This window comes from Telluria sp. ZT3P39 (assembly GCF_059685935.1).
The window spans coordinates 111,913-157,282 of record NZ_JCASIH010000010.1; the positions used below are offsets into that span (position 1 = coordinate 111,913).

The following is a 45,370-nucleotide window of genomic DNA, read 5'->3' on the forward strand; positions in this document are numbered from 1 at the left end:
GCTGCCGCCGACCCCGTACGAATCACCATGCACGCTCCCTGAACCAACGCTGACGCCGACGCTGCTGCCCGCGCCGCCGGTGCTGCCGGTGCCGCCGGCCGAACCCGCCCCCATGCTCGAGCCCATGCCGCTGCCCATCGCCGAGCCGGAGCCGACGCCGGTTGTGCCGGTCATGCCCCGCACCGACGAGCCGGGCCCCATGGAAGGGGCGCGCGGACGATCGATGTCGGTGCCGTAGAAGCTGTGGATGCTGGTGGCCCAGGCGACGTCGCTCATGTCGGGCCAGGCATCCTTGTGGAAGCCGGGGGCGTTTTTCAGCCTTTCCTTCTCGACATCGAGCACCATGCGCTTGTTCACGGTGTCGAGGTGCAGCGCCTGCCAGGGCACGGCGAACAGCTTTTCACCCAGGCCGAGGAAGCCGCCGAAGGCCAGCACGGCATACGCGACCTGGCCGGTCTGCATGTCGAGCATGATTTCCTTGATGTCGCCGAGATCATCCTCTGCGGCATTGACTACACTATCACCGATCAATGTGTCCGCACCCATCAGCGCCGGGCCGGGGCCGCTGCCGCGGGTGTCCTTGTAGATGCCATACCTGTCACGATCTGCGTAGCTCATCATCACCTCCATGGTCGTTGAGTAACCGGCAAAGCCAGCATGCCTGTCCATCGAGGCCAGGGTGCGACCTTGCCAATCGCATGATATGGCGCAATCGTGTGGCGCCGCGCGCGACAGAAAGTGCTGCTTGCTGCGTTAAGCGAGTTAGTGCACAGAAAATGATTTGCTCTGTAGTTAATGTGCTAAGTAATGTTTCGGAGATAAAACAAATGACTGTCAACTCGCGCTGCAACTACGCCGGCCCACTGGGCAAACTGATCCCGACCCGTCCGGTCATCTCGCTGTTCGATTCCCTTTTTTCCCGCCTGAGCTGGCTCAGCCGCCGCTGAACCAGGGGCCTTGCGCGCGCGGGCTGGCCCCAGCCCGCGCGCCAGCCTCAGCCCTGTCTCTGCCTGGCTCATTGTCCTGAAAAATTCCCTTGTTGTTTCGCACACCTGTGCTAAAGTAGGTGTATGAACACCGCCGCCGCCATCACCGCCAAAAGCGAAGCGACCTACGCTGCGATCCTCGAAGCCGCGGTCGACATGGCGGCCGCCGAGGGTATCGGCAAGGTGTCGCTGGGCGAACTGTCCAAGCGCACCGGCATCAGCAAGAGCGGCGTGTTCTCGCGGGTCGGTTCGCTGGAATCCCTGCAGGGCGCGGTGCTGGACGAATACGACCGCCGTTTTGCCGATGAAGTATTCCTGCCTTCGCTGCAGGTGCCCAAGGGCTTGCAGCGCCTGACGCTGCAGGTGAATTTGTGGCTGAAGAAGATCGGCAGCGAGACGGCGCGCGGCGGCTGCCTGTATGCGGCGGGAGCCTTCGAGTTCGACGACGTTCCGGGTCCACTGCGCGACCGGATCGAAGAAGGCGTGGTCAGGTGGCGCGCCTCCTTGCGCAAGACGGTGCTGCAGGCGATGGAGGCCGGACACCTGCGGCCGGACACCGAGCCCGAACAGCTGGTGTTCGAGATCTACAGCCTGGTGATCGGCGTGATGCACGACGCGCGCTTCCTGCACGACGACACGGTGCCGCGCCGGGCGCAGCGGGCTTTCAACCGGCTGATATCGACGTACAAGAGTTTCAGCGACCTGGAATAGGGTTGTGGGATCGGGCGCGACAAGACAGGTCCGTCCATTTTTTTGAAGTAATTTCGCACACCTGTGCGAAAGTTGAGCTTGCCAAGGAGTCGATCATGTCTGCATTCTTGTTGTGGGTCCTGTCGGTCGCCGGCGTTGCCGGTTCTGCCTGGTTCGTGTTCGGCAATGTGCTGCGCGCCGTGCCGGCGTCGAACGAGGACTTCGTGTTCTGCTGAAGTCGAGTTCAGCGCAGCAGCTTGAGGCCCGGCGGCAGCGCATCGCCCAGCATGCGGGTCTCGACGGCCTGGTCGAGTTCCACCACCTCGCGCACCATCGCCGTCCAGGCCGGTGGTGCGCCGGTGGCGGACAGGCGCCGCAGCACCTCGTCGCGCACCGCTTGACCGATGTCGCGCGAGCGGTCGCCGGTCATGCGCGCGATGTGGGCGGCGGCAAAGCCGGCCGGTTCGATCTTCTTCCAGTCGAGGCTCAAGAGCCGGGTCAGCCAGGCTTCGGCCGACGCGCTTGGGGCCACTTCGTGCGCGGCGCCGTGGAAGGACTGGCGCGCGCCGACCCGGCCCAGCGCCCACAGGTAACGGGCGTACCTGGCCGCGGCTCTGGCGTCGATCTTCGCGCCACCCGGCATCTCCATGATCTGGCCTATCAACCACTCGCCGATCTCGGCCTTGTAGGCGGACGGGATGCGTTCGAGCGAGGCGCCCACGCGCAGCATGTCGTCCTCGGTGCCGTCCACCAGCGTGACGGGACGGCGGCCGCGTTCGGAGGCGTCGGCCTGCAGGTTGAAGGCGAAATCGTCGAGCAGCCGCAGTTGCGCATCGAGCGACAGGCCGCCGGCCACGCGCCGCCACAGCGTCCACCATTCGGCGCGCACCTGGCTGTCCTTGTGGTATTGCACGCCCGTGTCGAACAGGGCCCACAGCTGCTCGATGCGCCATTCGTCGAGCGGGTGGCCGAAGCCGGGCCGCAGGCAGTACCCGGCGAGGTTCAGCCACGCGCGCTCGTGCTCGGCGGAGCGGCGCCGGCCCCTGGCGCGCGCCAGCAGGGCGTCGAACAGGCGGCGCAGCAAGGGCGTGGTCCAGCGCTCGCGCGCGCCTACCAGGTGTTCGAGCGAGGCGCGCAATTGGCGCACTTCGCGCGGGTCGACCTGCTGCGAACGGTTGCCGAAGATGCGGTCGATGAGGACGACCGCCTCGTCGAGCTGGGGCGGCAGCGTGGCATCTTCAGGCAGCTCATCGGCTTCGCCGCGCAGCTGGAATTCGAGGCGCCAGCGGCGGGCGTCGTCGTCCTCGGCCACGCAGAACACGTCCAGCGTGCCGACTTCCGATAAAGTCGCGGCCAGCTGCACCGGGATGTCCGCGGTACGCGCCGTGCCTCCGCCGCGCAGGACGGTGGAGATGGCCGGGAGGCGCACGATGTCCGTGGCCGGCAGGTCGAGCAGCTCGCCCGGCTGCGGCAGCCGTCCGCCCGGATCGGCCGTCGAGGAGACCAGGTGGAAGCGCACCGGCCGCCCCAGGCGCAGCGCGAAGCTGCGGCCTTCCAGGCGAACCTCGATGCCGGCCGGCGCGCCGCGCGGCAGCAGGCAGACGGCGCGCAAGCTGTCGCCCGAATGTTCGGCATCGAGGAGCAGGTAGTAGTTGCGCGCCGAGCCGCTTTCGATGTTCGGCGCCTGTCCCGCGCGCGCCAGCGAATAGGCGACGCCGCCGCGCGCGACGGCCACGTCGGGATCCTCGTTGTGCAGCACGTGCACGGGCGCGCCGCGCCAGCGAGACAAGACCTCGCCAAGGCGCTGAGCCAGCGCCGCGCCGCGGAACACGCCGCCATTGAGCAGCAGGGTATCGGGCACCGGCAGGCTGCCGTCGTCTGGAATACCGAGCGCCTCGCGCGCCGCCTGCGCATGCTGGCGCAGGAAGCCGGCCAGATGGCGGGTGATGGCCGGGTCGCTCGCATACGGCAGGCCGAATTCGACGATGCCGGCACGGGCCCGTTTGGGCGGCTCCTGCGCTTCGTTGGGCGGGAAGAAGCCGTCGAGGACGATGCGCTCGACGTCCTCGCGCGTGATGCTGGCGGACTGGCTGGCGCCGATCAGGCGCGAGCCCGCGCCAAGCAGGGTGACCGTGACCTGGTCCGGCGCATCCGGCGCCAGCAGCTGTTCCTTCGCCGCGCGGCAGCGTTCGGTGAGCTGGGCCAGCCGCCCGGCCGACAGGCGCGTTGGCTGGGCATCCTGCCCGCCGAGGCGCGATTCGGCCAGGCGCGCGAGCGCCAGGTCCATGTTGTCGCCGCCGAGGATCAGGTGGTTGCCCACGCCGATGCGGGTGAGCCCGGGTTCACCGTCCGCGCCTGGCTCCACCTTGACCAGGCTGAAGTCGGTGGTGCCGCCGCCGACGTCGGCCACCAGCACCAGGCGCGTACCCGCGAGGTCCCGGGCCAGCGTGGCGCGGTGCCGGTACAGCCAGTCGTAAAGGGCCGCCTGCGGTTCTTCCAGCAGGCGCACCTCGAGCAGGCCCGCCATGCGCGCCGCTTCCAGGGTCAGCGCACGCGCGCCTTCGTCGAAGGAAGCGGGAACGGTAAGGACGATCTGCTGGCGTTCCAGCGGCGCCTTGGGGAAGCGTGTGTTCCATGCGGCGCGCAGGTGCGCGAGATAGCTGGCGCTGGCCGCGACCGGCGACACCTTCGGGACCTCGGCGTCAAGCGCACCCCAGGGCAGGATGGGCGCCATGCGGTCGACGCCGGCGTGCGATAGCCAGCTCTTGGCGCTGGCTACCTGCCGTCCCGGCGTGTGCGCGCCGAGCACGCGCGCCAGGCGGCCGATCGCCACGCGTTCGACCCCGGCCGGGTCGTGCGCCGTCCAGGGCAACTGGAGTTCGCCGGGAGCGAGTTCGCCCTCGGCAGGGTGGTAGCGCATCGACGGCAGCAGCGGCGCCGCGGCCACTTCGCCGGGCGCCACCAGCTGGTCGATCGCCAGCAGTTCGACCTGCGTGACGCCAGGGGCGGCATAGGCCAGCACCGTATTGGTGGTGCCCAGGTCGATGCTGACGAGGTAGGACGTCACTGCCGCTTACTGTGCGCTGCGGACGTCGAACTCGATCTTCCAGCGCTGGCCATCGCGCGCGACGGCGGCCAGTTCAAGCGTGCCGGTATCGGTGGCGAGCGCATGCAATTTGACCTGCACCACGTCGCCCGCGACGCGGCCTTCCGCCGGCAGCGTCGCCTGGATTTCGTGCAGTTCCTGCAGTTCTTCCGGACCCCAGAATTCCAGCACCTCGCCGATGCGGTCCTGGCGGCGCGTGGTGGAACCGAAGAAGCGGAAGGTGACCGGCTCGCCCACCACCAGGCCGAATTCCTGGCCCGGCAGTTCGAGTTCGCTGCCTTCTTCCATGCCGAAGGGCGCCACGCACAGCGCTTCGATCGGGGGCTCCATGCCGGGAATGGCCGGCATCGACGATTCCACGCCGACGTAGTAGGAACGGGCCGTGCCGCCGCGGATGCGCACGCCGCCGCCACGGCGCGCATAGCTGTAATAGGCCGCGCCGCGCGCCACCGCCAGGTCGAGGTCCGCGCCCGCCAAGGAGCGTGCAGGCTCGGCCCCTTCCATGTACAGCCAGTCGTTGATGGTGTCCATCACGCGCTGGGACAGGATGGCGGACTTGAACACGCCGCCGTTGAACAGCACGGCGCTCGGATGCAGGAAGCTCGGTCCGCCGTCGCGGTGGTCCCCGTTTACCCGGCCACTAAAGCCTTCGAGTTCCGCGGTGGCGCCGGCCTGGCGTGCCAGGAAGGCCGCCAGGTGGCGGGTGATGGCGGCGTCCTGCGCATACGGCAGGCCGACCTGGGTCAGGCCGGCGCGGGTACGCACGGCAGGCCGGGCGCTCGCTTCCACGCGCGGGAAGAAGCCATCCAGAATGAAGGTGGTGACTTCCTCGCGCGTGAGTTCGGTGCGGATCGAGCCGCCGATCAGCTTCGAGCCGCGGCTCGGTACGACGATCGGCCAGGTGGTGGCCTCGGCGTCGGCCAGCAGGTGCTCCTTGGCGCTGCGGCAGCCGTAGGTGAGGGCGCGCATCTGCCAGGAGTCGAGCTGGGTGCCATTGGCCTGGAGTTTGCGCGCCACCAGGTGGGCCAGCGCCAGGTCCATGTTGTCGCCGCCGAGCAGGATATGGTCGCCCACGGCCACGCGGTGCGGTTCGAGCTTGCCCTCGCGTTCGAGGATGGCGATCAGCGAGAAGTCGCTGGTGCCGCCGCCGACGTCGACCACCAGCACGATGTCGCCAGCCTTGACCTGCTTGCGCCAGGCGCCGCCGCTGCCCTGGATCCAGCTGTACAGGGCCGCCTGCGGCTCTTCCAGCAGGGTCGGTGCGAAGCCGGCGGCGCGCGCTGCTTCCGCGGTGAGTTCGCGCGCGCCCGGGTCGAAGGAAGCGGGGATGGTGACGGTGACCTGCTGCTGTTCAAAAGGCGCGTCCGGGTGCGCCGCATTCCAGGCCTGGGCCAGGTGCGCCAGGTAGCGGGTGGACGCTTCGAGCGGCGAGACGCGCGTGACTTCTTCCGGCGCATCGTGCGGCAGGATGGCGGCGCGGCGGTCCACGCTCGGGTGGCTCAGCCAGCTCTTGGCCGAGGACACCAGCCGGATCGGGGTGGTGGCGCCGCGGCTGCGGGCCATCTCGCCGGCGATCGTGGTTTCGCCCTCGGCGCTCCAGGGCAGGGCCAGTTCGCCCGGCGCCAGTTCGTCCGGGTGCGGCAGGTACAGGAAAGAAGGCAGCAGCGGCAGGGTGTCGACCGTGCCGGGGGCGGTCAGCTGCGGGATGGCCAGCACGCCGTCGAGGGTCTTTTCGCCGTCGCTGGCCTGCAGGTCGACATACGACAGAGCGCTGTGGGTGGTGCCCAGGTCGATGCCGATGGCGTAGCGGGCATTCTGTGCGTCGCTCACAGTTCCACCTCCGCCGGGGCCAGCACGCGCGCGTCGTGCTTCTCGGCCAGCTGCGGCAACTGGACCTTCGCGGCGCGCCAGCCGCGGTGGGACAGCGTGCCCTTGAATGGGGCCGCGCCGACCACGTTGCCGGTCAGGCGCACGCTGGCGGCGTCGAAACCTTCTTCGAGGGTGATGCGTGCTCCTTCCGCTTCCGAACGCACCGGTTCGATCGTGAAATGCTCGCGCAGCACGCGCGCGCAGCCTTCGTGCACGACGCGGGCCGCCGCGCCGATGTCGGCGTCGGAATACGCGGCCAGGTTTTCGTGGGCGAAGTCGATCAGGCGTGCTTCGCGCTGGAACAAAGTCAATAGCTGCAGGGCCGATTCGGCGGTCGGGGCGCGCAGCGTCGGTGCGGCCGGCGCCGGCGCCGGCGCAGGTGCAGGCGCCGGGGCGGGAGCGGCCACGGGACCGACCCCGTCATCACGCACGCGCGCGGCGAATTCGGCGTCGCCCAGCGACTTGAAGAAACTGCCGAAAGCGATCGAGAGCCGGCTCCAGAAGGAGGGCAGGTTGGATGGTGTGCTCATTCTTGATCTTCTGTAGGGTGAGGGACGGGCGGGCTGTCAGACAGCCTCGGGGCCGACGTCCGGAAAACGCGCATGATACCAGTTCAGCCAATAGCAGCGCACGCACAGCATCGTGGAGATAGTTGATTTGTGAATGACGATCATCATGGATGTCAATTTGATTTCTATCTCAAAGGGCGCATACTGAAGCTATCCAAATTTTTTGCCCGTGAGGAAAGTCATGTCCCATTCCCTGCCAGCCGCGGCCAATGTCGCCAGTATCGCCCTCGACTTCATCCAGAGCCTGTTCAGCCGTCCATCGCCGGCCGCTTTGCGCAAAGCCGACGCCGGCGACATCTGGGCGCTCTACAGCATGAGCCGCGGACGCGATTCGGTCTCGCCCGCCGTCCTGCGCAAGCTGGCCGACAACGCAGCGTAAGCATCGTAGCGACGCAGTCCACGAGCCCTGCTTGATGCAGGGCTTTTTCTTGTCTGAAAGTTCTCAGTAGTGCGCTATGTGCCGCCGGATCGCAGTAGGCTATCCGCTCATATCTCCTGGGGAGGTGATCATGTTGTCCACTGCGGAAGCAATTGCAACGGTCGGGGTGCGCGATATCGCGAAGGCAAGGGAGTTCTACGGCACGGTGCTGGGATTGCAGGAAGGCGAAGCGGGTGATTGCACCCAGGGCGAGGTCCTGTCCTTCCAGAGCGGGAATTCCCGGATCTATGTGTACCGGTCCGAGTTCGCCGGCAGCAACCAGGCCACCGCCATCACCTGGGATGTCGGTGAGCAGATCGAGGAAATCGTCGTCGACCTGAAATCGAAAGGCGCGATCTTCGAGCGCTACAACATGGAAGGCATGCGGCTGGAAGGCGACGTCCACGTCGGCAGCGGGATGAAGGTTGCATGGCTGAAAGACCCGGACGGCAATATCCTGAGCATCGCGGGTAAATAAACGAGGCGCGGGCGCCTAGGGCGCCAGGCTGATCACTTCATCGCCCGGCCGGGGCTCGCAGCCGGCGCCGATCGGCTCCCAGCCGCGCCGCACGACGATGCGGCTGCTGTCATGGCACAGCTCCACGCGCCGCGCCTGCGGCGCCTGGCGGCGCACGAAATCCTCGATCGAGGCCGGCACGCTCACGTGCAGCGCCAGCGCGTGCGTATCTTCCAGCGGGTGGTCGTTCATGTGCACCAGCGGCACGAACTGCCCGGCAAACATCATCCAGTGCGAGGGAATCCTGATCGGCCCGGCGGTATAGCCCCGGGTGCGCAGCCAGCTTTGGGCAGCATCGCGCGCATGCGTCCGGCCGTCGAGGCGGCCCCAGGCGCTGGCGATCAGCTCGGCCACCCAGCCGTTGCAGTTCTGGTAGCGGGTGCCGTAGGCATAGGCATTGGCGCTGTATTGGCTCGAGAGCAGGGCCAGGCCCAGGCGCTTGTCCAGCGCGGCCGCTTCCAACAGCGCGCTGTCTTGTTCCGGCAAGAACAGCAGCGCGATATGGCCGCGCGCTGGCGCATCGGCCCCGAGCGCGAAGCCGGCCACGCCCTGGTCGAACAGGCGCGGGCGCGATTCGTCGCAGGCGTAGTAGAGCTGGCGCACGGCCCAGGGGCCGCCCGGATTGTCGCGCAGGGCGATGCCGGCATGCGAATACAGCTGGCCGAAACGGCTCAGGTCAAGGCCGGCGCGTGCGATCAGCGCCACGCCGGCGCCCGAGCGCTCGAGCTCCCCCTTGACTGCGCCGGCGAAGCGCAGCACGCGGTCCTGGTCGGCGGCGCTGATGTCGAGCGAGCGCTCGCAGAAGGTGGGCAGCCCGGCCGTTGCGCTTGCGCTCGCGGCCAGCAGGAGCGCCGCGGCGGCAGGGCGAAGCAACATCAAATGGTGACTTTGCGCGAGCCGAGGTCGCGGTACCAGTCGTCCTGCAGCGCCAGGAAGAAGGAGTGTCTGGTATCGGCGTGGGCGAATTCATAGCCGTAGACGCGCTCGCTTACCTGCACCAGTTCGCCTGCAGTCACGGGACGTTGCGCCAGGGCGCGGTTCGGCACGTCGAGGGTGAACTCGCGCGCCGGGCCGGCCACGGCGCGCAGGGTCATGCGGGTGGTGTCCGGCTTGGCCGGGGCCTGGGCGACATCGATCACACGGTATTCGCCGGCCGCCACTTTCTTGTCGTCGCCCGAGCTGTTGCTGGAGCTGCCGATCGAGTCGGAGATGCTGCCCGACGAGGCCGATCCTGCGCTGGACGCCGAGGAGGTGAAGCTGGTGGCGTGAACCGGGACGGCGCAGGCGGCTGCGAAGGCTGCCAGGCAGAGCGCGCGGGAAAACTGGCTGAATTTCATGGACATCTTTCGTGGGAAGAACCGGATGGCGCCTATGGTACAAGCCCGCCGCAGCCTTGAGAAGGCAGGCTGGGGTGGTTTGTGTAAGTAGCTGTAATAAGCGAGGCAGGGCGCGCAAAATCGTAGGCGTTTACGCACGCTAGCGCACAGACTGCCGTATCGAAAGGCCGCATACTCGGGCCATCGCAATTTTGTGATGAGCTCATCAACTGCCTCCGAGACAGCCATGCTACCTATTTTCGCGACCCTCGTTGCCCTGATCGTGCTGGCAACGCTGCTGCCGCTGCTGCGCAATCCAGTGTGGTGGATTCGTGACTGGGATTTCCCGCGCCTGCAACTGGCGATTCTGTCCGTCGTGGTACTGATCGGACAATGCGTGTTCCTGGATTGGCAAGAGCCGGCATTCCAGCTCCTGGTGGTTGCCAACGCCGCCTGCCTGGCCTACCAGGCGTGGTGGATCATTCCATACACAAAGTTCTTTCCCCAGGAAGTCAAGGTCTCGGTCGTGGCCGAGTCGAGCCGCCAGTTCCGTATCCTGACAGCGAACGTGCTGACCACCAACCGCAATACCGATGGTCTGATTGCCCTGATCCGGGAGCACCAGCCCGATATCTTCGTCACGCTGGAAACGGATGCGTGGTGGCAGGAAAGGCTGGATGTGCTCGACGCGGACTACCCGCATTCGGTCAAGTGCCCGCTCGATAATTTATATGGCATGCATGTGTATTCCCGGCTGCCGCTGGAGGACAGCAAGCTGCAATTCCTGGTCGAGGACGACATCCCGTCGATCCATACGCTGGTCCAGCTGGAGTCGGGCAAGAAAGTGCGCATGCATCTCCTGCATCCGACCCCGCCCAGCCCGACGGAACACGAGGAGTCCACCCAGCGCGATGCCGAACTGCTGGTGGTCGCCAAGAGCGTGGCCGAAGCCGGCCACGACACGCCGGTCATCGTGGCCGGCGACCTGAACGACGTGGCGTGGTCGACTACGACCCGGCTGTTCCGCAAGATCAGCGGCCTGCTCGACCCGCGTATCGGGCGCGGCATGTTCAATACCTTCCATGCCGATTACTGGTTCGCCCGCTGGCCGCTCGACCACCTGTTCCACAGCGAGCATTTCACGCTGTCCTTCATCAAGCGGCTCCCGCATTTCGGATCGGACCATTTCGCGATGCTGGTCGAGCTGACCTATGACGCCGCACGCGGCGCGGAGCAGGAAGGTCTGGCCGCGGACGAGGAAGACCACGCGCTGGCCGACGAAAAGATCGCCGCCGAGGATGTGGAAGTGGACGACGTGCACGAGCCGCAGGCGTGATGCGGCACATCCAGCCGGCGAAGGTCAGGGATCCTGCGCCAGCCCGGGCTGGCTGGCGCCGCTCACCAGCGCCGCCGCATACACCGTGAAATCGTCCAGCCCGCGCTTGATGATGGTGACCAGCGCCGGCAGCGGCGCTTCCTGGTAATCCCATTCGGCGCGGCAGAATTCGCCGGTGCGCTTGAGGTCTTCGGCCAGGGTGGCCTCGATCCAGCCGTGTTCGGCCAGCAGGGTGATGACTTCGCGCTCGTCGTGCGGCAGGCCGAGCCTAGCGTTGCCGATCACGTAGTCGCCCATCTCGATGGCGGCTTCCCAGGCGCGGATCACGTTGAGGGTGGCTGCATCCTGGCGCGTAAGGTCGCTGACGAAGGTGGTCGGGTCCTTCTCGTATTCGTCGCGCGCGCGCCGGCAGCAGCGTTCGATGGTGCCGGCCTTGCTGACCAGGATGTCGTCGTCCATTGCTTTCTCTCCCAAGCTAGATCAGGAACATGGCTGCCGCCACGCAGGTGGGGCCCAGCGCCCCCAGGAACAGTCCACCCATGCCGATCGACCCGTGCTCGAAGCCCGCGCGCAGCAGGGCGGCGCCGGCCGGGTTGGGGGCGTTGGCGATCACGGTCAACCCGCCGCCGCCGACCGCGCCGGCCACCAGCATGTACTTGGCTTCGGCCGACAATCCCTCGATCAGCGAGCCGAGATAGGTCAGGGCTGCATTATCGGTGATTGCCGTCAGTGCCAGCGCGCCGAAGAACAGGGCGGTCGGCTCCAGGCTGGAGACCAGCGGCTGCAGCCACCACTGCTGCATCCCGCCCAATACGACCAGCCCGGCCAGGAAGAAGCCCACCAGCAGGCCTTCCTTCAGGATCAGCGGCGACTGGTGTTTCGGGTAGGCCTGGGTATAGCCGAGGAAGAGCAGGAACAGGCCGATGAACAGCACCGGGTGGTGCGCGAACAGCACCACGGCGGCCAGCAGTGCCAGGTGGACGGCGGACACCAGCCAGGGCATGCGCACCTCCGCCACGGTATCGGCGGCCGTCAGGTGGCGCCGCAGCAGCACGGTGACGACGCTGGCGTTGAAGACCACCGCGACCGCCGCGCGCCAGCCGAATGTGCCGGCCATGAAGGCGCTGTCCCAGCCCCAGGCGCCGGCCACCATCAGTACCGGCGGGGCGGCGTAGGACGTGAGGGTGCCGCCGATCGAGACGTTCACGAACAGCACGCCCAGCGCGCCGTATTTAAGTGGCTCGGGAATGCCGGGGCGGAACACCTGGGGCGCGAGCATCAGGGCGGCCAGGGTCATGGCGGCCGGTTCCGTGATCAGGGAGCCGCTCAGCGGCACCAGCGCCAGGCCGAGCCAGCACAGGGCCACCTCGGTGCGCACCGGCGCCAGCCGCGCAAGAAAGACCAGCAGGTCGCGCACGGTGTCGAGCACCGGCCGCGAGGCCGCGATCACCATCACCACGAAGACGAAGAGCGGCTCGGTGTAGTGGCGCGACTCGGCGTAGCCGATGGCCGCGTCGCCACCTGCCAGCAGGGCCATGCTGAGGACCAGCACGAAGGCCCAGAAACCGAACACCACCTCGACTTCGCCCAGCAGGTGGAACAGGCCGGCATGGCGTGGATGGCGCCGGGCCAGCGAGTGGAACAGTTTGGTGGAAAACGTATGGACCAGGGCAATCGCGAACAGCACCGCGCCGACGAGCTGGAGCGAGGTCATGGGCTGGCTCCGTGGAGTGCGGGGAACAGGATGGTCATTGTCTGGATGTAAATGGACGAGCCGCCATTATTTCATGTTTCCCTGCCAAGGCCGGGTTTTCCGGAGGCTGCGCGGGTTTAAGTTTTGTCAATACCAATCACCTCACTGGTATGTCCGGAATGAATACATCTTGCCAAATCCAGAACGAGCGAGTACTGTACGTTTATACAGTATTTTTGCCAGATCATCATGAACTGCTCACCTCATTTGGCGGCGCCCGAGTCCTTGCATCCTTCGCTCTGGCGCGCATCGCAACTGGCGCATGCCGGCACACGCTGCGTCGACACCGGGCATGCGGCCTTGTCGTCCCAGCTGCCCGGCGGCGGCTGGCCGGTCGGCACGCTCGTCGAGCTCCTGCAGCAGCAGCCCGGCATCGGCGAAATGCGCCTGCTGCGCCCGGCCCTGCAGGCCTGTGCCGAGCGCCGTATCGTCCTGTTGCAGCCGCCCCATGCACCGCAAGCCCTGGCGCTGGCCGCGCTGGGCCTGCCGCCTTCACACCCCCCTGCAAGGAGTCGAACGGTAGAGCCAATGTGCTTTGCAAGCGGCTCCGTGTTGATCAATGCCTTAGCTCGCTCAATCATAGAATAGGTGGAGTGCCAATTATGGGAAACATCGTCCAGATCCGTTAAGGCCGCTTCGCGCCGCCCATACAGAGAATCAAGCTTTCTCGATGCTTTCTGGTGGCCTTCGCTATTCTCGGCCATCATGTTTTCTAACTCGATAATGCTGTTTTCCATCTTTCGGAGCCGAGTGCTAGCATCCATTATCTCGATACCGATCGAGTTAAAATGCGCGACGAGTCCGCCAAGAAATGCTGGGCCTGAGATAAAGAAGCGGCATCGGATGCAGTTCCTTGGCCCGCCTGGAGTAGCCTGATAATCGTGACGGTTGTTTTCGCCAGTCACTTTTGGGCCACCTGTCGCGCACATGCTCCCGCCAACAGGGCAAATGCCCAGATCCCCTACGAGCCAAGCGGTGGGACTGTTCTTTTGTAAAGCATGCAGGCCAATTTGGTTGTTACTCGCAACTACCGACTCTGCCTGCTTCAAATTACAGTCTTGAAGAAAGCGGAGATAATTTTCTTTTTCCCGGCTCAATATTCGTTCTTGTGCCTCAGCTAATTTTTGCGAAATATAGGAAGCTCCAGGCTTAAGATAGTATAGGGTCATCAGAATCGTAGCGTGTCCCGCTACGCATTTGCTGAGAATGGCAAGGGGCACGCCGCCCTCCACCGACAGAGCCGTAAGGATCGAAACTCGTAGCGAGTGCAGGTCAAACGCCGGAACCACGGGTCTTCCGTCTTTTCCACGCGAGTCGATAAACCGAATCGGTTGCCCGTTTGGGAGAACTTCGCTTCGTGCGGCAACCCGTCTTTCCAGTTCGTCGAGTAGTTTTCGCCAAAAATGAGCTAACCTGGAAGACGTTATAGGCTGGTCCTTACGCGACTTGTTCGGGTCGCGAAATAGAAAGCATGTCGAACCACGAGCTTTAAGTTGCGCTTCAGTAAAATTGCGGATGTAGACTGGGTTGGTAAGATCCGCCCAACGGGTGGGCTCAAAAATCGGGTTGTATGTCGCCTGCCACTTAATCGTGGTCTGCACCAACGATATAACCTCGTCATGTTGCCATGGAATTTCGTAGCCGCGGTCCTTACTGTCTTTAAAGCGATCAGCTGTCTTGTTGGTGTTAACATAAATCCGACAAAATCACTTCCCAGCGTTCGATCTCGAAACCTTCGCAAGACGCCGTTTCGGACATTGCCCGATGCGCCTGACTGCTTTTCCATGGAGTTGTCGGTATGCGCCAATCGTATAGGGAGCATCTTTGACATCCTCTTTTGCGCTGACAAATAAATAAGGATGCAGAGCATGTCGGCTGCGAGAATTCATAATGTAATTCTTGAATAAAATAAGAAACGCCTCGCCCCAGTATGTGGGAAACCAATGAATCAGCGCATATTTCTCTTTGCCGTCACTTAGCTTTAGATCTTTCCACCCCGCATGGAAGCGTCCTTGAACGGTATTCCTTGGTTGCAGACCCCATTTGACACGGAGGTACTCCTCTCTGTTTGCAGGGATTACTTTGCCGGTGAGCGGGTCGATATAGTCGTGTGGGGCTGATCCGTATTGTGGGTGGTACAAGCGGACCATTGCTGACTTAGGATTTTGTGGATCGATCAGGACGTCACTGACATATAGGTGAAACGGTTCCGATTCGCGCAGTCCGCCACCTTGCAAAAGCATTGTGATCATGATATCTCGGACGTGCATATTCTCATGCATATTTCTTAAGCGTTGGTTGCCTCGGATTAGAAACCCGTTGGTCAGAAGTTCGTTTAATTTTTCTTCCGGAAAATGCTTGGCTGTCGATGTTTCGTGAACAAGCGACCGCTGCCTTATCGCAACAGTGCGTGAAAACTTTGATCGGGCTTGGATTGCCTCACGATCGAACGTATGGGCGAGCAGTGCGTGCGCACGTCGCTCGTCAAACCGCCGCCAATATGCTATCTGCTCTGCGTATGACGCAGTACGCCAAGGATTGATTGGTTTTGTGTCGTAGCGCTGTACTAGCCAATCGGAAAAGCCAGTTAGAAGCGTTAGAAGAAGTTTTGCGCGTGCGTTTGTTTTTGACGTCCAGAACAGGCCTGATGAATCCGTCTCATCGAGCTCGATTGTTCCGCCAATTAGTACTTCGGCAAATTCAGCAAGGAGTTGGGGCCTGTCTAGTTGAGACTTGAAATGCTGTTGATTCGACTTATGAAATCTATAAACAAACCTACAGCTCTGCAAAGCTCACGCTGCCATGCCAAAGAACGGCTACTAGCGTTTTCAAGGATATATTTAACTAAAGGCATCGGATCGCTGCTGCCTTCGTCGTCGGTCAGAATATATAAGACATATATTCGCCGACTAGTCTGTGAGGATCGTTTTACTAGTGTGCTGGCAACGGTATGGTAGCGTGGGGTTTCTCGTCGGATCATCAGGGGCAAACATAAGGTTTATGACTTGGTTTTCATTAGGCGTACAACCCATGTAAAAACCATCGCGCATCATTGGCGCGCTCCAGATAGATCCAATAACAACTTCCATCGTTTCCCTGAGCAATAAAGTAGTCTCGGGAAGCAGATTGCTCACACCACCAACCAGCTTCTATTCGCTCTGGGCCGCGGATTATTTTAAGCGGACTACCATAAAATGGTCGCTCATTACGCACTAGTAGCGCAATAGGCTTTGGCAATAAGAAAAATGGCCGATTATTGGCAATGAATTTTGTATTATCTTTAACTGGTTTGGTTGTTGGGGGTGCCCAGGCATTGTAGACCTCCGGAAGATAATCTTCAACATTATTAGGGGTTAATACATTTTCGTTACCAAGTCGTGCCGTTAATAGCTCAAGAAGTCGATGGTAATCTTCTAGCGAACCGCCAGGTTCGGGGAAAAGAGATTCATTTGTTGGGCGGGCGGCTTCGGTCTCTACTGCTTCGAGGCAGAGGCTAATTACAGGTGCGGTAAGTTGAATCTTCGGAAGACGTTCTTTTAGAAGCCGGATCAGGTGTCCTTCGTCCCATGCGGGTTCTGCCAAGCTTATCTCAATCTTTGTCGGTGCTATTGCGGCGCGACCACGTTCGTGTTCAAGAAGGAAAACGCAAACTCGGACTGCTCGTTGCAGAGACTTGAGCCAGCCAACTAACTGGAGGATAAGACTAGTTCCGCTGTGGAGCAATGCTCCTGTGTGCTCGATGCGATCACCGAGTTCGACGCGTGATTTGAACTGTAGTGGTGGTTTGATCCAATCAAATATTTCCGGTTCTTCGCCGTATGCTCGATCAAGCGCATAGATTAATTCCTTGCAAGTTCGACGCAAAAGACCGGCCCTGGGCAGTCTGCGAAGCGCACCAACCTGGTCGGCCCCAATGTCATTAAGCCAGTTCCGATACGGAGCGGCCTTTGGAAGCAAATCGCAAGGCAGCATGCTCAGCCGGTGGTGCAAGGTTTTTATCGATAATGTACGGCGACGTAGAGTGAGACCGTCTTGGCGTCGGCTTCGTGCAAGTAACCATGCGCCTTCTGCTGTGGGGGCGGTGCCGATTTGCGAGGTAAAACCAAGTGAGCTAAGGATGCTGGAAACGCGTAGGCAGAGTGAATGGGGCCCCTTGAATAACGTAAGGCTTGCACTAACGTCCAATAGAACCGAGAACTCTTCTTGCAAAACAATTTCCGGAGTGAACTGCATTAGCGCGGTTGCAATAGCCTGGAGCGCCTGGTCCTCCTTTTCTGGCGATCGATCCAGAGCTATTGCCGTAGGGGCGAGAGCCGATACGCTATCGCGGCGCATGCGTAAGCGTATTCCACACTGAGCGGCCTCGAAGGTCATCGCCAGTACCGCTCCTTGGTCGATAACGACAAATTGCCCAGATTCAGACCAACGCGGGCGTAGTGCTTCTAGTGGCAATGATGGGAGATGGACGCTTAACAGGAGTTTCATAATCTTTGTTCAGTGGCCGGCGAACCACAGGCATATTCGTCAAGGAAATAAAAAGACGGCTCTCACAGTAAGGCCCTCTTCGTTTGACAATATTCACAGAAAGTCCACCAGGGATTGGACGAAGTGCTATGCGTAACGGTGATGGCGAAGCGTTCGCCGCAGCTGAGATAGGCCGCATGAGCCAAAACCATGTATCGGTGGTTTGTGCCGCGAGGTTCAGGCGCCGAAGCGTTTCAGGTCGGATATCGGTTTGCCAGAGTATGACGGCACCGCAATTGCCGCTTTTAAGAATTTGCTCTGTAGCCCATAAGGCATCTGATGAACTTTTTGGGCGGAGCCATAACAAATTTCGTTCATTCACTTGCCAAGCACGGCAGGCCATAAGATGGGGATGGTAAGGCGGCTGAATAAGCACAACCCGTTGCGACACTGAGAGGGGAGATAAAATTGGTTGTAGCAATTGCATCTCTCCAATACCGTTTTGCTGCACAAGTAGTTCAATCAGAGCTGACCTTGGCCAACCTCGATCCGGTAGTTCCTGGTCGAGCAGCTCATGCCCAGTGGTCTGGGCGGTTGATCGTGCAATCGCTAACTCGCTTGCACGCCATACGTCACGTAGGACTGACTGTGGCACTTTCCCAGTCTTCGGGGGAACAATGGTAGGTGAAGTATACATGGATGAGCCTAATACTGTATGTTTATACAGTATAAGTGGCGAATGGTTGAAAGTGCAAGATGGTTTGATGGCTTCATGGTCGACCCATTCATCGGCGCTGCTTCAGCCTTGCAGGACGAAGTCAGCGATTGTTTACGCTGAGCCGTGGGACACGGTTACCAAATTCCTTGCCTCTTGTCAGTAGAACATGCAACAATGCGAATAAGAATAATTCGCATTCAAAGCGTCAGTTTGTTAGCATGGCTGATGCTCAGTGAGCAAAAGATGACTACTTTAGAGAGAAAAGCATGGCATTGAAGAAGACCCAGTTGGCCCTGATTGCCGCGCTCGCCGTTCAGCAGATGATGATTGAAGCTTCTGCTCAATCGACGCAGAATCAGCCTGAGGCGGACGTGTCCGTCGTCAAGGTCAGTGGTACGCGTTCTGGGTCCAACGACTACAATCAACCGACTGCGACGAGTGCAACCAAACTCGATGCAGCCCTACGCGACATTCCCCAAACGGTCAATGTAGTGCCCCAGCAGTTGTTGCTGGACCAGGCTGCCCTTTCAATGGAAAGCGCTCTGAAATCGGTGCCTGGCGTCGGCCTGTCGCACGGGGATGGACAGCGCGACCAAGTCACGCTGCGCGGTTTTTCCGCCATCTCGGACCAGTTCATCGACGGCTTGCGCGACGATGCGTTGTACTTCCGTGACCTGTCCAACATTGAACGCATCGAAGTACTCAAGGGCCCGGCCTCGGTGCTTTATGGCCGTGGATCATCTGGTGGCCTCATCAACCGTATCAGCAAGAAGCCCGGCATTAACAAGAGCGAGATCACGGCGCAAGTGGGCAGCCGGGATCAGAAGCGAGCCTCCGTGGACTTGGCACGTAACTACATGGACGCCGGCGCCGCGTTCCGGGTCACCGGCGCCGTCGAGCGGGCGGACAGCTATCGCAGCCAGCAATTTCTTGAGCGTGAAGCGTTCGCCCCCTCGTTGCTGGTTAAACTTGGAGAGGCTACCAGCGTCCTGTTCCAGGCCGAACGCCTGTCTGACCGGCGTGTGACCGATTTCGGCGTTCCGTCGTATCAAGGGCGCCCGGTAGACGTTCCTGCATCAACTTACTATGGCGCAGCAAACGCGCGTGACGTCGACTATTCGCAGGCGGAGGTAACGGCGCTCGGGTTTTCGCTCCAGCATCGTTTCAACGATAACCTTTCTGTACGCAACGCTTTCCGCCATTATGACTACAGCCTGGATCGCAACAACACCCTCGTTGGCGCCGTGAACGAGCAGGCGCGCACTGCCTCTCTCAACCGCACCAATCTGAAGCGTGAGGAAGATGGCTATTTCAATCAGACCGAGCTGGTCCAAAAAGCATCGCTGGGCAACCTAGCGCACCAGATCTTGTACGGCGTCGAATTCGGAAAGCAGAACAAGGACCAAGTGAACCGTTCGCAAAGCAACGTTGCCACGGTTGCGCTGTTCAATCCGGTCCTGCCAGTGCTGCCCAAGCAGGTCACCGCCGCGCCCTCGACCGACAATCTCGGCATTATGAAAACGAGCAGCGTCTACGTCCAGGACCTAGTTTCCCTGTCGGCGCAATGGAAGGCGCTGGCTGGCTTGCGTTACGACCGATTCGAGCAGGAGACGGTGGAGCGCCGGGCGGGACAATCGAACCTGGCGCGGAAAGACATCGCCTGGAGCCCTCGTATTGGCCTAGTGTACCAACCGACCGAGGAACAGTCTTATTACGCGTCGTACAGCAAGTCATTCCAACCGTCGGCCGAAAACTTCCCGCTCGCCGCCAATAATGCCCAGATCGAGCCTGAAGAAACGACTAATAAGGAAATCGGTGCAAAATTTGATTTCCTCGGAGGTGCCGTTTCGACAACCGCGTCGCTGTTCCGACTTGAGCGCACCAACATCAAGTCGACCGACCCAGTCACCAACCGGCTCATTCCGATTGGCGTGCAACGTACGGACGGCCTGGAGCTCACGCTCGCCGGCGAGCTGCCGCAAGGCTGGCAGGTGTGGTCTGGCTACTCCTGGCTGGACGCGCGCATCACTTCATCACCAGCACTTGATAACAGCGATAACGTCGTCAAGCGCGTCCCAATCCAGGGCAAGCGCGCCACGCTCACGCCTCGGCACAGTGCCAATTTCTGGGTGACCAAGTCGCTCGGCCAGGGGCTACGCGCGGGCGCAGGAGTCAATTACGTCAGCGACCGGTTCGCCAATCCGGGCAATACCGTGACCCTCCCAGGTTTCACGACGGTTGACGCGATGGTGGCTTATCGCCTTGCCGGCGCCGACCTGCAATTGAATGTGACGAACCTGCTGGACCGGGAATACACCGTGTCTGGACATGGCAGCTCACCGAACCTGATCATGCCCGGCGCTCCTCGTGCCGTGCAGTTGACGGCGCGCTATGCATTCTGACATGCAGCGCAGCACCGAGTTGGGCACGTTGCCACATGCCGCCGGCCAGGTCACGCGCCGCCGCAGCCGGCGTGCGGTGGCCCTGACATGGCTGCGCAAGGTCCACCTGTATGTAGGCCTGTGGGGCGCGGTGTTGGGTCTGCTGTTCGGGGCTACCGGCATCATCTTGAATCACCGCGCCATCATGAAGATCCCGGTCGCGAAAACCGTCCAGCGCAGCGCGCAATTGCCGCTGCCCGACCGTACGTTCGCCTCGCCCGCAGTCCTGTCGGCGTGGTTGCAACAGGAATTGAAATTCCCGGCAGTTGCGCCACCCGTTATTAAGACTCAACCGGCCGGTAGCGTCATCTGGGCGGGCCGCGAGCTATCGCAACCCGAGCGGTGGACGATCAACCTGAATCGGCCGCAGGGCGCCGTAAACGCAGAGTACTACGTTGGCAATCGTTTCGTGAAACTGGACCTGGTCGATGCCACGCCGATCGGCACGTTGACCAGGTTGCATATGTCGGTCGGCGTCAACGCGTTCTGGGTGCTGCTCGCTGACACGATCGCTGGCAGCCTGATCCTGCTCTCGGTTACCGGTCTGCTGTTATGGACCCAGCTCCATACATTACGTACCGTAGCAGTGCTCACTTCCTTCTCGGCAGTGGTGGGGGCGCTACTTTTCTACTTGTCCGCTTAGCGCTGCGCCAAGGGCAGATAGCATGCGTCGCCAACGAGAGCCTAAGCGTTGGAATGACAATTCCTGCATTGGATTTGCCATAAAAGATTCGCCACGCACTGAAAATCAACAATAACGATTTCCCATTTCATTCTTACTACTACTCAAAACTTATGAAATCCCGTTCATTCATTTTCCAGCCGACTCGTATTGCCTTGGCGGTCGCAAGTTTTCTTGGTGCAACAATCGTGCATGCTGAAGACCTCAACCAAGCAGTTCCTAAAGTGCTGGTCACTGGGGCGATCGAAGCCGGCTATGTCGAAAAAGGCCCGGTTAGTGCACTGAAGACTGATGCGCCGTTGCGTGATATCCCGCAGGCCGTCACCGTCATCACACGCCAGTTGATGGACGACCAAGCCATGCAGAGCGTCGCTGACGCAATTCGCTATGTGCCTGGTATCGTTACCGCGCAAGGCGAAGGCAATCGCGACACTGCTGTCTTCCGCGGCAACAGCTCGACTAGCGACTTCTATATCGACGGTATCCGCGATGACGTCCAATACTACCGTGACTTCTACAATATCGAGCGCATCGAGGCAGTAAAAGGTGCTAATGCGATGATCTTCGGCCGCGGCGGTTCGGGTGGCGTAATCAACCGGGTCAGCAAGCAGGCCGGCTGGGACAAGGTCCGCGAGGCGGGGTTAACCTTCGGTTCGTATGACCACAAGCGCGTCGCCGTCGATGTCGGGGACGTAGTGAATGCCGACGTGGCTGTGCGCATCAGTGCCATGGCCGAGCAGTCGGACAGCTACCGCAATGGCGTTGAGCTCGAGCGTAAGGGCATCAACCCGACGATGACGATCCGGGCAGGCGCGAACACTAGCGTCAACCTGGGCTATGAACACTTCCGCGACGATCGCATTGCTGACCGCGGTATCCCGTCTATGAACGGCCGCCCCTACGAGACCGATGTGTCCACGTTCTTCGGCAGCGCAGAACTGAGCCCGACCGCGGTACGAGTCAACGCTTTTACTGCCTACGTTGAGCATGGCTTCGGTAACGGCCTGGTTTTGCGCAACCGCACTCGCATCGCCAACTACGACAAGTTTTATCAGAACGTTTATGCCAACAGCGCCGTCAACCCGGTGACCGGCCGCTTGGCTATCGGTGCCTATCATGACGCGACCGAACGTACGAACCGTTTCAACCAGACTGACCTGACTTACTCGCTCTTCACAGGCAATGTGCGGCACAAGCTCACAGCTGGCCTGGAGCTCGGCCGTCAAGAGACCGACAACGTGCGCCGCGCCAGCGTGTTCCCGGGCGGCAGCGTGACCGTTGCGGCCGCCAACCCCATCTATACAGGCGCAGTCGGCTTCCCAACCGCGACTATCAGCAACCATAGCGTTGCCAACGTAGCGTCAGCATACATTCAGGACCACATCGAGTTATCCCCTCAATGGCAACTAATAGCAGGGCTGCGTTACGACCGTTTCAGTGTGGATTTCCGCAATCGCCTAGCCGCAAGCAACGGCGCCTTCGAAGTTACTGATACTCCCGTCTCGCCGCGTGTTGGCTTGATCTACAAGCCGGTCGAAGCGATGTCGCTTTATGCGAGCTTTAGCCGTGCCTACGTGCCACGCGCCGGGGACCAGCTCACCTCGCTGACCGCCACGAATCGGGCGTTCGATCCTGAAAAATTCGATAATGCCGAACTGGGCTTTAAGTGGGATATCCATCGCGGGCTTTCTGCCAGCGCAGCGGTCTACCAGCTGGACCGCACCAATGTAGTTGTGCCCGGCCCAGTCACTGGTACCAGTATTCTGGTCGATGGTCAGACCACCAAGGGGATAGAACTGGAACTGTCGGGGCAGCTAACTTCCGCTTGGAGCGTGATGGGAGGCTATGCCTATCAGAACGCCGAGTTGACCGCAGACCAGTCCGCGACAGTGCGGTCAGGCGCCAAGCTGGCCATGGTGCCAGAGCATACGTTCTCGATGTGGAACCGTTATAACTTCAATGAGCAAATAGGGGTAGCGCTTGGGGTGGTATATCGTGACAGTCTGTACACATCGACCGCCAACACTACTGTGCTGCCATCGTTCACACGTTTCGACGGCGCCTTGTTCTACCGTTTTAACAAGCAGTACCGCTTGCAACTGAACGTGGAAAACCTGTTTGAAAAAAAGTACTATGCGTCGGCACATAATGACAATAACATTACGCCGGGGGCCCCCCGCACCGTGAAATTGTCACTTCACGCCGGCTTCTAAGTTGCCATTGGTACCTACGGAACCACATCGGTTCCGTAGGATTTATGGCACCGACAGCGGTTGATGGTTCTCCACGATCCGAGCCCGAAGCAGGTTACAGCGAACCACAGTCAAAACATCATCAAAGATGCAACATTGCGGCCAAACTGAACCCGACGAAAGTAGTGTAGTTCATGAACTTACCGATACGCTTACCTAAGTATCACTGACGTCGAAGGTTACTATTCGGTATTCGGCAGCAAGTTGTCCTTAATCCCTGTCATGCCAATCACGCCGTTCCTGCTCATAACGCCCGTGTTCGTTGCACCAATGTTCTTTGCGCCACTGTTCTTTACGCCACTGTTCTCTTAGCCACGCCTCCCGTTGCAGCCGCGCCGCGCGTCGCCATGCGCGCCGTTCACGCCATTCGCGACGCTCTTGCCAGCTTGGTTCTACGTATATTTCCTCACTCTCCAAATAGTACTGATTAGGAATAACATACTGTGGGCGCGCTTCTACAACTTGGGGATAGTAAGGTTGAGCCGTACTGGCGTATATGCCAACCCGCACCTGTGCTGCGGCGCTACCGACGAATGCTAATGACAGTACACCCGCAATGAATGCCTTCGTATGGTTTTTCATCATCTTCCTCTCGTTTAACAGCTTTACATGCAAGCCTACCGTTCACAGATCTTAGAACGCGGGTGGAATGTAATGTGACAGGAAGTGGCAACAGGTGTAACAGCGAGTAAGGGCGGTCACAGGTGAAGCTTGGCGAGGTAGCGGGACAACTGGAAGAGCGGTGGCGAAGTCACGCAACTATAAAATACCTTCGCAACGATTTCATGAACGCGTTGCGTCACTCAATTGAATGCGCAACCTACTGTGAATCGCGACAAGGGCCACCTCATCGAGAGTTAGGTTGCTTCTGGGCCGATAGGGACCTCCGGGAAGGCTCAGTGCACAGTGCATGTTGCCACTGAGATAAGTGGAGGTTTGGTTAGAAGCTCGTGAGGATCGCTGCTGCCATAGCACGTCAAATATTACATTTGCTCCACTAGCAAAAAGACCGCAGCGCGACGCGCCGCTGTTCCTGCCCCTCACTCCTTCTTTACTGCAACGACATGCGTTTGTGGATCGGCCTGTCCCTGCCCCAGTTACCGCTCGAAGTCTTCAGCCCCAACTGGTGCAGTGACCCGGGCAGCGTCGTGCTGGAACAAGAACGCGTACTGGCGCTGTCGCCGGCGGCGCGGGCGGCGGGCGTGCTGCCCGGCATGCGGCGCGGCGGCGTGCTCATGCTCCTGCCCGAAGCGCGCCTGTACGAGCGTAGCGCCGTGCGCGAGGCCGAGGCCCTGAACGCGGTCGCGCTGGCGATGCTGCAATACACGCCGCAGGTGGCGCAAGACGAAGAAGCGACGCTGTTGATGGACATCGGCGCCAGCCTGCGCCTGTTCGGCGGCATCCGCGCACTGTGCGCGCGGGTGCGCGCCAATTTGCGGGCGCTGGGCTTCACCGCCTCGGTCAGTTGCGCACCGACGGCGCGGGCGGCCTGGCTGCTGGCGGGCTGCGGCGGCAAGCGTGGGCGCACAGTAAAAATGGCCACGCTCGAACGCCGCCTCGACCGCCTGCCGGTGGCGCTGCTGCTGCCGGCTCGTCCCTACCTGGCCTGGTTCGACGGCATCGGCTGCGAACGCCTCGGCGAGCTGCGGCGCCTGCCGCGCCCCGGCCTGCAGCGCCGTTGCGGGCGCGCGCTGCTCGATACCCTGGATGCGGCCTACGGCATGTGTCCGGAGCTGTTCGAATGGATCGTGCCGCCCGAAAGCTTCCGCGCCCGGCTCGAATTATTCGACCGCATCGAGCAGGCCGACCTGCTGCTGGCGGGCGCCCACCACCTGGTGCTGCAGCTGGTCGGCTGGCTATGTGCGCGCCAGCTCGCGGTCGAGCGCATCACCCTGCTGATCGAACACGAGCGGGGCCGGGTGGCAATGCCCCCGACCCCGCTCGAGATCCTGCTGGCCGAACCCACCTGGCGCGACGAGCACCTGGTGCGCCTGCTCAAGGAGCGCCTGGCCAAGCTGGAATTGCCGGCCCCGGTCATCGGGCTGGTGCTGGAAGCGCAGCAGGTGAGAGCGATGGCGCCGCCGACCGAGTCGCTGTTCCCCGAGCCGGGCGGCACCGAGGAAGACCGGATGCGCATGCTCGAACTGCTGGTGGCGCGCCTGGGCGCAGACAACGTCCTGCAGGCGCTGCCGCAGGCCGACTACCGCCCCGAGGTCGCCAACGAATGGGTGCCGGTGCAGCAAAAGGTGCGCGCAGCCGAACGCGCCGCGCGCCTGCCGCCGAACGTGGCAAGCCTGCCGCGCCCGAGCTGGCTGCTGGCCAAGCCGATCGCGCTGCTGATGCGCGACCACCGGCCGTTCTACGGCTCCCCTTTGAAGGTCGCCTCGACGCCCGAGCGCATCGAGGCCGGCTGGTGGAGCGAAACGCAAACGCGCGACTATTTCATCGCCGAAGGGCAGGATCACGCGCTGTACTGGATCTACCGCGAGCGCATGGTCGGCGGCGGCGAGGAGGCCGAGCCGCGCTGGTATTTGCATGGCTTGTTCGGATAAGGGCGTTGCCTGGCCTGCGCACTGCCCACGACTGCTTGATGCCATCCGTAAACCGGGCGCCGCCATCGCCAGCATTGACCGATACTGGAGCCATCTGTTCGCACGCCGTGTGCGAACAACCATGACATCAGTGGAGGTCGCGTGTTCGGATCACTGAACAGTCGCAAGTTGAGCGCCACAGGGCGCCCGCCCAATTCAGCCTGGGGCGTGCAATCGTTTGAACAAAATGAAGCGAAGAAAGCCGGAACCATTCGCAAGGTATTGGTCGTCGACGACGAGGCCGACGTCGCGGACCTGGCGGAAGTATTGTTGTCGGCGCACGGGTTCGACGCGCTCGTTGCCTATTCCGCGGCCCAGGCGCTCGAGCTGCTCGCCATGCATCCCGACATCGACGCAGTCGTGTCGGACGTCATGATGCCCGGCATGAACGGCCTCGAACTGGCGGACCAGATCGGCAGGCGCTATCCACAAGTCAAGATCGTACTGGCTTCGGGATATATGGCGCCCAACATGGTCAAGGGTCAGCCTTTGACGCAGCTGTTCATCGCCAAGCCCTACCGGATGGACCAGCTCATCAAGCTGCTGCGGACCTGATGCCCGGAGCCGGCAACCCCGCTGGCCTACAGCGCGAGCCAGGTGTTTCAGCCGGCCCGCGCCACCCGTGCCAGGTGCAGCCGGCGCCGCACCGCGAAGCCCAGCGATTCGTACAATGCCACCGCGCTGCGGTTGCTCGGGTAAACGTGCAGGAAAGGGATGCTGCCGCGGTCGATGATGCGACGCATCTTGTCGACCATCAGGCCGCGCGCATGGGCCTTGCCGCGATGCGCCGGATGCACGCAGACAGCGCTCACTTCCAGCAAGCCGTCGAGGCGCATGCGCTCGCCGGTCATGGCGGCCAGCATGCCGCCCTCGCGCACGCCCAGGAATTCCCCCAGCTGGTGGGTGCGGGTCGAGAACGGCCCGGGATTGGTGAGCGTGGCCAGGGCCAGCATCTCCGCCGCATCCGCCTCGCCCAGCACCTCGAAGCGGGTCGCGGCCGGGCCGGGGTCGCGCGTGGCCACCATCTGCCAGACCGGGTCGAGCGGCGTGACGGTGAATCCGGGCGGCGCATCGACCCTGGCGGCGGTCACCAGCATCGCCGTCTCAATCGGCGCGAGCAGCTCGCCCAATGCCGCCCAGGCGGCCGGGCCGGCGTGTTCCAGCGCGGCGAAGGGTCCGTATTCGCGCGGATAGCGCCGCGCCGGCCCGGCGCCCAGTGCCAGCGAACGGTGTCCGCTGCCGAGCGCCGACCAGACCGGATTGTCGAGCGCGGCCAGCATCGAAGGAGAGAGGTCGAAGGTGTCCATGAGAGTGAAATATGGATGGGCTGGAGTGGGCATATTGTGGACCGCCGAGGCCATGCGCGCCAGTAGCTGCCCATGCTATTGTTGCACTTTCTGCATTGACCTGATGAGCCTGCAATGGACTATACCGAGCTGCTGTTTGCCTACCATGTGCGCGAGCTGGCCATGAAACGCCTGGTGCACGAGACCCCCGAAGGCCTCTCGCCCGAGGCGGCGACCCGCTACATGTTCGAGCGCTTCGAGCCGACCGTGATCGGCGTGGTGCGGGAACTGCAGAACGTTGCCGCGATGGTGGCGAAAGCCGGGCCGTCTATTCCGTGACCTTGCCGCGCAAGGCCTTCACCAGCCCGCTGCGCGTCTTGCCGTCGAGCCGGCGCCGCTGCGAGCCGCGCGTCGGCCGGGTAGGGCGGCGCACCACCTGTACCTCGGCGGCCTGGTCCACCAGCGCCTGCAGCCGCTGCAGGGCGTCTTCCTTGTTCTGCTCGAGGCTGCGCGAGGCCTGTGCCTTGAGCACCACCACGCCTTCGCGCGTGATGCGGCTGTCGCGCATCTCCAGCAGGCGCGCCTTGACGTAGTCGGGCAGCGACGAGGCCGCGACATCGAAGCGCGCGTGCACCGCGCACGACACCTTGTTGACGTTCTGGCCGCCCGGCCCCTGGGCCCGGATGGCGCTGAACTGCACTTCTCCCGGATCGATTACCGCCGCCATCATGCATCCTTGCTTGCCTGGGGCCGCAGCTTGCCGCCCATGCCGCCATTCTAATGCCGTAGTGTAAATCTACCCCACGCACGGCAGGGACGGCTCCCGTGCCCGTATTGACAGGCTGCGGTATGATGGTGCTGCCGTCCGACGGTTCCATGGCGGAAGCGCCGGCGCGGCGATACAGGCGGAACCGTGAACCTCTCACCCATGCCCTTGGCAGTATTCGTGGTCGATGCGGCAGGCAAGCTGGCGAGCTGGAACAAGGCCTGCGAGAAGCTCGCCGGCTACAGCGTCGCCGACATCAACGGCGGCACGCTCGACACCATCATCGAATTCGACGACCCACCCGGGCCGGCGCCCTCGATCGCCGAGCGGGCCGACGGCGAGACCGAAGGCACGCTCAAATGCGCCGATGGCCGCCGGCTGGCGGTGCGGGTGCTGGTGGCCGAGCAGTCCTTCGACCCCGGGCAGCCGGGCACCTACAGCGTCATCGTGATTCCCCGGGCCGGCCAGGCCAAGCCGCGCTACGCGCTGATCCAGGACCTCCCGGTCGCCGACCTGATCGAGGACCTGCCTTGCGTGTTCTACGTCATCGACCAGAGCGGCCACCTGCTGCTGTGGAACCACCAGCTCGAGGAAGCGCTCGAGATGGCCAGCGAAGACATGCCCACCTGCGATATCCAGCAGTTCTTCGACGAGCGCGACCGTCCCCTGATCGTCGAGAAGATCTTCGGCGCCTTCGAGGCCGGCGGCTCCTCCCACGAAGCCGAGCTGATCGGCCGGCAAGGCAAGCGCACCACCTTCCTGTTCCATTGCGCGCGCACCAGCCTGGGCAGCCTGCCCTGCATCGTCGGCACCGGACTCGACATCTCCGCGCGCAAGCAGGCCGAGCACGGCCTGCGGGTGCGCGAACGCGCCATCTATTCGAGCATCAACGCCATCGTCATCACCCATTGCGAAAACGGCGAGCACCGCATCGAATACGTCAACCCGGCCTTCGAGGCGCTCACCGGCTACGAGATGGCCGAGATCAAGGGCCGCGATCCGCGCTTCATGCGCATCGAGAACTGCGACGTGCACGAACACCAGCGTATCGCCGAGGCGCTCAAGCGCAAAGAAAGCGTGCGCTCGGTGCTGCGCAACCGGCGCAAGAACGGCCAGATCTTCTGGAACGACCTGCGCATCGACCCGGTGGCCAATGTCGACGGCGAGGTCACGCACTTCGTCGCGGTGATCAACGACATCACCGAGGCGCGCCATTACGAGCGGCGCCTGCACTACCTGGCCCACCACGATCCGCTCACCGGCCTGGCCAACCGCACGCTGCTGCAGGAGCGCCTCAAGGCCGCGGTGGAGTTCGCGGTCGCCAACGGCACGCTCGGCGCGCTGGCCTACCTCGACCTCGACAACTTCAAGCATATCAACGACAACTTCGGCCACGACGCGGGTGACCTGGTGCTGCGCGAAGTGGCCGGGCGCCTGCGCGAGAGCATGCGCGAGGACGACACGGTCGCGCGCGTCGGTGGCGACGAATTCGTGCTGGTCATCGCCAACCAGCCCAGCCACGACCGCATCGCCGACCTGGTCGAGCGCGTGCGCCGCAGCGTGAGCGCGCCGATCGCCTGGGACGGCCAGGAGATCATCCCCGGCGCCAGCATCGGCGTGAGCGTGTTCCCCGAAGACGGGGACACGGCCGACAAGGTCATGCGCGCCGCGGACGCCGCGATGTACCATGCGAAAACCCTCGGCAAGAACAACTTCCAGTTCTATTCCGCGCGCCTGAACCAGATCGTGCACGAACACCTGCTGCTCGAAGCCAGCCTCGGGCGGGCGATCCGCGAACACGAGCTGGTGCTGGGCTACCAGCCCAAGGTGGATATCAAGACGGGCAAGGTGGTGGGAGCCGAAGCGCTGGTGCGCTGGCAACACCCGACCGAGGGCGTCATCCTGCCCGACCGCTTCATTCCGGTGGCCGAGGAAACCGGCCTGATCGTGCCGCTGGGCGACTGGGTGATCAACGAAGCCTGCGGCGCGCTCAAGACCCTGGGCGCGCTCGGCATCGACGACTTCGTCATCTCGGTCAATTTGTCGGCGCGCCAGCTGCGCCAGCGCGATTTTGCCGAACGGCTGGCAAACACCTTGGCCCGCCATGGCGTGCAGCCGGGCAGCCTCGAGCTCGAAGTCACCGAAAGCCAGCTGATGGACCAGCCGAACGACGCCACGGAAGCGCTGGCGCAGCTCAAGGCGCTCGGCGTGCGCCTGTCGATCGACGACTTCGGCACCGGCTACTCGAGCCTGAGCTACCTGCAGAAATTCCCGGTCGACTTCATCAAGATCGACCGCTCCTTCCTCGGCAACGTCACCCACGACGGGCATGCCGTCATCACCCGCGCCATCATCGCGCTCGGGCACAACCTCAAGATGAAAGTGATCGCCGAAGGCGTCGAGACGCGCGAGCAGCTCACCTTCCTGCGCGAGCACGACTGCGACCAGATGCAGGGCTTTTATTTCAGCCCGGCATTGAGCCAGGCATCGCTGCAGAAGATGGTCTGCAGCGATGCCCGCCTGCACGATTAAGTCTGCGGCGCGCAATGCAAATAAAATTTGCAAAATAGCTTAAAAATCCATATTTCCTATGCCTTGAAAGTGGCTTGGCATGGCACTAGATTGGAGTCACCGGATGCTCACGATGAGGTCCGGCAACTTATCGCTTAACTTGACAAGGATACTTACCATGCGTACTTTCGACCTGACTCCCCTCTACCGTTCCGCCATCGGTTTCGATCGCCTGGCCAACCTGCTCGAGCAGCGCGGCGAGCCAAGCTACCCGCCGTACAACATCGAACTGGTGAGCGAAGACCAATACCGCATCGTGATGGCCCTGGCCGGCTTCACCCGCGACGAAGTGGAAATCGTGACCGAGCGCGACACGCTGCACGTCACCGGCCGCAAGCAGAAGGACGAGACCCAGCGCACCTTCCTGCACCGTGGCATCGCCGCCCGCGATTTCGAGCAGCGCTTCCAGCTGGCGAACCACGTGAAGGTCACCAGCGCGTCCTTCGACAACGGCATGCTCACCATCGAACTGGTGCGCGAAGTGCCGGAAGCGTTCAAGCCGCGCAAGATCAACATTGGCGACGCAAACGGCAATACCGGTAACGTCCAGCAGCTGGAACAGCGCGACGCCGCATAAGGCAGGGCAGTAGTGTGAAAGAGGGCGTCCCACGGGGCGCCCTTTTTGACGAGTGGGATTCGTAGGGTGGTCGGCTTTGCCGACCGCGCGTTCAACGAACGTGGATAAGCCACGGAGCGTGTTCATCACCGTAATTTGAACGCGTGGGCGGGAGACCCGCCCGCCCTACGTTAAGACTCACCTAAGGCCAGCTTAAGCATGGTCTAAGCCAGCTTTGGGAAGATACACCCATCGATAGACACCATCATCGGTCAACCATTTTTCATCAGGAGCACATACATGCGTAACGAAGGTGCCGTCACAGCCATCACTGCCAAACGCCTCACGCTGGCCTTGTGTGCCGCGGGCGTCGTCGGCGGAGCGGTCGGTGCGCTTGCAGTCAACCACAACAACGTTGCGGCCGAAACCGCGCCGGCCGCCATCGCTGCGCCGGTGCAGGCCGTCGCTCCTGCGCCCGCCCTTGCAGCGGGCGCCCCGGCGGCCACGATCACCCTTCCTGATTTCACCCGCATCGCCGCCGACCACGGCAAGGCGGTGGTGAACATCCGGGTCATGGGCGGCATCAAGACCGCGAACCGCGGCAACGTGCCGCGCCTCGACCCGAACCATCCGCTCTACGAATTTTTCCGGCAGTTCCAGGACCCCCGCTATGGCGGCGGTCGTGAAGCGCCGGCTCCCGTTTTCGGCGCCGGATCGGGCTTCATCGTAAGCCCGGACGGCGTCATCCTGACCAACGCCCACGTGGTGCAAGGCGCCGACGAAGTCACCGTCAAGCTGCAGGACCGCCGCGAATTCCGCGCCAAGGTCCTGGGCACCGACCCGCGCACCGATGTGGCCGTATTGAAGATCGATGCGAAGAACCTGCCGGTGACCCCGGTCGGCAAATCGCGTTCGCTGCGCGCCGGCGAATGGGTGCTGGCCATCGGCTCGCCCTATGGCCTGGAAAGCACCGTCACCGCCGGCGTGGTGAGCGCCACCGGCCGCTCGCTGCAGGACGGCGTGGTGCCCTTCATCCAGACCGACGTCGCGGTCAACCCCGGCAACTCGGGCGGCCCGCTGTTCAACACACGCGGCGAAGTGGTGGGCATCAACTCGCAAATCTACAGCCAGACCGGCGGCTACCAGGGCCTGTCGTTCGCGATTCCGATCGACGTCGCGGTCAAGATCAAGGACCAGATCGTCGCCACCGGCAAGGTGCAGCATGCCAAGCTGGGCGTGAGCGTGCAGGAAGTCGGCCAGGCCTTTGCCGATTCCTTCCGCCTCGAGTCGCCCGAAGGCGCGCTGGTCTCCAGCGTCGAGCGCGGCGGGCCGGCGGAGCGCGCCGGCCTGAAATCGGGCGACGTGATCCGCCGCGTGAACGGCACGGCGATCGTGTCCTCGGGCGACCTGCCGAGCATCATCGCGCTGGCGCGTCCGGGCGAGCGCGTGGCGCTGGACGTCTGGCGCGACGGCAAACTGGTACGGGTCGATGCGACTCTGGGCGATGCGGCCGAAAAGTCCAGGCGGGGGCAGGAAGAATTGGCGGCAGCGCCCGACAACAGCGCACGACTGGGCCTGGCCCTGCGTCCGCTGGAGCCGATCGAGCGCCGCCAGAGCGGTATCGCGTCCGGCCTCGTGATCGAGGAAAGCTCGGGCGCGGCGGCGATTGCCGGCGTCGAGCCGGGCGATGTCCTTATTTCGGTTAACGGCCGGGCAGTCAATTCGCTCGACCAGGTCCGCGACGTGGTGGCGAAGGCTTCCAAGTCAGTGGCCTTGCTGATCCAGCGCGGGAGTGACAGAATCTTTATTCCTGTGCGGATTGGTTAAGGAAGCGTAGCGTCCTTTGCCCGCAGGTGTTTCAAGAACGGGGAATTCATGCGGCTATTGCTGGTGGAAGACGATACGATGATCGGCGAAGTAGTGCTCGACCTGTTAAGGGCCGAGCACTACGCCGTCGACTGGGTCAAGGACGGCGAAATGGCCGACACGGCCCTCCTGCAGAACCAGAACTATGACCTGGTGCTGCTCGATTTGGGCTTGCCGCGCAAGGACGGCCTCGAAGTGCTGCGCACCATGCGCGCCCGCAAGGACCGCACGCCGGTACTGGTCGCCACCGCGCGCGACTCGGTGGCCCAGCGCATCGCCGGGCTCGACGCCGGCGCGGACGACTACGTCCTCAAGCCCTACGACCTCGATGAGATGCTGGCCCGCATCCGCGCGCTGCTGCGCCGCGCCGCCGGGCGCGCCGAACCCATCTTCGAATACAAGAACCTCACGGTCAATCCCGCCACCCGCGAAGTGCTGGTGGACGGCGTCCCGGTCTCGCTGTCGGCGCGCGAATGGGCCGTGCTCGAGTCGCTCGTGGCCCGGCCCGGCGCCGTGCTCTCGCGCGCCCAGCTGGAGGAAAAGCTGTACAGCTGGCGCGACGAAGTCTCGAGCAATGCGGTGGAAGTGTATATCCACGGCCTGCGCAAGAAGCTGGGCAGCGACGTGATCCAGAACGTGCGCGGCGTCGGCTACATGGTGCCCAAGGCATGAGGTTCACCCCGAAACGGGTGACCCACTCGCTGCGTGGGCGCCTGCTGTGGTACCTGCTGGCGGCGATCACCATCGCCGCGCTGGCGCAGGCCTCGATCGCCTACCGCACCGCGCTGCACGACGCCGACCAGATCTTCGACTACCACATGCAGCAGATGGCGCTCTCGCTGCGCTCGGGTACGCCCCTGTCGAACACCGAGGCCCAGGCGCGCGTGCAGGCCGAAGGCGGCAGCAACGACATGGTGGTGCAGATGTGGTCTCCCGACGGCGTGCAGATGTTCCACAGCGTTTCGCGCGCCCAGCTGCCGCAGCGCGCGGTGCTGGGCTTCTCCAACGTCAAGGCCAACAACACCGTCTACCGGGTGTTCTCGATCCAGACCGAAAACCAGACCGTGCAGGTGGCGCAAGACCTGGCCGTGCGCCGCAACATGGCCGGCAACCTGGCCTTGCGCACGCTCGGGCCGATCGCGGTGATGATGCCGATCCTGATGCTGGTCGTGTGGTGGGTGGTGAGCGGCTCGCTCGACCCGGTCGCGCGCGTGCGCAAGCAGGTGGCCTCGCGCCAGGCCGACGATCTGTCGCCGGTGTCCGAGGCCGGCCTGCCGGACGAAGTGCGCCCCCTGGTGCAGGAACTGAATTTGCTGTTCGGGCGCGTGCAGACCGCCTTCGACGCCCAGCAGAATTTCGTGGCCGACGCCGCCCACGAACTGCGCACGCCGCTGGCAGCCTTGCGGCTGCAGGCGCAAAGCCTGGACCGCGCCGAGTCGCCCGAGGCGCGCAAGGTCGCCGTGTCGCGCCTGACCGCCGGCATCGACCGCGCCACCCGCCTGGTCGAGCAGTTGCTGGTGCTGGCGCGCCAGGAAGCCACCGCCGCCACCGGCGCGGTATGCCGCCAGGTCGACCTGGCCGATCTCGCGCGCCGCACCGTGGCCGACCTGGCCGGCGTGGCCGCGGCCAAGGGTGTCGACGTCGGGGTGCAGCAGGCCGATCCGGCCAGCGTGGAAGGGCAGCCGGACGCGCTGCAGATCCTGCTGCGCAACCTGGTCGACAACGCGATCAAGTACACACCCGGCGGCGGCACGGCCGACATCTCGGTGCGCAAGGACGCCGGCAAGGTCGTGGTGACGGTCGAGGACAGCGGCCCCGGCATCCCGCCGGACGAACGCGAACGCGTGTTCGACCGCTTCTACCGCGTGGCCGGCAGCGAGGCCGCCGGCAGCGGCCTGGGACTGGCGATCATCAAGGCCATCGCCGAGCGGCATGGCGCCAGCCTGGTGCTGGGGCAGTCGCAACGCCTGGGCGGGCTGTCGGCGACCGTGGCGTTCAAGAGCGCCTAGCTGTTTTCGGCCTCGCGATGCGTGAACTCGCCGCGCCTGGCGATACCGGTTAATTCCTTCAGCGCGAGCAGGGTCAACAGGCTCGTGATCGCCAGCACGATCACGAAAGCCCAGTTGGGCACCGTCGTCCGCACCAGGACGATGGTGGCGATCGGCAGGGACATGAAGAGGGCCAGCACCAGGCCGCCCATGACTGTCATCGATTTCACCAGCACCCGCTCCAGTTTCCCGCGTGGCCGGCAGGGCTCGACCAGCAGCCATGGTTCGTCCCGCTCGATACCGGCGTCGCGCAGCCTGAGCATGGCGTGCATGAACAGGACCGACAGGTACAGGGCCGTGATGGTGAAGGCAAGCCCGGCAGACGACCAGGGTATCTTCGCTCCCACCACCGGCAAGGTGAGTTCCTGGGACCGGTAGGATTTCAGGGTTTCATAATAGGACTTGCCGGCGTCTTTCTGGAATCCGGCCCAGGGAATGGCGTCCTTGACGGCCTTTTCCCTGACCTCGATCATGTCGATGAAGACCGACGGCTCTTCGCCTACGACTGTCCAGCCGCTCCTGATCTCATTTTGCACGCCGGTCCAGGATACTGCGCCATCGGCCAGCAGCACTTCGTGCCTCTCGCCTGGAAACGCCAGTGAGGCGATGCTGTAGGCCGCATAGCGAATCTTGTTCGAACCGGCGTAGAGTTTCTCGTAATCCTGGTGGTCCTTGCGCTGCCGCGCCAGCGTTACAGTCTGCGGTTCAGGGTGATAGCGAAAGTCGACCAGCTCTCCGAACGGCATGCGCAACTGCCCATTGAGGGCGGACTTGTCGCGATAATGATCGCGAATGATGTCGACCACGAGGCCCTGTCGCGGGGCCATCATGGGAGCGAACTCGAATGCCGCCTCCACTGCGGGAATGCTGGCCTGGTCAGGCCACTGCGCAGAAGCCAGTGCCGATACCAGGGCGTAGGCCTCGATATTCCGAAGCGTCCTGGACAGCTGTATCGGTTCCGGCGTGAGGGTAAAGGCGCCGAGGAAGAGCAGGAGCGACGCGAGTGCGACCCCCTTGATCGATTTCACGTTGCTCATGGCGCATATCCTTTCAATGACACGCCTGGGGGCTACACGCTCGTGCCTAGTCCCTGATCTCGGCCTCGACCAGCCTGGCCAGCAGCTCGAGCGACTCCTGCCAGCCGAGATAGCAGGCCTCAGGCGGGATCATCGCGGGAATGCCTTCCTGCGTGATTCTCAATTCGACGCCGCAGAACACCGCTCGCAGGGTGACGGTGGTCCGCATCTGGCCGGGCAGGTTCGGGTCCTCGAAGACGGCCGTGTAGCGCAGGCGCCGGCCCGGCTCGAGTTCCAGGTATTCGCCGCCGAATGCATGGCTATGCCCGGTCGTGAAATTCGTGAACGACATCCGGTAGCGCCCGCCGACCCGGCTATCCATCTCGTGCACGGTGCCGATGAAGCCATGCGGCGGCAGCCATTTTGCGAACGCATCGCGGGTGGTGAAGGCGCGGTAGACGCGGTCCGGCGTGGATTTCAGGACGCGGTGCAGTTCGACGGTATGCGTGGACATGATCGGGTTTCCTTGTTGACTGGGGGAATTCATGGAAAGTGTTCGGCATCCGGCGGCGGCACCACCCAGGCATGCATGCGCGCTTCATAGACCGACACCGTCGGGGCGGGAAAGGCCGGATCGGCGAAGGCGCCGACCGGAATGCCCACGAAGCCGCCGAAGGCCTCGGGTTCATACCAGACCGTGGAGCCGCATTGCGGACAGAAGTGGAAGCGGGCGCGCGTGCCTTCGTCCCCGGTGCGGACGTATTCGGTCGAGATGCCGCTGGTCGTGACCTGCTCGCGCGGGAAGCGTGCCTGCTGCGCAAAAGGGCTGCCCGTACGGCGCTGGCAAGCCAGGCAGTGGCAGATCGAATTGCGGACCGGATCGCCGCTCACCTGGGCCGACAGCTGGCCGCAACTGCAGGATGCCATTCGCGTAGTCACGTTCACTCCCGAGAATTTGTCGTTCAGTTGATGACGTAGGGGGGGATCGATGCAAGCCCTCATTGGACCGCCGGCCTGCCCGAACGACTGCAATGCTACCCGATTAAACCTGGCAACCCAGCTTTTCGTAGCGCTTGCGCAGGATGAGCAAGTCCTGCTGCACCGATTCGATCACCGGCGACCGCGGTCCGCGCTCGGCCGCTTCCGATTCGAGGATGGCGGTCTTCAGGCGCCTGCATTCGTCCTTGGCCTCCGCGCCGGCCTGTAGCCGGCGCGCCGGTCCGGCCGGTTTTTTCCCGCCAGGGCAGGGCTGCGCCGATACCGCGGGGCGGCCCCCGCTGTCGCAGCGGTAAGGCAGATGGTGGGGCGAGGGCTGGCCGGCCTGGGCCGGTACAAGGACGAGGGACAGCGAAACGCTTGCCGCAAGCAAGGCAAGGCGAGGCATGGATGGGGTAGGAATGGTGGTCTCCGCGGGCTTGGAGGAATCCTGGCGGTGCCGGCCCTCTCTTTATGCAAGCTGGGCAGAATACAAGAGTTTCGCTGTTGAATTCTATCCAATTGTCACACGTAGTTCCCGGCACGCATGGGTCGTCGGCAGGCCTTGCGCGCCGGCGTTAGAATGCTCCTTTGGGCCTGCCGGAGTCGCCGGCCCTGACGGATCAATTGACGAGGAATCGATGAAGAAGCAAGCAGTCCTGTTGGCGGCGCTGTCGGCCGCCGCTGCCGTGAATACCCCGGCCTCGGCCCAGGAAGTGGTCCGGATCGGCCACGCGGCCGCGGTGACGGGCCCGGTGGCCTATTTTGGCAAGGACACCGAAAATGGCGCGCGCATGGCGATCGAGGCGCTCAATGCCCGGGGCACGCGCATCGGCGGGAAGAAAGTGCGCTTCGAGCTGCTGGCCGAAGACGACGCGGGCGACCCGAAGCAGGCCACCAGCGTGGCGCAGAAACTGGTCGATGCGAAGATCCACGGCATGGTCGGTCACGAGACCTCCGGCACCACGATTCCCGCTTCGAAGATCTACCACGCGGCCGGCATCCCGCAGGTATCGCCCTCGAGCACCAGCCCGAAGTACACGCAGCAAGGCTTCCACACCGCCTTCCGGGTGGTGGCCAACGACGTGCAGCTGGGGCAGGCGCTGGGCCGCTACGCCGTGGGCAGCATGAAGGCCAGGCGCGTCGCGGTGGTGGACGACCGCACCGCCTACGGCCAGGGCCTGGCGGCGGAGTTCTCGCGCAGCCTGCAGAAGCAGGGCGGCAGCGTGGTGGCGCGCGAATTCACCAACGACAAGGCACTGGAATTCAGCGCCATCATCACGCGTATCCGCGCGATGAAACCGGACCTGGTTTTCTTCGGCGGCATGAGCGCGACGGCCGGCCCGATGCTGCGCCAGATGAAGCAGCTCGGCATGAACGTGCGCATGATGGGCGGCGACGGCATCTGCTCGGACGAGACCCACAAGCTCTCGGGCGGCACCATGGCGGACCGTCAGGTCGTCTGCGCGGAAGCGGGCGGCGTGCAGGGCGAGGCCAAGGCCGGCATGGACAAGTTCCGCGCCGATTACAAGAAGCGCTTCGGCATCGACGTGCAGATCAACGCCCCGTATGCCTACGACTCGGTGATGACGATGGCCGAGGCCATGGTGAAAGCCGGTTCGTCGGCGCCGGCGACCTACCTGCCGGTGCTGGCGAAGATCCAGTACAAGGGCGTGACCGGCTTGATCTCGTTCGATGCACGCGGCGACATCCGCGACGGCACCATCACGCTGTACACGTTCAAGGGCGGCAAGCGTTCGCTGCTGGCCGTCACCAAATAAAGGCAGGCCATGGCAGACGACAAACAGCTCAACCCGGATGCCTTCGCCGCGCTGCGCGAGCGTTTTGGCCAGCAATCGCGCAAGGCGCAGGCCTACTACACGGTGATGCACGCGGTGCGCGGCATGCTCGGAAGCGATGACGCGGCCAGCGCCTGGATGGAAGAGCCGCAGGCTGCGCTGGGCGGACAATCCGCGGCGCAGGCCGTGGCGGCCGGACGCGAAGAAGAAGTGCTGGCCCACGTGGGCACGCTCAAGGGCAGGCTTTAGAAAACGCCCAGCAAGAGCAGCACCAGCAGCGTCAACACGACCGACACCACGATGGAACCGAGGCAACCGAGTTTGTTCGAGAAGAACAGGAACATATCAGTCGCCCGGTCCTTCGCCGGGCATCGTGTCGGCCATCAGCCGTAACTCTTCCGGCGTCAGGTCTTCCGGTTTCTTGTCCTTCAGGCCGTCGACGTCGTCCGGCAAGGCCTTGGCCTGGTGCGCCTGCTCGTCCTGCGCGTCGTCGTCCTGGTCCTGGATGTGCGGTTCGATACCCATATTCTGCTCCCCGATGCATGTCAATTAGGTAAGCGAAGTGTGGCACAGACTGGATTTCGGCGGCGTTCAGCGCGGCAGTGCTTCCTGGGCCGCGCGCTCGAGCGCCCGTTCGACGCTCACCGCCAGCTCGGCGAGCTGGAAGGGCTTGCGCAGCAAGGTGTCGTTGCCGAGCACCTCGTCGATCGCATGCATGTCCGCATAGCCGGTCGCGATGATCATCGGTATTCCCGGGAACACCTCGCGCGCGCGCAGCATGAGTTCCGCCCCGGTGATCCCCGGCATCAGGTAATCGGTGATGATCAGGTCGGGACGGGCGCGCTGCAGCTCGCGCAGGCCGGCTTCGCCATCGGCGGCCTGGGTCACCACGTGGCCGAAGGCCTCGAGCGAGGACACCATCGATTCGCGCACAAAATTGTCGTCCTCGACGATCAGGATGCGCGCTCCCTGCCTGGTTTCGGGCAGGGCGGACGGCAGCGACTGCTCGGGCTCGTGCAGGCCATGCGCGGCCGGCAGCCAGATCTCGACCGTCGTGCCGGCGCCAGGCTGGCTGAGGATGCGCGCCGCGCCGCCGGACTGGCGCGCCATGCCGTACACCTGGGACAGGCCCAGGCCGGTGCCCTTGCCGACCGCCTTGGTCGTGAAGAACGGCTCAAACACCTTGGCGATGACGTCCGGCGCCATGCCCTGGCCGCTGTCGGTGACCGCGATGCGGACATAGTCGCCCGGCGGCAGCAGCCCGTCCGGCGCCTGCGCGTCGCCCGCGTGGAAGAACAGTTCGCCGTGGCCGTCCATCGCATCGCGTGCGTTGATGGCCAGGTTCAGCAGGGCCATCTCCATCTGGTTGGCGTCGGCCAGCACGCTGGCGCAGGGCTGGGTCACCTCGAAATGCAGCTTGACCGCCGAGCCCACCGATGTGGCCACCAGTTCGCGCACGCCGTCGAACAGGGCGCCGACTTCGGACTGGCGCAGGTCGAGGTTCTGGTTGCGGGCAAAGGCCAGCAGCTGGCTGGTGAGCTTGCCGCCGCGCTGGCAGGCCCGCCGCGCGATCTCGGCGCGCTGCTTCGCGGTTTCGTCTTTCGACAGCAGCAGGATCAGGTCCATGCTGCCCTGGACCACGTTGAGCAGGTTGTTGAAGTCGTGGGCGATGCCGCCGGTGAGGCGGCCGATCGCTTCCATCTTCTGGAACTGCACCATCGCCTGCTGCACGCGCTCGCGCTCGATCACTTCGTTCATCAGGCGGTCGTTGGCCTGGGCCAGCGCGCGGGTGCGCTCCTCGATGCGCGACTCGAGGTTCTCGTTCAGGGAGAGCAGGGCGTGCTGGCTTTGCTGCAGGCTGGCCGCGGTGCGCTCGCGGTCGGCCAGCAGGTCGCGCGCCTGGTACTGGCGGCGGCGCGCGCGCAGCGCGGAATTGGCGGCGCTGCGCAGGGTCTGGGCGTTGAGCGGACGCTCGAGCAGGATGATGTTGCCCAGCTCTTCGACCCGTGCGCGCGCGCTTTCCTGCGGCAGGCCCATGGCCTTCGCGAGCAGGATCACGAACGGAAAGTCCGACCATGGCGCCTGGTGGCCCAGCCAGGCATACAGGGGCGCCAGGTCGATGCCGTGCAGCGCTTCCTCGGCCACGATCGCGGTGCCCGCCCCCTGCTCGAGCCCAGCGTAGAGTTCGGCGAAATCCTGCACGACCTTGCACAGGCCGCCGTCGCGCGCCAGCACCGAGCACATGACCTCGGCGTCGCGTCCGCGCGGCGCCAGGATCAGGATGCGTTCCTCTTGCGTATCAGCCTGCTGCATGCGGCAGGGGAGGCATCATCGGTGTGTTGCCGCGATAGCTCGGCAGGCCGGTCAGGACGCCTTCGAAGCCCTCCAGCGGGTCGCCGATGCGGATACCGTCGCGGGTGAGCTGCAGCTCGTGGATGGTGTGCGCATGCTCCGCCGCGCGGCTCTTGATGACGGTAATTGCGCGGCGCAGGCGCCCGTTCGATTCGAAGAATCGCAGCAGCACGGTGCTGTCGCTCAGGTAGCTGAGGTCGACATCGGACTTGACCTCGCCGATGATGCCGTGCTGTCCCAGCACCAGCACCGTGGTCACGCCCTGCTGGTTCAGGTAGGACAGCAGCTCGTGCATCTGCAGGATCAGGTACTGCTCGCCCGGCATCGCCTGCAGGTAGGCATTCAGGCTGTCGATCACCAGGAAATTCACGCCTTTGAGTTCGACGGCGTCGCGCAGCATCTGGGCGAACTGGCCCGGCGACAGCTCGGCCGGATCGATGTGATGGATGTGCAGCTGGCCGTTGTCGACGAAGGGTTTCAGGTCCATCCCGAGAGCGAGGCTGCGCGCGAAGAAGGTCCCGAGGCCCTCGTCGAACAGATAGAAGGCGGCGCGCTCGCCGCGTTCCAGCGCCGACAGCAGGCAGCGGGTCGAGATGGTGGTCTTGCCGATGCCCGAGGGACCGACGATCAGGGAATTGGTGCCGCGCACCAGCCCGCCGCCCAGCAGCCGGTCGAAGCTCTCGGTGCCGCTCGGGCAGACGGCGGGCACGAAATCGCGCATGTGTTCCGAGGCGACCAGGCGCGGGTACACCGTGATGCCGCCGGTATCGAGCGTGTAGTCATGGTAGCCGCCGCGGAAGCGGATGCCGCGCATCTTGATGATGTTCACGCGCCGGCGTTCCGTGCCGAATTCCTTGGCGATCTGCTCCAGGCTGATGACGCCATGGGCGATGCTGTGCAGGTGCTGGTCCGGCTGGCTGGTTTTATCGTCGAGCAGCAGCACGGTGCAGGCGCGCGCCGAGAAGAACTGCTTGAGCGCCAGGATCTGGCGGCGGTAGCGCAGCGGGTTCTGCGCCAGCAGGCGCATTTCGGACAGGCTGTCGAACACCACCCGCACCGGCTTGACCTGGTCGACCTGCTTCATGACCTTGCGCGTGGTCTCGCCCAGCTCGACTTCGGACGGATGAAACACCGACTGCTGCGCATCGAGATCGAGCTCGGAATCGTCGGCCAGTTCGAACAGCGACAGCGCGCCGATGCTCCAGCCGTGGCTGGCGGCAACCATCTTGAGCTCATCGGCCGTCTCGGACAGGGTGATGTACAGGCCTGATTCTCCCTTGGCCACGCCGTCGAGCAGGAACTGCAGGCCCAGCGTGGTCTTGCCGGCGCCGGGCGAACCCTCGACCAGGTAGACGCGCTGGGGCGTCAGGCCGCCTCCGAGGATGTCGTCGAGACCGGTGATGCCGGTGGAGATGCGGGTAGGTACAGCAGTATTCATGGACGGCCTGTCGCTGCCGCGCGGTGGCGGGCATATTCATGGAGATCGTTGCGTGCATTCAACGACAATTATTGAAAACATTATACGCATGCGCCTCCTGATTTCTGTGCACTCGCGAACACAGCTCATCCATAAGGCGGGCCGAGGGTAAACGGGGGGTTGCAAGCCTGGTCGCCCAAACGAAAAGGGCCCCGCGAGGAGCCCTTCATGCCGCCGATCGGTGGTGCCGGATCAGAACCGGTGCGACAGGCGCGCGAACAGTGCCGCGCCGTTCAGGCCGAACTGCACGCTCTCGTACTTGAAGCCGTTGTCGGTCTCGTTCGCATCCTGCACCGTCGGCTTGACGTTGAAGATGTTGGTGCCGCCAACCGTGAACTTCGTTCTATCGGTGAAGGCCCAGGTGAACGACAGGTCGCTCGATGTCTTCGGCTTGTAGTACTGGTTCGGCACCGGCGGGCCCGAGAAGGTGCCCAGGGTCTGCGGGCCGAAGTGCACGATGCGCAGCGAGGTTTCCAGCTGGCCGAGCGCGTACTCGAAGCCCAGCGTGGCCTTGCGGCGCGGCGCGCCTTCTTCGATGAACAGGCGCTCGCGCTCGGACAGCAGCACGTCCTCGAAGCCGCTCAGCGCACTCGGAGCGTGCACGCCGGTCACTTCGGTCTTGGAGAAGTTCAGGGCCAGGAAGGTGGTGAGCTTGCCGGCCCCCAGGTCCGCACGGTTCGACACCGTCACGTCCAGGCCTTGCGTCTTGGTGTCGACCGAGTTCACGAAGAACTGCGCCTGGCCCACGCCGAGGCGCTGCAAGGTAGCGCCCAGGGCAGGGAAGTTGTCGGCGTTGAAGCCTCCCGACAGCGCGATGCGGTCGTCGATGTTGATGCGGTACAGGTCGGCCGTCAGCGAGGTGGCCGCGTTCGGCGCCCAGGTCAGGCCCAGCGTGTAGCTCCTGGACTGCTCGTCCTTCAGTTGCGGGATGCCGGCGGCGCCGGCGACCGGGCCGGCGGTCGGCGCCAGCACCACGTCCAGCGGCTGGCCGCTGATGAATTCGGTGAAGGTCGACGAGAAGAACACCTGCTGCAGCGACGGCGCGCGGAAGCCCGTGCTGGCCGAAGCGCGCAGCAGCACAGCTGGATTGATCCTGTAGGCGCCGGCCAGCTTGCCGGTGGTGGTCGAGCCGAAGTCCGAATAGCGCTCGTGGCGCAGCGCGGCCTGCAGCTTGAAGCGGTCGGTGACGTCGGTTTCGATGTCGACGTAGCCTGCGCTCGAGTGGCGGTCGGCGTCGGTTTCGTCGCCCGGCTGGAAGCCCGGGAAGCCCTGGCTGCCGGCGTTACCGCCTTCGCCCACGCCGTCGGCATCGATCCAGGAGCCGGTTTCGCCGGCAAAGATCTTGTAGTTCTCGCGGCGGTGCTCGAGGCCGAAGGCCAGGTTCATCCCGTTCATGACGCCGCCGTAGAAGCGGCTGACGTCGAAGTTGGTGGTGGCCTGGCGGAACGAGAAACCGCCTGCGTCGAATGCGCTGCTGCTCACGCCGCGGCCGCCACGCGCCAGGTCGATGTTGGCGAGCGACGCGTTGAGCGTGTTCGCGATGTTGTACAGCAGGCGGTTGTAGCCATAGGTCTGCGACAGGTCGGCATTCCATTCGCCCGCGCGCCAGCGGTAGCCGATCGTGCCCGAGCGGTCATCGACGTCGCCATTGATGAAGGGGACGAAGCCGTCCGGGTACATGGCGGCCGAATTGCGCGACGGGATATCGTCCGAACCCAGGCCGCCGCGCGCAAATGCCGCCGACGAGGCGTCGCGCGTCTGCACGCCCGCCGTGAGATACAGCTTGCCTGGACCGGCAGGGAATTCGCCGTTCACGTACAGGGATGTATTTTGCGCCTTGGTGTCGCCGATGATGCGCGGGTTGCCTTCTTCGGCGCGGTTCGAGCGTCCGCGGTCGTAGTATTCACCGGTGATGCCCAGCACGCCGCCGGCCGCGGCGACGCCGCAATAGGCCGAGGCTAGATAATTCTTGCCGTCGCCTTCGCTGTACTGGCCATAGCCCAGGACCGACTCGCAGCCCAGCGATTTCTTCATTTCGATATTGATCACGCCGGCGATCGCATCCGAGCCGTATTGCGCGGCGGCGCCGTCGCGCAGCACCTGCACGTTACGGATGGCCATCAGGGGCAGGGTGTTCATGTCGGTGCCGGTGTTGCCGCGGTTGCGCGCACCGAACAGGTTGACCAGCGCCGTGGTGTGGCGGCGCTTGCCGTTGACCAGCACCAGGGTCTGGTCCGATCCCAGGCCGCGCAGCGCGGCGGAATCGACCAGGTCGGCGCCGTCGGCGCCGGTCTGGCGGGTCGAGTTGAACGAAGGGGAAACGTTGTTCAGCACCTGGGCCAGGTCGAACTGGCCGCCTTGCTCGGTTGCCTTGGTCATCGGGATGAAATCGACCGGCACAGCGGTGTCGATCGACGAAGCGTTACCCACGCGGCGCGAGCCGACCACGCTGACGCTCGGGATGAAGGCTTCCTGGGCGGCGGGGGCGGTAGCCGGTTCGGCGGTCTGCGCGAAGGCGGCAGGTGCGGCGACGAGGGCGACGCCGCCATACAGGGCGAGCAGGACTGAATGCGGTAACAGTTTCAGTTTGAACACGGACATCTCCGAAGGCAAAATTGAATACTAATCAATTATCCGTGGAGCAACCAATGACTCTGTACCATTAACACAACATTGTTCTTATATAACCGCAGTTTATGGGTGGTGGGTAGGGTGGTCGGCTTTGCCGACCGCGCGGTGATAGTCAGGCTTTGAACAGTCGCACGGGCGGTAGTGCCGTGATTTGAACGCGCGGGCGGGAGAACCCGCCCACCCTACGAAATGCCCATATGGGACTTCGGGGTCAGGTCCTGACCCTTCCCCACATATTTTCCTTGTAGGCGGGCCGGGTTGCTGCTAGCTTCCCTGTCAAAAAAGCGGTGCATGCATGGCTGTGTTAGCCCTCTCTTTC

The 45,370-nt window shown here is 63.4% G+C and carries 39 protein-coding genes and 2 pseudogenes (1 of these 41 cut by a window edge); 18 read left to right on the plus strand and 23 right to left on the minus strand.

The annotated features are described in order from the left end of the window. On the minus strand, nucleotides 1-621 hold the 5' portion of the coding sequence (locus AC56LR_RS12265) for a PRC-barrel domain-containing protein (RefSeq protein ID WP_497130653.1). 72 nt of this gene lie to the left of the window's left edge; 621 of the gene's 693 nt are visible here — the first part of the coding sequence; its start codon is at nucleotides 619-621; its stop codon lies off the left edge, out of view. Between the two features lie 449 nt (nucleotides 622-1,070). On the opposite strand from AC56LR_RS12265, the gene AC56LR_RS12270 reads away from it, so the two are divergent. Further along, a complete protein-coding gene (locus AC56LR_RS12270) occupies nucleotides 1,071-1,697 on the plus strand; it encodes a TetR/AcrR family transcriptional regulator (RefSeq protein ID WP_497130655.1) in 627 nt (208 codons plus the stop codon). Between the two features lie 223 nt (nucleotides 1,698-1,920). Here the strand turns inward: AC56LR_RS12270 and AC56LR_RS12275 are convergent, their stop codons facing one another. Genes AC56LR_RS12275 through AC56LR_RS12285 form a run of 3 tightly spaced genes read right to left on the minus strand, consistent with a single transcriptional unit; the run spans nucleotide 1,921 to nucleotide 7,181 of the window. Then, nucleotides 1,921-4,743: an Hsp70 family protein gene (locus AC56LR_RS12275; RefSeq protein ID WP_497130657.1), complete on the minus strand. Its 2,823-nt coding sequence runs from the start codon at nucleotides 4,741-4,743 to the stop codon at nucleotides 1,921-1,923. 6 nt (nucleotides 4,744-4,749) lie between these two features. Further along, nucleotides 4,750-6,612 (minus strand): Hsp70 family protein, encoded by a 1,863-nt coding sequence (locus tag AC56LR_RS12280; protein ID WP_497130659.1) that lies wholly within the window; start codon nucleotides 6,610-6,612, stop codon nucleotides 4,750-4,752. Further along, a complete protein-coding gene (locus AC56LR_RS12285) occupies nucleotides 6,609-7,181 on the minus strand; it encodes a DUF2760 domain-containing protein (RefSeq protein ID WP_497130661.1) in 573 nt (190 codons plus the stop codon). The genes AC56LR_RS12280 and AC56LR_RS12285 overlap by 4 nt, the downstream gene beginning before the upstream one ends. Nucleotides 7,182-7,401: 220 nt before the next feature. Between AC56LR_RS12285 and AC56LR_RS12290 the strand changes: the two genes are divergently transcribed. Together AC56LR_RS12290 and AC56LR_RS12295 are read left to right on the plus strand one after the other, a co-directional pair. Then, a complete protein-coding gene (locus tag AC56LR_RS12290; protein ID WP_497130662.1) occupies nucleotides 7,402-7,599 on the plus strand; it encodes a hypothetical protein in 198 nt (65 codons plus the stop codon). A 130-nt stretch (nucleotides 7,600-7,729) separates the two neighbouring features. After that, complete coding sequence (locus AC56LR_RS12295) at nucleotides 7,730-8,116, plus strand: VOC family protein (protein ID WP_497130664.1); 387 nt, start codon at nucleotides 7,730-7,732, stop codon at nucleotides 8,114-8,116. 15 nt (nucleotides 8,117-8,131) lie between these two features. Here AC56LR_RS12295 and AC56LR_RS12300 read toward each other — a convergent pair whose 3' ends face one another. After that, entirely contained in the window at nucleotides 8,132-9,031 is a 900-nt protein-coding gene (locus AC56LR_RS12300) for a DUF2145 domain-containing protein (RefSeq protein WP_497130665.1), read from the minus strand. Further along, nucleotides 9,031-9,492 carry a hypothetical protein gene (locus AC56LR_RS12305; RefSeq protein WP_497130666.1) on the minus strand — a complete coding sequence of 154 codons (462 nt, stop codon included), beginning with the start codon at nucleotides 9,490-9,492 and terminating at the stop codon, nucleotides 9,031-9,033. The genes AC56LR_RS12300 and AC56LR_RS12305 overlap by 1 nt, the downstream gene beginning before the upstream one ends. A gap of 226 nt (nucleotides 9,493-9,718) precedes the next feature. Here AC56LR_RS12305 and AC56LR_RS12310 point away from each other — a divergent pair, with 226 nt between their 5' ends. Next, nucleotides 9,719-10,807 (plus strand): endonuclease/exonuclease/phosphatase family protein, encoded by a 1,089-nt coding sequence (locus AC56LR_RS12310; RefSeq protein WP_497130667.1) that lies wholly within the window; start codon nucleotides 9,719-9,721, stop codon nucleotides 10,805-10,807. A gap of 24 nt (nucleotides 10,808-10,831) precedes the next feature. Here the strand turns inward: AC56LR_RS12310 and hepT are convergent, their stop codons facing one another. Both hepT and AC56LR_RS12320 read right to left on the minus strand, forming a co-directional pair. Further along, nucleotides 10,832-11,266 carry a type VII toxin-antitoxin system HepT family RNase toxin gene (gene hepT, locus AC56LR_RS12315; RefSeq protein WP_497130669.1) on the minus strand — a complete coding sequence of 145 codons (435 nt, stop codon included), beginning with the start codon at nucleotides 11,264-11,266 and terminating at the stop codon, nucleotides 10,832-10,834. 16 nt (nucleotides 11,267-11,282) lie between these two features. After that, nucleotides 11,283-12,521, minus strand: coding sequence for a putative Na+/H+ antiporter (locus AC56LR_RS12320; protein WP_497130671.1), 1,239 nt, complete (start codon nucleotides 12,519-12,521; stop codon nucleotides 11,283-11,285). 228 nt (nucleotides 12,522-12,749) lie between these two features. Here AC56LR_RS12320 and AC56LR_RS12325 point away from each other — a divergent pair. Further along, nucleotides 12,750-13,055 (plus strand): annotated as a pseudogene (locus AC56LR_RS12325) (translesion DNA synthesis-associated protein ImuA); the annotation flags it as partial. Between the two features lie 1,058 nt (nucleotides 13,056-14,113). Here AC56LR_RS12325 and AC56LR_RS12330 read toward each other — a convergent pair. The 4 genes and pseudogenes from AC56LR_RS12330 to imuA form a co-directional block, all read right to left on the minus strand. After that, a pseudogene (locus AC56LR_RS12330) lies at nucleotides 14,114-14,257 on the minus strand (VPA1269 family protein); the annotation flags it as partial. 9 nt (nucleotides 14,258-14,266) lie between these two features. Beyond that, nucleotides 14,267-15,349, minus strand: coding sequence for a gamma-mobile-trio recombinase GmtY (gene gmtY / locus AC56LR_RS12335; protein ID WP_497130673.1), 1,083 nt, complete (start codon nucleotides 15,347-15,349; stop codon nucleotides 14,267-14,269). A 226-nt stretch (nucleotides 15,350-15,575) separates the two neighbouring features. Next, complete coding sequence (locus tag AC56LR_RS12340; RefSeq protein WP_497130675.1) at nucleotides 15,576-17,045, minus strand: Y-family DNA polymerase; 1,470 nt, start codon at nucleotides 17,043-17,045, stop codon at nucleotides 15,576-15,578. Further along, the gene (gene imuA, locus AC56LR_RS12345; RefSeq protein ID WP_497130677.1) at nucleotides 16,978-17,721 is read right to left on the minus strand and encodes a translesion DNA synthesis-associated protein ImuA; all 744 of its coding nucleotides are present in this window, start codon (nucleotides 17,719-17,721) and stop codon (nucleotides 16,978-16,980) included. Before imuA ends, AC56LR_RS12340 begins: the two co-directional genes overlap by 68 nt. 287 nt (nucleotides 17,722-18,008) lie before the next feature. On the opposite strand from imuA, the gene AC56LR_RS12350 reads away from it, so the two are divergent. The 3 genes from AC56LR_RS12350 (at nucleotide 18,009) to AC56LR_RS12360 (ending at nucleotide 23,078) form a co-directional block, all read left to right on the plus strand. Beyond that, nucleotides 18,009-20,144 (plus strand): TonB-dependent receptor, encoded by a 2,136-nt coding sequence (locus AC56LR_RS12350; RefSeq protein ID WP_497130679.1) that lies wholly within the window; start codon nucleotides 18,009-18,011, stop codon nucleotides 20,142-20,144. Between the two features lies 1 nt (nucleotide 20,145). Then, nucleotides 20,146-20,826, plus strand: coding sequence for a PepSY-associated TM helix domain-containing protein (locus AC56LR_RS12355; protein WP_497130680.1), 681 nt, complete (start codon nucleotides 20,146-20,148; stop codon nucleotides 20,824-20,826). 152 nt (nucleotides 20,827-20,978) lie between these two features. Next, on the plus strand, nucleotides 20,979-23,078 hold the full coding sequence (locus AC56LR_RS12360) for a TonB-dependent receptor (protein ID WP_497130681.1): 2,100 nt from the start codon (nucleotides 20,979-20,981) through the stop codon (nucleotides 23,076-23,078). A 249-nt stretch (nucleotides 23,079-23,327) separates the two neighbouring features. Here AC56LR_RS12360 and AC56LR_RS12365 read toward each other — a convergent pair whose 3' ends face one another. Then, the gene (locus AC56LR_RS12365; protein WP_497130683.1) at nucleotides 23,328-23,702 is read right to left on the minus strand and encodes a hypothetical protein; all 375 of its coding nucleotides are present in this window, start codon (nucleotides 23,700-23,702) and stop codon (nucleotides 23,328-23,330) included. A 479-nt stretch (nucleotides 23,703-24,181) separates the two neighbouring features. Here AC56LR_RS12365 and AC56LR_RS12370 point away from each other — a divergent pair, with 479 nt between their 5' ends. Together AC56LR_RS12370 and AC56LR_RS12375 are read left to right on the plus strand one after the other, a co-directional pair. Further along, nucleotides 24,182-25,669: a Y-family DNA polymerase gene (locus AC56LR_RS12370; protein WP_497130684.1), complete on the plus strand. Its 1,488-nt coding sequence runs from the start codon at nucleotides 24,182-24,184 to the stop codon at nucleotides 25,667-25,669. Between the two features lie 141 nt (nucleotides 25,670-25,810). Next, nucleotides 25,811-26,263, plus strand: a complete 453-nt coding sequence (locus AC56LR_RS12375) for a response regulator (RefSeq protein WP_497130685.1) — start codon at nucleotides 25,811-25,813, stop codon at nucleotides 26,261-26,263. Between the two features lie 47 nt (nucleotides 26,264-26,310). Here the strand turns inward: AC56LR_RS12375 and AC56LR_RS12380 are convergent, their stop codons facing one another. Beyond that, nucleotides 26,311-27,015: a GNAT family N-acetyltransferase gene (locus AC56LR_RS12380; RefSeq protein WP_497130686.1), complete on the minus strand. Its 705-nt coding sequence runs from the start codon at nucleotides 27,013-27,015 to the stop codon at nucleotides 26,311-26,313. Between the two features lie 114 nt (nucleotides 27,016-27,129). Here AC56LR_RS12380 and AC56LR_RS12385 point away from each other — a divergent pair, with 114 nt between their 5' ends. After that, nucleotides 27,130-27,333: a hypothetical protein gene (locus AC56LR_RS12385; RefSeq protein ID WP_497130688.1), complete on the plus strand. Its 204-nt coding sequence runs from the start codon at nucleotides 27,130-27,132 to the stop codon at nucleotides 27,331-27,333. Here AC56LR_RS12385 and arfB read toward each other — a convergent pair. Beyond that, complete coding sequence (gene arfB, locus AC56LR_RS12390; RefSeq protein ID WP_497130725.1) at nucleotides 27,323-27,721, minus strand: alternative ribosome rescue aminoacyl-tRNA hydrolase ArfB; 399 nt, start codon at nucleotides 27,719-27,721, stop codon at nucleotides 27,323-27,325. The two genes, AC56LR_RS12385 and arfB, sit on opposite strands and share 11 nt — an antisense overlap. A 186-nt stretch (nucleotides 27,722-27,907) precedes the next feature. On the opposite strand from arfB, the gene AC56LR_RS12395 reads away from it, so the two are divergent. From AC56LR_RS12395 to AC56LR_RS12415, 5 genes are all read left to right on the plus strand, one after another. Further along, nucleotides 27,908-30,292: a sensor domain-containing protein gene (locus AC56LR_RS12395; protein WP_497130690.1), complete on the plus strand. Its 2,385-nt coding sequence runs from the start codon at nucleotides 27,908-27,910 to the stop codon at nucleotides 30,290-30,292. A gap of 157 nt (nucleotides 30,293-30,449) precedes the next feature. Further along, nucleotides 30,450-30,908 (plus strand): Hsp20 family protein, encoded by a 459-nt coding sequence (locus AC56LR_RS12400; RefSeq protein ID WP_497130692.1) that lies wholly within the window; start codon nucleotides 30,450-30,452, stop codon nucleotides 30,906-30,908. A 279-nt stretch (nucleotides 30,909-31,187) separates the two neighbouring features. After that, a complete protein-coding gene (locus tag AC56LR_RS12405) occupies nucleotides 31,188-32,714 on the plus strand; it encodes a Do family serine endopeptidase (protein WP_497130694.1) in 1,527 nt (508 codons plus the stop codon). Nucleotides 32,715-32,762: 48 nt separating this feature from the next. Continuing rightward, the gene (locus tag AC56LR_RS12410; protein WP_171082151.1) at nucleotides 32,763-33,425 is read left to right on the plus strand and encodes a response regulator; all 663 of its coding nucleotides are present in this window, start codon (nucleotides 32,763-32,765) and stop codon (nucleotides 33,423-33,425) included. Further along, a complete protein-coding gene (locus tag AC56LR_RS12415) occupies nucleotides 33,422-34,762 on the plus strand; it encodes an ATP-binding protein (protein WP_497130696.1) in 1,341 nt (446 codons plus the stop codon). The genes AC56LR_RS12410 and AC56LR_RS12415 overlap by 4 nt, the downstream gene beginning before the upstream one ends. Here the strand turns inward: AC56LR_RS12415 and AC56LR_RS12420 are convergent. From AC56LR_RS12420 to AC56LR_RS12435, 4 genes are all read right to left on the minus strand, one after another. Then, nucleotides 34,759-35,838 carry a hypothetical protein gene (locus AC56LR_RS12420; RefSeq protein WP_497130698.1) on the minus strand — a complete coding sequence of 360 codons (1,080 nt, stop codon included), beginning with the start codon at nucleotides 35,836-35,838 and terminating at the stop codon, nucleotides 34,759-34,761. The genes AC56LR_RS12415 and AC56LR_RS12420 overlap by 4 nt on opposite strands. A 46-nt stretch (nucleotides 35,839-35,884) precedes the next feature. Further along, nucleotides 35,885-36,331: an SRPBCC family protein gene (locus AC56LR_RS12425; protein WP_497130700.1), complete on the minus strand. Its 447-nt coding sequence runs from the start codon at nucleotides 36,329-36,331 to the stop codon at nucleotides 35,885-35,887. A 29-nt stretch (nucleotides 36,332-36,360) separates the two neighbouring features. Then, complete coding sequence (locus tag AC56LR_RS12430; RefSeq protein WP_497130701.1) at nucleotides 36,361-36,756, minus strand: GFA family protein; 396 nt, start codon at nucleotides 36,754-36,756, stop codon at nucleotides 36,361-36,363. Between the two features lie 103 nt (nucleotides 36,757-36,859). Beyond that, nucleotides 36,860-37,201 carry a hypothetical protein gene (locus AC56LR_RS12435; RefSeq protein ID WP_497130703.1) on the minus strand — a complete coding sequence of 114 codons (342 nt, stop codon included), beginning with the start codon at nucleotides 37,199-37,201 and terminating at the stop codon, nucleotides 36,860-36,862. Nucleotides 37,202-37,433: 232 nt separating this feature from the next. Between AC56LR_RS12435 and AC56LR_RS12440 the strand changes: the two genes are divergently transcribed. Together AC56LR_RS12440 and AC56LR_RS12445 are read left to right on the plus strand one after the other, a co-directional pair. Further along, the gene (locus tag AC56LR_RS12440) at nucleotides 37,434-38,573 is read left to right on the plus strand and encodes a branched-chain amino acid ABC transporter substrate-binding protein (protein WP_497130705.1); all 1,140 of its coding nucleotides are present in this window, start codon (nucleotides 37,434-37,436) and stop codon (nucleotides 38,571-38,573) included. Nucleotides 38,574-38,582: 9 nt separating this feature from the next. After that, nucleotides 38,583-38,840 (plus strand): antitoxin Xre/MbcA/ParS toxin-binding domain-containing protein, encoded by a 258-nt coding sequence (locus AC56LR_RS12445; RefSeq protein WP_497130707.1) that lies wholly within the window; start codon nucleotides 38,583-38,585, stop codon nucleotides 38,838-38,840. Between the two features lie 96 nt (nucleotides 38,841-38,936). Here AC56LR_RS12445 and AC56LR_RS12450 read toward each other — a convergent pair whose 3' ends face one another. The 4 genes from AC56LR_RS12450 to AC56LR_RS12465 all read right to left on the minus strand — a co-directional run bounded on the left by AC56LR_RS12450 (nucleotide 38,937) and on the right by AC56LR_RS12465 (nucleotide 45,015). Beyond that, nucleotides 38,937-39,116, minus strand: a complete 180-nt coding sequence (locus AC56LR_RS12450) for a hypothetical protein (protein WP_497130709.1) — start codon at nucleotides 39,114-39,116, stop codon at nucleotides 38,937-38,939. A gap of 66 nt (nucleotides 39,117-39,182) precedes the next feature. Then, a complete protein-coding gene (locus AC56LR_RS12455) occupies nucleotides 39,183-40,904 on the minus strand; it encodes a response regulator (protein WP_497130710.1) in 1,722 nt (573 codons plus the stop codon). Next, the gene (locus tag AC56LR_RS12460; protein WP_497130712.1) at nucleotides 40,891-42,381 is read right to left on the minus strand and encodes an ATPase domain-containing protein; all 1,491 of its coding nucleotides are present in this window, start codon (nucleotides 42,379-42,381) and stop codon (nucleotides 40,891-40,893) included. Before AC56LR_RS12460 ends, AC56LR_RS12455 begins: the two co-directional genes overlap by 14 nt. Nucleotides 42,382-42,612: 231 nt before the next feature. Beyond that, a complete protein-coding gene (locus AC56LR_RS12465; protein WP_497130714.1) occupies nucleotides 42,613-45,015 on the minus strand; it encodes a TonB-dependent receptor plug domain-containing protein in 2,403 nt (800 codons plus the stop codon). Between the last annotated feature and the right edge of the window lie 355 nt (nucleotides 45,016-45,370).

What these genes read in the sequence shown, in the direction of transcription:
- AC56LR_RS12360 (WP_497130681.1), top strand. Translation starts at nt 20,979, where the DNA reads ATGAAATCCCGTTCATTCATTTTCCAGCCGACTCGTATTGCCTTGGCG.
- AC56LR_RS12450 (WP_497130709.1), bottom strand. Translation starts at nt 39,116, where the DNA reads ATGGGTATCGAACCGCACATCCAGGACCAGGACGACGACGCGCAGGAC.
- AC56LR_RS12410 (WP_171082151.1), top strand. Translation starts at nt 32,763, where the DNA reads ATGCGGCTATTGCTGGTGGAAGACGATACGATGATCGGCGAAGTAGTG.
- AC56LR_RS12420 (WP_497130698.1), bottom strand. Translation starts at nt 35,838, where the DNA reads ATGAGCAACGTGAAATCGATCAAGGGGGTCGCACTCGCGTCGCTCCTG.
- AC56LR_RS12405 (WP_497130694.1), top strand. Translation starts at nt 31,188, where the DNA reads ATGCGTAACGAAGGTGCCGTCACAGCCATCACTGCCAAACGCCTCACG.
- arfB (WP_497130725.1), bottom strand. Translation starts at nt 27,721, where the DNA reads ATGGCGGCGGTAATCGATCCGGGAGAAGTGCAGTTCAGCGCCATCCGG.
- AC56LR_RS12455 (WP_497130710.1), bottom strand. Translation starts at nt 40,904, where the DNA reads ATGCAGCAGGCTGATACGCAAGAGGAACGCATCCTGATCCTGGCGCCG.
- AC56LR_RS12285 (WP_497130661.1), bottom strand. Translation starts at nt 7,181, where the DNA reads ATGAGCACACCATCCAACCTGCCCTCCTTCTGGAGCCGGCTCTCGATC.
- AC56LR_RS12380 (WP_497130686.1), bottom strand. Translation starts at nt 27,015, where the DNA reads ATGGACACCTTCGACCTCTCTCCTTCGATGCTGGCCGCGCTCGACAAT.
- AC56LR_RS12385 (WP_497130688.1), top strand. Translation starts at nt 27,130, where the DNA reads ATGGACTATACCGAGCTGCTGTTTGCCTACCATGTGCGCGAGCTGGCC.
- AC56LR_RS12365 (WP_497130683.1), bottom strand. Translation starts at nt 23,702, where the DNA reads ATGATGAAAAACCATACGAAGGCATTCATTGCGGGTGTACTGTCATTA.
- AC56LR_RS12435 (WP_497130703.1), bottom strand. Translation starts at nt 37,201, where the DNA reads ATGCCTCGCCTTGCCTTGCTTGCGGCAAGCGTTTCGCTGTCCCTCGTC.
- AC56LR_RS12300 (WP_497130665.1), bottom strand. Translation starts at nt 9,031, where the DNA reads ATGTTGCTTCGCCCTGCCGCCGCGGCGCTCCTGCTGGCCGCGAGCGCA.
- AC56LR_RS12400 (WP_497130692.1), top strand. Translation starts at nt 30,450, where the DNA reads ATGCGTACTTTCGACCTGACTCCCCTCTACCGTTCCGCCATCGGTTTC.
- AC56LR_RS12355 (WP_497130680.1), top strand. Translation starts at nt 20,146, where the DNA reads ATGCAGCGCAGCACCGAGTTGGGCACGTTGCCACATGCCGCCGGCCAG.
- AC56LR_RS12305 (WP_497130666.1), bottom strand. Translation starts at nt 9,492, where the DNA reads ATGAAATTCAGCCAGTTTTCCCGCGCGCTCTGCCTGGCAGCCTTCGCA.
- AC56LR_RS12445 (WP_497130707.1), top strand. Translation starts at nt 38,583, where the DNA reads ATGGCAGACGACAAACAGCTCAACCCGGATGCCTTCGCCGCGCTGCGC.
- imuA (WP_497130677.1), bottom strand. Translation starts at nt 17,721, where the DNA reads ATGTATACTTCACCTACCATTGTTCCCCCGAAGACTGGGAAAGTGCCA.
- AC56LR_RS12290 (WP_497130662.1), top strand. Translation starts at nt 7,402, where the DNA reads ATGTCCCATTCCCTGCCAGCCGCGGCCAATGTCGCCAGTATCGCCCTC.
- AC56LR_RS12340 (WP_497130675.1), bottom strand. Translation starts at nt 17,045, where the DNA reads ATGAAACTCCTGTTAAGCGTCCATCTCCCATCATTGCCACTAGAAGCA.
- AC56LR_RS12270 (WP_497130655.1), top strand. Translation starts at nt 1,071, where the DNA reads ATGAACACCGCCGCCGCCATCACCGCCAAAAGCGAAGCGACCTACGCT.
- AC56LR_RS12370 (WP_497130684.1), top strand. Translation starts at nt 24,182, where the DNA reads ATGCGTTTGTGGATCGGCCTGTCCCTGCCCCAGTTACCGCTCGAAGTC.
- AC56LR_RS12310 (WP_497130667.1), top strand. Translation starts at nt 9,719, where the DNA reads ATGCTACCTATTTTCGCGACCCTCGTTGCCCTGATCGTGCTGGCAACG.
- AC56LR_RS12425 (WP_497130700.1), bottom strand. Translation starts at nt 36,331, where the DNA reads ATGTCCACGCATACCGTCGAACTGCACCGCGTCCTGAAATCCACGCCG.
- AC56LR_RS12415 (WP_497130696.1), top strand. Translation starts at nt 33,422, where the DNA reads ATGAGGTTCACCCCGAAACGGGTGACCCACTCGCTGCGTGGGCGCCTG.
- AC56LR_RS12320 (WP_497130671.1), bottom strand. Translation starts at nt 12,521, where the DNA reads ATGACCTCGCTCCAGCTCGTCGGCGCGGTGCTGTTCGCGATTGCCCTG.
- AC56LR_RS12440 (WP_497130705.1), top strand. Translation starts at nt 37,434, where the DNA reads ATGAAGAAGCAAGCAGTCCTGTTGGCGGCGCTGTCGGCCGCCGCTGCC.
- AC56LR_RS12295 (WP_497130664.1), top strand. Translation starts at nt 7,730, where the DNA reads ATGTTGTCCACTGCGGAAGCAATTGCAACGGTCGGGGTGCGCGATATC.
- hepT (WP_497130669.1), bottom strand. Translation starts at nt 11,266, where the DNA reads ATGGACGACGACATCCTGGTCAGCAAGGCCGGCACCATCGAACGCTGC.
- AC56LR_RS12460 (WP_497130712.1), bottom strand. Translation starts at nt 42,381, where the DNA reads ATGAATACTGCTGTACCTACCCGCATCTCCACCGGCATCACCGGTCTC.
- AC56LR_RS12350 (WP_497130679.1), top strand. Translation starts at nt 18,009, where the DNA reads ATGGCATTGAAGAAGACCCAGTTGGCCCTGATTGCCGCGCTCGCCGTT.